Below are 57,671 nucleotides of genomic sequence, written 5' to 3' on the forward strand. Positions count from 1 at the left end.
GAACCTCCAACCGCCTCTATGCTGACCTCACTCAGTTCGCGGGCTGCTTGAGGGCATCGATATGCGAGCAATCGATGAGAGCGTGGCGGCACGATCGCCAGTCCCGAGCATGGTCTTGCTTCTCAGCAGCGACGGTTAAACGACGATCAGCCGAAGGGTTCCAACACATGCCCCGTAACAATCAGGGAAGCAAAGGGCCGAGGGGCACCGGAACGACCGTGGTCGCTAGCCCGCCCGTTATTCCCGCGCTGCCGATCCCAGTTGCGGGAGTGGCAGGCTCTCAGCCCGGCGGCGCGGGCGCCCTGAAGTCCTTTGGGATCGGAAGCCTCGAGAAAGAAATCGAGCAGAACCCGGACCGGTTCCGCATCATCGACATCGAGCTGACGGAGATCGTCGACAGCCCGATCAACCCGAAGCACCGGCAGGAGCTGGACGAGGACAGGCTCTCTGACATCCTGCCCAGTGTTCGCGAGTTCGGGGTCATCTCACCGATCCTCGTGTGTGAGCGCGCAGAGCTGATCAAGAACTCGCCACAACTCGACAGTGACACTGAGCAAGGCCACTACGTCATCCTCGCGGGACACCGGCGGCGGGCGGCCAGCACTCTGGCGGACCTCGAAGCCATCCCGGCGATCATTCGCAACGAGTATGCGACTGCTCGCGCTCTCGCGCAGATCTTCCTGGTCGAAAACTCAGGCCGGCTGCAGCTGACCGAGCTTGAAGAAGCTGAGGGGTTCAAGCGCCTTTACGACGACGGGCTCAGCTACCAGGAAATCGTCGACACCGTCGGTGGCTCGGTGAAGAGCAAAAGCCAGGTGAGTCGTCGAATCTCGCTTCTCAAACTCACTCCTCTTGGCAAGGAACTTCTGAACACGCGGCAGATCACCGCGGATGGAGCACTCACGGTCCTTGCCGAGCTTCCCGATGACGAGAGCCGCGATAGGGCGTTGACCGCAGCCACAACCGGCGACATCGATGAGCGGCCGAGCCTTAAGGCCGCAGTAAAGCAAGAAGTTCGACGGCTGAGCGAGATTGCTGAAACCAAAGCGCTTCGCGAGCAAATCCAGCAGACCGGCCTGCCGGAAATCGACCCGAAGGAACACTGGGGTGACGATGGCTGGCAGCATCGCCTAGCTACTGACGAAGAGATCGATAGCGCTCGGGCAGAGAAAAACCTCGCCGGAGTCGCGATCGTCGATGGCGCGCTGCAGTACTTCAGCGTCGACCTCGCACCGGCGGTCAAGGCTGCCGTTGCCGAGTCGGAGGCGGCGAGCGACTCGGGAGAAAGCGACGAGATCGAGAGCGACAACTCGACTGCAGGCGCCTCCAAAACGAAGAGCGGCAAAAAAGAACCTGCACCAGTAGATCTGGAGCAGCAAAGGATCGTGCAAGAGCGCCGCCAAGCCCATCATGATTCGGCCGCTAAGCGGAAGCAGGCATGCCAGAAGATCGTCGCCGACTACAGCACGTTCAAGGACAACCAACGTCACGCGCTGATCGAGATTCTGACCGACGGGGTTCTCGCTGGCGGCGTAGACAAGGCGGTCCTTCGGCGCAGCGAGGTTGCACAGTGGACTGGGGCATCCGTCGCTACAGAGTTTGACCTGGGCGAGGTGATCTCCAGCGACCGTCCTCAGGCAAGTCGACTTGCCCTGGCTGCGACTCTCGCATCGATCGAAGCGCAAGCAGCAGACGAGCGCTACCTGGGCGGCCGGCCATGGCCCCCAGTCGTGGTCAGGTACATCACGCGGCTCGTTGAACTGGGATACCACAGCCTCTCGCCCTACGAAGAAGACAAGCTCCAGAACCTGTGAGCACCGTTCGACTCCTGCGTTCCAGTCTGGAACGCCGACCTGCTTGAAAGGGCCCCACAAATGACGGAAGCCACCTCTGTGATGAAGGTGTCCGCTCAAGAACGCCTCAGCCAAGCAGTAGCCAGGTACATCGAGGAGACGCCGCTTACAGCCCCAGTCGAGTTCGGCACTGTTGGGGAAGCCGGCTCGGCGGGCAAAACGACCGCGCTCGTAACCTACGCTGCACTGCTTGCTCAGCTCGGCTTCGAGGTCGAGGTTGTCGATCTCGACGGACAGGGCAATGCGAGCAAGCACTTTGGGATTGGCGTGAGCGACGGGCTCGATGACGGTGACAAAGGTGATGGTCTCTTGGTACTGGGCAAGGAGTACAGCCCAGGAGTGAAGTACCCAGCACCCCTTGTACTTGGTGACGCGCTGCTGCGTCGCAAAGCTCAGTTTCCCGGCGAAGACGAGCCTCGTGCAATCACCCTCGATGACATTCGCCGGTGCGCGTACAACGAGTCCGGGATTCCGGGGTATGGAGTTGTCGTTCCGAGCAGCGATGCGAACACCATTGCCTGGCTCAAGCGGATTCACATCTATCCCAACGGCCCCTCCTACGTTACAGGCGAGAAGATCGACTTCTATCGCGACGAAGCCGAGCTCGCCGCCTCAGACCCGCTCGCTGGAATGCTCCTCAGCCGCCGCATGGATAAGGTCCAGTCGGCTCCTCACTTCCGCGGCTACGACTTGCACGGAACCAAGTCGATGTCCATGATGTCCGCACTGGTAAGGCTGAAGCGAGCGATCAACTGCGTCCTTCTCGACGACAAGACAACAGGCGTTGACCTCACGCATCTGAAAGAGACGATCACTTCAATCCAGGAGTACAACCCAGATCTCCGTCTGTCGATGATCCTGCCTTGTCGAGTGAAAGCGTCATCCCAACGCGGCAAATTTGGCCAGGAGATGCTTGATCGGCTCCGCAAGCGCCATGGCGAGATCGTTCCTGACGTCGAGATCCGTGAAGCAGTCACCGTCAGCGAGGCCTACAACGGGCGCGAACCGCTTCCGATGTGGGTGCCCAGGGACCCGGTGACAGACGACTTCCGGAACTCCCTCGCTTGGGCGTTCGAGAACGGGGTATTCGCGCCCTAAGCCCCAACCAGCTTCGAGAGATCACCGCAGTGGTGATCGACGCACAACACCACACCGATAGACATCGCGATGCCGCGGCCTTGATTCCAGAGGCCGCGGCATCGCGATGTCTGGGATGTCTCTGCTCCCCCACGCTTGCCTGCAACCACCTGGCGGCGAAAGTGTAGGTGGCTGACTTCCAGCTCTCGGACGTAGCGTCCTGCCACGAAATTCGCCATCACTCCCTGCCACTCCCCCAGTCTGTGCGGGTGGGCACCACCCTGGCTGATGCGAACAAGTAGCCCGCAGTCGAGATACTTAGCCCCGGAGGCTCTCCTCACGTCGCGCGCGCGCACCCGCCCGTGCGGGCGCGCGACTATACAGCACTGACGGCAACATTGCTACTGCGGACAATCCGGAATCTAGTGCGGCGTACAACCCCCCAGCTTCGCCACTGGCTAGCGAAGAGGGCTCCAAGAGGGTCCGAAGGACCCGAGAGAACCTGGAAGGCTGCTAGCGCATCTGAGAGCGACACGCCGAGGGGGGTTGTGATCGCGCTGGAGGGCGAGATGTTGTAACTTCTCGGGTATGACGTTGCACGTTCCATCCAAGGAAGCACGAGGAAAGCTCACGCAGCTCCTTGATGCGGTCGAGGCTGACGGTGAGCACGTCATGATCTCGCGCTGGGGCCGCAAAGCCGGCACGGTGATGGTCCCGCAATCTTGGTATGCCCGAGCGGAGCTCGGGCTGAAGATGCTTGAAGCCGTCCAGGCCCTGAAGGGCGGACACGAGACGAATGATGTAGTGCAGGTGTTGGCGATGTTCGCTGAGTTACCTGCCGAAGAGGAGGTACAAGAAGCCTCGTAAACACCACAGAGGCGGCCCCTCAAGGAGAGGCCGCCTCGGCGGATGTAGTGGGGAGACGACTGGACCTCGTCTCCGCTTGCGTCCAACAAGGTCGGTTGGGAAGCCGACCTAGCTGAACCACGCCCCAGTTCACCGCTGGTTCGTGTCATGCACCCGAGTGGTCAACTCGGGCCAATTGAACAGGACTTTTAACTTGTCTAACCCCGAGTCACCACTCGGGCAGCTTTGGCATCCCTCAAGGGGGCCTCTGCTGTGTTGAGTGTACCTTGTGCGCGGCTGTCACTCCAGCGTGGCGGCCGAGTGTTGCCCGTGTGGGCTAGTTACTGCTGCTCAGAGGCATCTGAACTCGACTGTGATCTCGGCGGAAATGATCATCGGAGGCGAAACCAAGCCCCGAATTTCCTTCCGAACCCACGATTCGGACGAGTTTATGACGTTATCCAACGTGGGTCGGCCGGGCGATGACGGCGACGTTGTTGGACGTTGTCCCTGATCAGAGCTCCTGGAAGGGGGCGACGAGCGACCACTCCCCTGGTGTTGTCTGGAAGACGCTGAGTGCGGGAATGGTGGCGCCGGATCGCCGGCGGTCGGTCAAGGTGATGGGCGAGAGCGGAAAGTATCGCCGGTGGCCTGTCCCGCTGCAGGCGAAGCTGCCGAGTAGGCCGACCGCGGCGCTGTTGTTCGATCACGACGGCCGCGCGCGGTGGCTTGGGATCGATCTGGATCCTGCGTCCGCGGGCTCGGAGGCGACGCTGGCCGCCGGAGCAGACGCGGCGTCATTGCTGATCAGAGCAGGTTTTCGGCCGATCGTCGATCGGTCACCTCGGGGAGGTGTCCACGTCTGGGCTCGGTTGGAGAAGGCCGAGCCTGTGGAGATCGTGGGCCCGCTGCTTCGTGCGTTCAAGGCGTGGATGGCTGAGCGGCACCCGGGTGTGCAGCTCGACTTGGCGCCGATGTTCAACCCGAAGCAAGGCTGCTTGAGCTTGCCGGCGTCACCATGTCGGGGTGGCGGTCACCGGGAGTTGGTTACTCCCCTGTCGGCCGCGGTCCAGGCGCTCGACGGACCGGTGTCAATCGGCGCGCTCGAACGCCTGGCCGGCGAGCTCGACGTCGGCCTCGGCCAGTTCAACTTCACTCCCCCGCTGATCAGCACCAACAGTGACGATGAACCGGTCGTGCCCTCGGTGTCAGGACCTCGGCCGCTCAAAGCAGCGGCTCTCGAGTACCTGACCCGCGGCGAGCTCGGCAACTACGCTGGCCGCAGCGAAGCTCGCCGCGCGGCGATCCTCCACGTCGTCTGGCAGAGCTGGACCTTCGCAGCGCTACGCGAGAACGTCGAGAACGGCACCTTCCGCGGCCTGGCCGACGACGTCAACCGCCCCAGCAAGCGCGGCCTCAGGTATCTGGAGCAGGAGTGGAACCGTGCAGCCGAAGCCGTCCGAAAAGCCCTCGCCGAAAGGGCCGAAAATGCCGCAGAACGCGATTTCCGGGATTCCGCACACACTTACAGTTTTTTACACGGGGGGGTATCTAAGGGGCCTGGGGGAAATTCGCACTGGACGCACCGCTGGCTGCAATCGGCGGAGGGATGGGCTCGGCAGAACTACCAGGGATCTCGGTTCTTGACCGTTGCTGCTGTCCTGCATGGGATTGCGTGGCTGGCGTTGCTGCAGAGCGACTCGGAGGCGGATCGTTTGCGGGTAGCGGAGCTACCCGTGCGGAGCCTTCGGCTGGTGACGGGGCTGATCGGCATCGAGACGATCGCCGAGGTGCTGAGGGACTTGCAGGACGCCGTCGGGTCGCCGGTGCTGCTGATCGAGTCGGGCGCGGGTACGGCCCGGGGCAGCCGGTACTACCTGCGGCAGATCGCGTCGGCTGAGAATGAATTCTTGCAGGTCAAGCAGCACTTGGGCGCACTGGCCCCGGTGTGGGCGGTGCTGGGGCTAGCTCCGTGGCGGGTGTACAGCGTGCTCGATCGCGGCGGCCGGCAGAGCACGGCGGCGGAGCTGGTGGAGCTCTCCGGCCTGGGCAAATCCGCGGTGTACGACGCACTGCGGCAGCTGCGCGAGCACGGCCTGGTCGAACTCGGCGGGATCGCGGTGGGCGCGACCTCGGTGGCTGACGCTGGCCACGCGGTCGGCGCGGACCAGCTCTATGCCGACGCGCTGCAGCGGATCCGTGTCGAGCGCGAGCAGTGGAAGAAGCTGCTGGCCAGCTGGCAGGACGCGGCAACCGTCAGGTTTGTGGTGCCGGAGGACGCTCCCGGCCCGGCCGAGCGTGATGACTTCGACGACCTGACGGTTGCCGAAGCCCTGGGCCCGGTGCCGTGGGCACTGCTACTGGATCGCGAGCCGCCGGAGGATCCCTACGCGCGGACGACGGTTGAGGATCGGGTTCTCGATCTCCTGGAAGACATGCTCGGAGCGGTCGTGTTGGGCCCGGAGCTCCCAGCTGAGCTGCGGGCGATGGAGGCGTTCGAGCGAAGTTCGCCGGCAAGATCCGGCCACTCCGTGTGATTGGGAGAGTCGACGGGAGCGGGTTTACCTCACCTGTTCACTTCACCCCACCGGGAGGGGGCTGCCCGCGTGTAGGCGCAGGCGAGAGGGGGGTGGGGCAGGTGAGGTGAACAGGTGAAGTGAAGTGACACGAAGACTCGCAAAAACTACAGAGCGTGAATGCCTTGGTTCGGTGGGCGGGTCGGCCCGAACGGGGTGGACGTCAGCAGGCGACTGCGCGGTCCTGATCGGACGCGCAGAGGTCTATCGACTTCGGCCAGCGGTGGCAGGAGGGGGTGCCGGGTTGTGCCGTTCCAGTCTGGAACGGCACCCGGGGGCGGAGGGCCGTTCCAGACTGGAACGGCTGTGGGCGCGAAGCGGCGTTCCCGTCCGGAACGGCATCGAGCGCGAGGTGCGTCGGCGGCTTGGCACGTCGGCGATCGGCGATCGGCGAGGAGTGGCCGCAGTGGGGAATCCGGGGATGGCGGTGAACAGCTCGCCGCGTCGAACGAGTCGATGGCCCGGACGGGTGCCGTCCGGGCCATCGGGGTGGTGATCGTTTCGGCGGTGCGCGGCGGCGCCGGATCTACGGCGTGATGAGTTGCCGCGTGGTGACCAGCTCGGTGGCCAGGTGCATGTTGGCCGCGGCCGCGTAGGGTGAACGGCGGCCGAGACCGCACGCGGCGCCGAGCGCCACAACCCGGCTTCCAAGAGTGCTGATGGCGATCTGGGCGGCAATAGCGGTCGCGCTGGGATGGTTTTCCGCGACAATTCCAGGAATGACGCTGATGCCATCCTGGAGGTTCTTCAGCGATCGGTAGAATTGCGGATCTGTCGGAGGTTCCGCATTCCCGTGGCACATGGGGATGTGGACGGGGGGCATTGGCTGGTCTTGGCTGACGAGTGCGGTGTTGAGGGCGTTCAGGAATAGAACCGCGGCGTCGAGATCTGTCGGTGTGAAAAGCGGCTGGTGTTCCAAATCGCCGTAGCACAAGTGCAGGATCCAGCTTGCCCGGCTGGCCGCCGAGAGTACTTCGGCGACCTGGTGCACGAGCTGAGTCGTCAGCGCTGGCCACTCCTCGCGTGGGGTGTGGTGGTAGCTGGCCAGGATGGCGGGGCTTTCCAGCTGCAGCTGCAGCCGCTCGCCCCAGGTGTCCACGAGGTCGACGACTTCGCTGATCAGGGATTTCTGCATCGCCGGCATCCACTGGTGCGCCGCTGCGGGTGAGCCTGCCGCGAACATCGCCCGGTCCAGCGAGTTCGGCACGCTGACCTGCACCCGGGCGGGAACCGGGCGGGCGGCGGCGAGCCGGTCGTGGGCTGCGATCGCGTCGGCGGTGTGCTGGTGACGGCCGAGGGCGAGGTCGTGCGGGTTGAGCTCGTGGCCCGGGCGGATGCGGTGCGAGGGGATGTCGTCGTAGCCGCGGCTGGCACCGGGTCGGACCTGCTCGAGGGCGTCGACGTGAACCAGCTGATCAAGCCAGTCGATGATCCAGCGCGAGTCGGGCTCGAACGGCAGCGCTGTGAGCGTCGCGCCCGCGCTGTGGTCGAGCAGCCAGCTCATCGCGCGGTCCGGATCGCCGCCGACCGCGGGCGGGACCGAGCCCACGAGATGGAGCGCCAGCGGGGGAGCGGGCAGCGGGCGACGTGCGTCGTCGGCGGGTGGTGCTGCAGGTGACATCGGAACTCCTGGTCTGACAACAGGAAGCGACGCTTCTGATCGATGAGAAGCCGCTGATCAGAGGCCGTTTCGGGCCTGCTACCTGCGGCGTCGCCGACCTGGCCCAGGTGCGTCCGGGGCGGTCGGTGTGACTGGGAACCCTCTTGATCAGGAGCGAGAGCTTCACGTAACGTGGCAAAAGTAACGTTACTGTAGAGACGTAACTGATTGGAGGGAGGGGCCGTGATCAGCGAAAACACGATTTCAGCCGCCGCGGGCATCGCTCGCACGCCGCGGCCCGAGCTGCTGGGAGCGTCAGCGCGGCCCCGAGACCTGCCGAGTTGCCCGACCGTGCGGAGGAGCACTACCCATGACGACGTCGTTCGCTGAGCCGGAGGTCGTTCCGCCGCGCATCAACGGGCACCCGCGTTCGGAAGCCACGGACCTGGGTGCCGACCTGCAGCTGCCTCGGCAGAGGTTCTTCCGCCGGTCGCCGGCCCCGCCCACGGGCGAGACCCGGCGCGTGCGCAAGCTGCGCAAGAAGCTTGCCGAGCACACCGCGATCAGCACCTTCATGGACGACCGGAACTGGACCGAGGCGGACACGCCCCGCGTGCTGACCGAGCGTTCCAAGGCCGCCGAGGCGGCGAAGCTGCAGAGGCTGCTGCACGACACCAACCGTCGTGCACTGTCGACCGCGCGCTGGCGCACCGCCATCACCTACGCCGCCGGCGCGGGCCTGGTGCTGAGCCTGTTCGTGTCCACGGCGAACGTGCACGACACCGTCGCCGGTGGCGCTCCCGAGGGCAGCGGCAAGTGGTGGTTCGCCTGGACAGTCGAGCCGGCCATCGCCCTGCTGATGCTGTCGCTGTTCGCCTTCCAGGCGTTCATGGCCACTCGTGGCGTGCACGTCGACGATCCAGCGGTCAAGCGAACCGAAAAAGCGTTGCTGGCAACCACCTTCGTGCTCAACACCTGGCACCACCTGCCGTTCGTGGCCGACAGGTTCGACTTCGTCGAACTCGTCAGCCACGGGGTGTGGCCACTGCTTGCGGTGCTGATCGTGACCTGCGTGCCGCGGATGTGGGCGTACTTCGGCTACCTCGACCACGGCGGCCTGCTGCCCGCGGATCCGCACCTGCGGGACAAGCTCGAAGTCGCCCGGCAGTGGATCGCAGACGGTGTTCTGCCAGTCAGTCCCGGCCGGAAAGAACTTGAGCGGACCTACCGCGAGCACGGCATGAAGGTCGGCACCGGGATGGTCCAGCGGGTCCACCGCTGCCTCAACGGCCGCACCGAACTTCTCTGATCAGCAACGACCGGCCAACCCAGGAGGTGAACCAGATGACCACCGAAACCACCGACGTCACAGACGAGTCCACCACGGACAGCGCAACACCGTTGGCCCGCAACGTGTTCGAGAGCACCCCGCTCCCGGCTCTAGACGACTCGGCATCGGCACAGGAGCCGGAGGCCACGACCACTTCGGCAACGACGGCGACGGAGAAGGGCAAGGACGGCAAGACCGAGACCACGACCGCGTCGCAAGGAATCTCGGCCTCAAGGTTGCTCGGTTGGTCGGCTCCCGTCGTGGCGCTCGTGGCAGGCGGCGCGATGTGGGCGGTATCCCCGCTTCTCGCGCTCGGGGTGTTCGGTGGAACCGCGGCGGCCGGCGGTGCCGGGCTGGCTGCGCACCGGATGATGCGCAACCGCAAGGGATCCGGCCGCCGGACACCGGCGCCCGCACCCCGCTCCATGGGGATGGGGCGGGGCCGCGGTCTGCTACCGCGGTCCCGATCCGGCGCGGCTCCGCGCGGGAGCAGCGGGTCCGGCGGCCGCGGCGTGTTCGGCCGAGGCGGTGGCAGCGCGCGGCGGACAGGACCAGGCAGGGCCGGTGCCGCCGGCACGGGACGCCGATCGCTGATGAGCCGGCTGACTCCGGCGCGCTCGCGTGCCGCACGAGCGTCCGCGACACCCCCATCGACGCCCGGACGCGCCGGACGACGTCAGGTCGGTGGCGCCGCGAGCGGCGGCAACGGACGGCGCAGGTTCGGACGGCGCGGCTCCGGTGGCGCCGCCGGGAGCAGCGGAGCGGGACGAGGACGCTCGGCGGCCGGCCGCAAGGGCACGTCCGGCGGGCGCAAGGGATCCGGGACCGCCTCGACGTCCGGCACCGGACGTGGATCCGGGGGACGCGGCAAGTCCGGCTCGGGCAACAAGAACACGGGACGCCGTCACCTGTGGCCGTTCCGCGGGCGCGGCAAGGGAGCCGCGGCCGAGGACGCCGGCGATCGTTCGCGTGGACGACGCCGACGTCGACGGGGCCGTGGCCGCGGGAAACCCGGTCAGGACACGAACACGAACCCGGAGACCAAAAAGGACGACACCGCTGATCAGACAGGACGCCGACGCCGCCGATGGTGGCGTCGCAAGCGGAGCAAGGAAGCCGAGGGCGCAAAACCGCAACCAGACAAGTCCGGTTCGGACAGTGAAGCCAAGCCGGAGCCGGACAAAGGCAGCCGCACCCGTCGCCGTCGGCGGCGCCGCCGACGGGGCAACTCGGCGCGCGACAAGGACTTTCCGTTCGACGACGCCGGATTCTCCAATCCGCCGCTCGACCCCACTGGTGAGGACGGGCGACGGAAATCGCGCACCGGCAAGGAGAAGCCGACCTCGGCGCCGAAGGACACGCCAGCCTCAGAGCAGCCGCCCGAGGCACCGAAGCCAAAGGCGGCCCCGAAGCCGGTTGAGGAAGCCGACATCGACGACCAGGGACACCCCGCCACACCAGCACCACCGCGACCGCAACCCGCAGCCGCGACCGGAACAGATGGAAGGAGCAGTGCGATGGAGACCGACATCGGAACGACCGGGATGGCCGCCCAGGAAGACCCGTCGACCCACACGACGACAGCGTCCGCGTTCGGCGACGCCGCGGACAACGCGCGAGCGTCGGCAACCCAGTTCACCGAGAAGGAGCGGAACCTGCGGCTGCAGGCCGGTCTTCTCTCCGACAAGCCGGACATGGCCGAGGCACAGCAGCGCTTCTCGCAGGAGGCCACCGCCGCGGGTGAGACCGCGGACCTGCGCACCGGCATGGCCGCGGGCTACGACGCCCTCGGGGCCGTGAGCCGCGGCAAGGCCAGCTAAACCCCATGGTCCTCGAACGGGGCCGCGGCCGCGAGCTGACTCCTCGCGGTCGCGGCCCCCTGATACATCGATTGGAGGTAGAAACCCGTGCTCCCGTACAAAGTTGTCTTCACGTGTGGCGCAGGCGTGTTGACGCTGGCGTTCGGGATGCTGCCGGCCATCTTCGAAGCGCCGCCGTTGGCCGCCGTCGCGATCACAGGCGTTTTCGCGGCTGTGTGCGTGCTGATCGCGGACCGTCTGGTGCACGGATCCCGCCTGACCCGGGGATGGTCGTACAAGGTCAAGGTGCTCGCCACGCGCTTCATCGCCGCGGGTGCCACGGTGTTCGTTGCAGCTGTGCTCGTCCTGCAGCTGATCGGGATCCGGTGGTGGGCGGTCTGGTTGATGGGCCTGGCCGCGACGGTGCTCGTGGAGACGGGCGTCGCAGCAGCACTGGAGTACTACTGGTTCCGGTTGCAGCCGAAAGTGAAGCCGGAGCCCGAACCCAAGCCGGAGAACTCGGTGGGAGCAGCTGCGCCGTCGGGCGTTACAGCTGTGTCGCACGAGGTTGTGCGCACCGCCGGTTCAGCGGTGACCGTGCTCGAGCGGGCCGACCTCCAGCTCGATCACACACAGCTGCTGTTCAAGCGCGCGCTGACCGAAGCCGGGTTCGGATGGCTGGCACAGCAGGGATACAAGCCGATTCACGACTTCGGCGCGAAGTTTCAGGTGCAGGTTCCTCCGGAGCGGCTCGCACTCGCGGGCAGCGACACGAGCAAGGCGTCGCTGCCCACGTCGGCGGCCGAGCCGATCGCGATCGCGCTCGCCCACTTGATGCGCATGCCCTTGCAGTCGAAGTGGGTGAACATCCGCAAGGAGCCCGCCGCCGGTGCCTACTCGATTTCCGTGGTGACCCAGGACGTCACCGGCCGGCTGTATCCGTACGAGGATTGCCTGGAGTGGGCGTCGCTGCGCGACCCCGCGCGGGTCGGATTCGGCCTAGACACCGAGCCGGTTTTCCTTCCCCTGCGCCAGCACGGCCAGCACATCGGACAGACGCGGTCGGGAAAGTCGTCGCTGATCAACACCCTGATCGCCTACATCACCCGCTGCCGCGATGCCGTGCTTTGGGTGTGCGGCACGGAGAAGCTCTACGACCTCGTCATGGGTTGGCTGGAGATCTACCTGGGGACCGACTTCGACCTGCCGTTCGACTGGGTCGCCAACGGACCTCAGGACACGGTGGACATGCTGTGCGCGGCGATGAGCGTGGCACGGTACCGCCAGTCGCAGCCGCTGTCGCAGCGCACCGCATGGCCGACCGTGATCGTGCTGATGGACGAGGCGTCGTTCGCGCTGCGGAACAAGAGCGTGCGTGGTGTCTACAACGGACAGAGCTACTACGCCGCGCAAATGGGCGCGATGATCGGCCAGGGCGCCGGTTCGGGAGAGGTCTTCCTGCACTACGCCACGCAGCGCGACACCAACGATCAGCTCGGCGACCAGGGTGGCGACCTGCAGGCTCAGGCGGGGTTCACCACCGCGTTCCGGATCAAGGACCTGGCCACCATCGGGCGGCTGATGGGCGACTACAAGCTGGAAGTCCCCCGACACAAGGGCGAGTTCTGGCTCGACGACGGCGACGGCAACTACCCGCAGCTGGTCAAGGCTCCCTACATTCAGGAGGTCGACCCCACCAAGGACAAGCTCCACAGTGGACTCACTCTGTCGGACGTCGCCTGGGCTCGGCGGAATTTCGTGCGCCGTCTCGACGCGGGCTCGGCGGCTGCCGCCGGACCGAAGTACGCCGCACGCCACACCCGCTACACCCCGGCGTTCCAGGCGTACCTGACCGGTGCTCCGTGCATCGCCCCGGCGCGAGCGGTCGGACCGAGCGAACCGCTGAAGCCCACGACCCCGGCCGCCCCGGCCGGGCAGACGGAGCCGCTGACCGGCGGGGCCGGCGGCGGGCTGGCGGTGGCGGTGGCGGTCGAAGCCTCCCCGGAGGCGGTCGCCCGGCTCGCCCAGATGGCCGGAGTGGACCTGACCAAGATGAGCGCCGCCGAACAAGCCGGATTCGCCACGACCGTGGCCGAAGTCGAGCAGCAGTACGGATCCTTCGACGCGTTCCTGCAGGCGCAGACCGGGACCGCGGCAGCGACGCCGAGCCCGGCGCCGCAGTACGCGCCACCGCAGTACACGCCGCATCCGGCGGCGAAGACACGAGCCGATCGGATCGTCGAGATCGTCGCTGACGCCGATACACAGCCCGTGCGCCGCGCAGTGATCCTCGCAGCGCTGCGCGCGGACGGTGACCCGGTGACGTCAGAGCCCAGCTTCCAGAACGGGCTGGCCAAGCTCGTGGACACCGGACTGCTGATCAAGGTCGACACCGGGCTGTACGCAACCCCGGATCGCCACGACAGCCGCGAAACCGCATGACCGCGCCACTGAACCCAGCCCCTTACCGCCGATGGGAGAAAGCCATGATCGAGCACCGCCAGCGTGATGTGTACGACCGTCTTGATGACGACCTGACGCAGGAAATCCTGAAGAACAAGGGACTTCGGGAGTCTCACGCCACCAACCCGGATTACCGGCGCCTGTTTGATCGGCGGGTCAACGCGCTCACCGGGACACTGCTGCGGTTCCAGGAGAACGTGCCCCGGCTGCGTGAGATCGACGATGAGCTGAAGCAGGCCCGCGACGACTTCGCCGACGCGCGCCGAGACGAGGCTTCGGTCGGTGTGGGCCGGCTTTTCCTGCTGGGGCTGCTGACCCTGGCAGGGCTGACGCTCGCGCTGGCCGGCCTGTTCGGCGGATGGGTGTGGCCGATCACGCTGATCGGAGCGCTCGCCGCCGGTGGTGGCGGGTTGCGCCTGTACGTGCGAATCCAGTTCAAGCGCGACTCCGCCGACGACCGCGATGACGCCGCAGGCGACGTACAGCGGTTGCTCGCCGAGAAGCGACAGCTCCTGCCGCAGCTGCAGCAGGAGGCCCAGGAGGCGCCGCTGCCGGTCGCGTCCGACGGCACGGTCCCGCTGTTCGCGCGGCAGGACACCGGCGACGCCGAGGACACGGTCCTCGCGGCGCAGCGATGAATCCCCGCAGCACCACCGTGTCCGGAGCATCCGCGACCACCGGATGCCCCGGAGACGGGGCCCCGCCGTACCGACGAGAGGACTCGGTTGTGACCACTGTCGATCGTCCCGATGCGACCTACATCCCCCGTTGCCGCGACGTCGTGCTGTGGGTGTGTGGCACCGAGAAGCTCTACGACCTCGGCGCGGGCTGGCTCTAGATCGTCCCCGACGCGCGCCGCGAAATACCCGTCGACGGCGGCGGATTACTGAGCCCGCCGCGGCGCCGCACCGGCTGATCAGCACCGTCACCACCGCCAGCGCACCCACCCCGTCCGGAATCCCACGATCACAAGGAGAAACCCGGTGACCACACCGACCGGCCCGCAGCCGCACATCGTCTTGCAAGGCCCCAGCGCCTCCGGCAAGACGAAGACCGTCCAGCAGATGATCGGCGACCAGCTCGCCCACGACGGCCGCGTGTACGCCTTCACCCCGAACCGGTGGCTGAGCAACCTCGCCGCGACGGGCCTGCCGGTCCAGGTGCCCGGCGACACAGGAGAGGGAAGCTGGTGCACACCCAGCCTGGACTTCCTCCTCAACGCCGCCCGCATGGCCGTGACCGAACCCGACGGCGACCTGCTCGTCGTGCTCGACGACCCGGACCCCGACCTCACCGTGGACCAGATCGCGAACCTCGTGACCACCCTGGGGGCGACCGGCGACACCGGCCTGCGGGTCCTAGTCGCCACCCAGAACAGCGAAGACTTCCCGAAGATGGTGCGCGCCGCGCTGGAAGAGACCGCCGTCCTCCTGCGTACCCCACTGCCGAGCCGAAGCCGCGGCGTCACCAGCCCTCCGGAACCGGCCGCGCCCAGCGCTGCCCTGGACAGGGCCGCGCTGTCGGAGGCGCTGGCGGTCGTCGGCCAAGCGGGCCGAGGCCGCCACACTCTCATCATCGGCGAGGCGGGCATGCTACTGACCCACACGCTGCAGTCCGAGCTCGCCGCGCTGCCCAGCGGCCTGCTGTGGGCGCACACCGCGCGCCCCGACCGCCTTCGCGGTGTCACCGCACACCTGGACACCGCGCACGCTGAACTGTTCGTGCTGATCAGGCAGGCCGCGGCGGTCGTGATCGACCGCGGCGACCGGCAAGGCCGCAACGCCGGCACCGAGGCCGACGACACCACGATCCTGGTCCTCATCGACGGCGCGTTCGACGAGAACACCATGACCGACTGGCCCGCCAAGACGGTCGAAGACCTGCAGGTCCTCCTGGAGTACGGGCTGCAATGGAACGTGCGCGCCGTGATCACCGTCCCGGATCGGGCGCGCGTGCCGGCGCTGCTGCTGGATCGCTTCGAGCAGCAGCGCACCACCACCCGGATCGTCGACCTGCCGGCACTCACCTGGCCGGAGAACGCCGAAACCGCTGATCGCAGCCGGGAACTCGACCGGCTGCTGCGCGAAGTTCGCGCGTGGTTCGAGCAGCGCTACCGCCCCGGATGCCACGTCACACTCGAGTTGCCGCCGGAGATCGCTCCTGGCGACTTCCGTTGCCGGGTCGTTCCACAACACGCCTCGGCGAGCGCCTGAGTCCTCAGCTCTCATCGGCGCCGTCGGCCCACGGGCGTCCGTGCCCCACGGGCCGACGGCGCTTAAGTCGACGACGAGCAGGGCCGACCGCGGCCACGCCTCAGCGGGCCTGGCGAGACCGGTGCGCCAGTGCTAACTCGGCAATCGACGGGACGGCGAACACCCAGCCACTGATCAGCATGATCCCGGCGCCGGTCTCGAAGCGGACCACAGACACCGACAGCAGTCCAATGAGGATCCACACCACCACGTCGGCGATCAGGTACGCGGCAACGAAACCGGTCGGCACGCGCGACCCGGCCCAGCGGAACACCAGGGTGATCAGCAGCAGGCCGACAGCGGCCGTGATGACCGCAGTGGCACCCGTCACCCCGGCGTCGCCGAGCTCGGTCCGGACCGCGTCGGCAACGGCGGGATTGCGGCCCAGTACGAGCAACGTCACGCCCCAGGCCACCACAGCGATCACCGCGCAGACCGAGGAGGTCGCGCGGCGCACTGTCAGATTTTGGTTCCCCTCCACCGCGGCCACCCTACGCAGGGCCGCCGGATCCGGTGATGCGTGCCGCCACCGGCGCACAGCATTCGGTAACCGAGCTGTGACTCTAAGCCCTGTTCATCGACGCGATCGTGGCTATATTGCCAGGGGTTGAATAGCACCGAGCAGGGTTCAGACCGGGGGAGAAGATGACGGAGGACGAACCGAGAGCTGCTCGGCCTGCCACTTTCCGCGATGTCTTCACCGTCGGGCAGTTCCGTGTTCTCTGGCTGGCGCATCTGCAGTCGGTTCTCGGCGACCAGCTCGCCCGTGTCGCTTTGTCGATACTCGTGTTCGATCGAACCGGTTCGCCCGCCTGGGCGGCGATCACCTACGCCATGACGATCCTGCCGAACCTGGCCGGGGGAGCGCTGCTGTCCGGCCTGGCCGACAGGTTTCCCCGGCGTGCAGTCATGGTGACCGCGGATGTGCTGCGGGCGGTGCTGGTCGCGGTCATGGCACTGCCCGGCCAGCCGATCCTCGTGATGGTGGTGCTGCTGGCCGTGGTCCAGGTGCTCTACGCGCCGTTCACCGCCGCGCGCAGCGCGGTGATGCCCGCGGTGCTCGAGGGTGACCGGTTCATCGTCGGCACGGCGGTCATGCGCACCACCGACCAGCTCGGTCACATCGCCGGCTTCGGTGTCGGCGCCGCGCTGGTGACCGCGCTGGGGACACACACGACACTGGCGGTGGACGCGGGCACCTTCGCCCTCTCGGCGCTGCTGCTGGCTCTTGGCGTCCGCCCGCACCGGCCGCCGGCGTCCGGAACGCAGGCTCGCGGCGCGCGAGCCTGGTGGCACACCCTGCGTGCCGGCTTCAGCCTGGTGACCGGCGATCGCCGTCTGCGCGCGCTGATCGGGCTGGCTTGCGTGTCGGGGTTCTACGTCATCCCGGAAGGCCTCGCCGTCCCCTACGCCGCGCAGATCCACGGCGGCACGCTCGCGGTCGGGCTGCTGCTGGCCGCGAACCCCGTCGGCGCGGTGCTGGGCATGCTGACGCTCAAGAGCGTGCGGCCGGATCGGCGTCTGCGGCTGATGGGCCCGCTGGCCGTAGCAACGTGCGCGGTGCTGATGCCGACCGCGTGGGCGCCGCCGCTGGCGGTGACCGTCGTGTTGTGGGTGGCCAACGGATTCTTCTCGGCCTACGACATGGTCGCCAACACCACATTCGTGCAGATCGTCCCCGACGCGTCCCGCGGCCAGGCGATCGGCCTGGCCGTCGCGGCGATGCAGACGGCGCAGGGGGGCGGCGTGGTGATCGGCGGACTGCTGGCGCAGGCCATCACCCCGGCGGTCGTGATCGGCCTCGCCGGCCTCGGCGGGACGGTCGCGGCGATGACAGCCTCGGCCGCCTGGAGCAGGACGACGCCGCTCCTGCCCCGGACAGGGCAGGGGCGCGGCGCGACCAGCACCGGCACGTAGCCGTGCCGGCCGTTCGTGCTCGAGGCGGGAGGGGCGGGGGAGAGGAAGAGGTCAGCTCCAGGTGTTGTTGCGTCGCCAAGTGTTGTTGCGCACGAGAATCACCTCCTTCGGGGACATGACGCTGCCGAGACTGTCCGGGCTCAGTTCCAGGTGTTGTTGCGTCGCCAGGTGTTGTTGCGCATGAGGTTCACCTCCTCTTCGCCACCGCGCCGGAGAGCTGGGCCATCCGGGTGGTTTTCATGATGATGCGTCAGCAGGCTGTCACGACCCGCACCCGCAGCGTTACGCTGCCCAACTGTGATGTGTGGACATGATCATTGCTGGGGGTGACGGCCGGTGTCTTCGCTGGTCAGTAAGCCGTGGCGATGGGCCAGGTCCTGGGCAGTGTGGTCGTTGCCTCGCCACGTCCTGACCTACGTCCTCGCCGTCGACATCCTCGCAATAGCCACCACCGGCGCCATGGTCCCGGTGCTCCCGGTGACCCGCGCCGATGGCGTCGCAGCCATCATCCTCGGGATATGCGCGATCGCGCACATTGAGCTCTCCCGCAGCATCGAGCGCGCCCGCAAGCTCACCTCCGGCGTCGGGCCGTTCGTCGACAGCCTGACCCTCTGGGACTTCGCCGCGGTGATCGTGCTGCCCCCGGCACTGGCCAGCGGTTTGATCGTCTTCACCCACACCATCGCCTGGCTGCGGGTCTGGCGCGGCCGCCGCCCGCTCTACCGCTGGGTATTCAGCGACGCCACCGTCCTGCTGGCAACCCAAGCCGCCGCCCTCGTCCTGCTCATCGGCCCCGAACCACACCCCGGTGTGCCCGCAGGACTTGGCGGGCTCGCGATCATCCTGGTCGCCGCGATCGTGCGCTGGTTCGTCAACTACGCCCTCGTCGTCGGCGCGATCCTCATCTCCTCGCCCGGCATGCGCGCCCGGGCAGGTCATCGGCGAGTTCGGCGAGCAGATCATCGAAGCCGGCGCGCTCGGCCTCGGCCTCGGCGCCGCAGGCCTGCTCAAGTTCAACCCGTGGCTGCTCGCCGGCATCGTCATCGGCCTGCTCGCCTTGCACCGCGGCGTCCTGCTCGCCCAGTACCGCACCTCGTCACGTACCGACGATAAAACCGGGCTGCACTCCGCAGACTGGTGGCACCAAATCGCTGAGCGCACCCTGGACCGCGCTCGAATCGACAACGTGTCGCTCGCCGTGCTGATGATCGACCTCGACCTGTTCAAGAAAATCAACGACACCTACGGACACCCGGCAGGCGACGATGTTCTGCGAGTTGTCGCTCATGCGATCGAGTCAGAGGTACGTCACGATGACGCCGCCGGACGCTGGGGCGGCGAAGAGTTCATCGTCTTGCTGCCGGGCGTCGACGGCCGCGAACTCGGCGCGATTGCCGAACGGATCCGCCGCCGCATCCACGTCTTGGTCATCCCCATCACCACTGATCACGGCCCGACATCCGTCACCGATTTGACCGTCTCCATCGGCGGCGCCCTGTGGCCGTCCGCCGGGCTAAGTACCGTCGACGACATGGTCCTTGCCGCGGACTCGAACCTCTACACCGCCAAAGACGAGGGCCGCAACCGCGTCAAACTGCCCGACGGCCTCGATCTGCGGGCGGCCGACGACCACTCGGAACCGCACACCAGACCGGCCGAGCAGCCGTAACCCGTTGGGTGGCGCAGGGCGGCTACGAGGCAGTGCGATGTTCGCGCCGACCTCGACGTAGCGGGCCAGACCGTCCTCGAGCAGTCCCGGCACCGCCGGGTCGAGATCCTCAGACAGCGTCTTATGCTCGGCGGCGAACAGGTTCTCAAGCGAGAGCTGGGCTCCTGCTTCGTGCTCGGCCCGGGAAACGGGATCACACGGTGTTGCCGGACTCTCCGGGAAATCCGGCGGGTACCGCGTGGCCGGGGTCGAGTACTGCGACGAGTTCGTAGCCTTCGGCGGGCAAACTCGGCAGCAGTTCGGTCACTGCGGCGTGCTGGGCGCGCACGTCGCTTTCCGGCACGACCCGGGACCGCAGCAGTTGCTGCTCGAGGCACCGCGTCAGGCTGGGCAGGACTACCAGGGCGATCGTGGGCAGCTGGTGCGCGACGGCAATCCGCTGGACCGCGGCGCGGCGCTCGGGCTGGCGGTGGGTGCCGTCGACGACGGCACCGCGCCCGCCGGCGCAGCATTGCCGGAGTCGGCCGTGGGCGCGGGCCACCGCCGCCGCGCCGACGATCCGGCCGTCGGCTTGTTCGCGGTCGTAGGACACGATCTCCAGATGGGGACGCTGGGCAGTCAGCTCGCGCGCCACCGTGCTCTTCCCGCCCCCGGCCGGGCCGACCATCAGCACCACGACAGGCCCGCTCAGCAGGCTCTCCAGCGCCGGGTCGTCGAGCCGGACATCGGCGCGTACCGGGTACCTCGTCATGATCCTCATCATGGCGCCGCTCGTCCGCGGTGATGTCGCGCTTATGTCGCGGACGCCAACTGCCCGATGCGGCCGACATCGAGAAACGTGCGCGCCGACCTGCGCGCACTTGTCCACGGCGATGCCGGGAGCACACACTCGGCGCCCCCATTTCCACTCGATGGAGACCTGCCCAAACCATGTGGTTCACCAGTGAACCGGTACACTGGTGAACCACTTGGAAGGGATGGGCATGGCCGACGATCTGACCTGGCGATTTGAAGTGAAGATGCGCGATCACGACGGCTGGGTGCCTATCACGCGTGATCTGCTCGGCGCCGACGAGCCGCTCTACGGCGACATCGTCGACACCATGGAGATGATCGGCATCCACCGCGAGCACACTGACGCCGCCAAGGACGAGCTGGACGAGGCGCTGGCCGGCTTGACCGCGTTCGGCCAGGGCCGGGGGATGACCGGTGCGCGCATCGTGGTCTGGGACGACGTGGGTGCTGAGGGCGATCCTGCCGTTGTGCTGGAAGCAACGGCTGATCAGCTCGCGGCCGGACGCCTGCGGGTGTCCACCATCGACGTCGACGTCGCTAAACGCGAGGTTGAGGATGCGCGGACCCGCGTGCGCAACGAAATTATCAGAGCGGCGACTGTGGATCGCCTGGGGCGCAACATGATCGCTCGCAACGTCGAGGGCGCATGGGCCCGTCGCTTGGTGCTGGGCTTCCTCGCCGGGCACGACCTCGTGGAGGCGATCCGGGACGCCCTTCCCGAGTCTCTGCGCTGGGCGGCGCCGGACGGCTACTACCCCGAGCCGGGGGAGGAGTACCTCGGGCCGTACTTCTGTGGCCCCGTCCAGATCGACCTCGAGGCCAGCGGCCAGGTCTATCTCCAGCTACTCGACCTCGGCCGCCCCGGCGCCGAGAAGAACGCGTCGCCGCACCGGAACGAATCAGAAGACCCGGAGGGCATCGTGCGTGAGAAATCGGCACGGATCCACCCCCTTGCCAGGACGGTGCTGTCCCGCTTGACGAGCGCCGGAATCCACCTCTATACCGGTGACCGCTCCCCGGCCGCCGAGGAGCATCTGGTGGCCGGCACCCGACTTCTCGCAACTGAGGCTTGACGGGCGTCGAACCAGGAACAGCGACCGCGTGCCGCATCCTGGTGAAGCGCCACCGGATCACACCAAGCCATGACGCAGAAAGGATCCAGTGATGTCACGCGAGTGGACCCCGTGGACCGCAGCTCTCGCCTGGGGCGAACTGCTGACGCTCTGGCACATCGACCACGCCGAGGACACCTGGGCGAGCCAGCCCGACGGCACCGAACGCAAAGTGACAGTCCTGATCGGACGCTGTGTGCGCGTCCTCGCGGCCCAAGCCGGCGGTCCGCCTGCCGAGCACCCGGACAACTTGGAGACGTTGCCACCGGCCGCGCTGGCCGCGATGCTCTGCGATGCCACCGAGCTCAAGCGGGCCTGTGCCCCAGAATTTGGTCCGTCCTCGACGGACGAACTCGGCTACGCCGACGACCGGGAGATCGCCGCGCTGCTGCAGCAACAGGGCCCGGATTGGGTGACGCTCACCAGTCTCTGCGCGCATGTAGGGACCGCACTCGCGCGCGCGGAGGGCGCCGGCCTCGCGGCAGCGACCCTGCGTCGGCAACGTCGCGAAGCCGAGAAGAAGACTCGGAAGGCCTACGAAGCCCAGATGGACGAGACGATCGCCAGCGTCTCGACGTGGATTGGAACCTGACACTCCGCCGCGTTCGCGCTGTCGCAGACGAACGTCCAGGGCGAGTTCCTGGCCGACAGGAGGTCGGCGCCGGCGGACCGGACTGCAGTTGGTTGACCTGCGAGCGACCGGTGATCACTCAGCGGGCGGCGAATGATCACTGGCCTGCGCGGCCGCCTGCATCTTGGCGTTCTCTGCGTCCAGTTTCCGGGTCCAGTCGGCGATGGTGCGGGCGTAGGACCACGGTCTCCACCTGCTCAGCGCGAGAATTGTGTAGCTGCCGGCGAGGCACTCGACCACGCCGAAGTAGTGGCGATGGAATTCTTCGGCCATCGGAAGCTGGGCAGCCAGGGGACGGCGTGCGCTTTCCTCCGCGATGACCCCCGACGTTTCATGCAGCAGCACCAGGTAGCTCAACGTCATGAGCCGAACGTCGATGAGGCCGAGCAACCGCCCCATCAAATTGCGCTGACGAATGCTCAGCAGGTCGCCGAGCTTGGCGAGATCGGCTTGCAGCCCGCCGGTGACTTCACCGGCATCCTCCAGCGCGACCTTCCCCATCCCCCACGCCAGACCAGGGCTCGCAAGCAGCACGACATGCCGGGTCTCGTACGGCAGGACCACCAGTTTCGCCATCAGCTTGCGCCGCTCGCGATGCAGCTCGAGAACCCGGTCCTTGCGTGCCTCCAGCCGGGGCTTGGCCGCGAACTCGATCAGCATCGTCACCAGGGCCGCGGTGACCGCGCTGATGAGAGCCGTCTGTGCCTGATTCACCACGCCACGCTACCGGCAGTGTCGACGCTGACCGGTCCGGCCGGTAGCGGGAGAGGCCCATGCTGGTTGGCACGCTCGCGCGAGACGGCATGGGCGGTCGCTGGTGATCCCTTCACAGTACGACCATTTGGACGTAACCTCTCTGAGGTCGAGAGGGCACCGACAGTGAGCATTCGCCGGGGGAGGGGTCGCACCACCATGCGCGAAATCGCCAGGCCAGCCGGACAGTGCGGCGGCGCGAACACCGCGCCGCGGTGGTAGAGCGGGGCAGCACCACTACGCGAACGCGGGATCCTCAGTCGCGCAACCGCACCGCCAACCTGGTTGGCCGCGATCGGCAGCTGGAGTCGCACGGATGATTCTGCTGCTGGCGATCGTGCTGGGCGTGCTCACCGCGCGACGCCAGTGTCGCCGCCGAACTCCCCGCTCCGCGCGGATGCCGAATTCGCGCCGGGCCTGGAGCGTCATCGCCGTTGCTGGCGTCCTGGCTGTCCACCTGTTGGCCACTGCCCCGCCCGCCGTCGCCGCGGCGTGCGGGGAGGCGCCGAACCCGCAGCGGCCTGGATCGGGCTTAGTCGGCGCCCTCGACCCGGCCGCGCACGGGACCAGCGGCAGTCCCTACGCCGACTACGGCTACGCCGGGCTGGTGTGGAACACCTACGAGACCGACTGCGGCCCGCTGTCGGGGCTGACCAGCCCATCGCTCGGCTTCGACACCTGGGCCGGCGGGCAGCTGCTCGACATCAGCAAAGGGATCGTCGGCACCACCAACTCCCTGCAATACATGGTGGCGGACGGGTCGCTGCTCACACCTATCTACAGCGCGGTGAAATCCGGCGCGGACAAGTCGTTCGCCAACATCTACACCCAGCTGTTCGCCCTCGCCGCGCTCCTGCTGTCCCTCGCCCTGGTGCCTCGGATCTGGAAAGGCGACTTCGCCGCGGTCAGCAAGCGCGCGCTCTACGGGCTCGCCGGCACCTGGATCGCCGCGTCCTCCATCGCGATGCTGGCCTACCTCGGACCCATCGACCACGCCATCGTGGCGACCACCACGAACATCAAGAACGGCTTCACCGAACAGGAAAACGATCCCGCCGCCCGCGACGCGCTGCCCACCGCGCTGCACGAGCACGTCATCTACGACAACTGGCTCCGCGGCGAGTTCGGCAGTCCCACCGCTCCACAAGCCGGCCAGTTCGGCCGTCCACTGCTCGATGCGCAGGCGTTCACCTGGACACAGCTGCGCGACGGCTCGGACGGCAACCAGCAGGCTGTTGATGCGAAAAAGGCCGCATACAGGGACATCTCGACGAAACTTGGCCCGGCAACCGGCTACTTCACCGGCGAGGCCGGCTCGCGCACAGGCGCCGGACTGCTCTCCCTTGCCGAAGCCGCCAGCATGTCGAGCTTCCCGCTGCTGGCCAACGCCGCCGTCCTCGCCGCCCAGGTCCTCATTCGGCTGTTCATCCTCACCGCGCCCCTCATCGGTCTGGTCGCGCTGCTCAAGCCCGATCTCCTGCGCGCCGTGGTGAAAGTCGCCGGCACCGTCGGCTTCCACCTCGTCGTGATCTCCGTCCTGGCGGGCGTGCACTCCGTCGTGATCCAGGCGCTGCTCGCGGCGGACACCACCCTGTCGGTCTGGGTGCAGATCCTCATCGCCGCCATGGTTACGACGGTCCTCATCGTGATGGGTCGTCCGCTGCGCCGCCTGTGGCAGATGATCCACCTGCCCGCCAGCCTCGCCGCCAAGGCCGTCGGGATCCCCGGCCAAGGAAGGCCGGCTCTGCTATTCCTTCGCAGGCGACTCCGTTGGCCGACGGCAGCGCCGAGCTTGCTGGAGACGCTGCAGCGATACCCGAACGCGCTCGCCGTGGCACTCGGGTCAAACCCGCAGGACGCCATCGGTCGCCCAGAACAGCAGGCACACCTGCTGCTGGTTCCTCGACAGAGACTGGCCGCAGACGGGTACGCCCCGACCCCGTGGGAGCTGTCCAGATTCGCTGGGGGGAGACAGCCTGAGTACGCCCTGGCGTCCCAGAATCCTCGAAGCCCACGAACTCAACTCGGCGCCTACGGTGCCACACCTGCAGGGGGGCGCACTGCCGCCATCGGAGGCGGCGGAGGTGGCGGATCGACCCCGCCACCGGGAGACCCGCCGCCTCCGGGTTCGCCCGACGGAAGCGGCGACCGGAGAATTATCGAAGGCGGAGGGGGATTTCGCTATTTTGCGGAGGCGGGGGACAGGGTACAACACCTTCCTCCCCGCGCGCCGCGCGAGAAATCCCACGGATTCACGACTAGATACCCCAATTGGGATCTCGTCCTTTCGGGAGAAGGTGGGCGAGATGCCGTTTATTACGACCGGGACCCGTGGGAGGAGCGGCAGAGGTACAAGGCTGTCTTAGAATGGGTAAACCTTCAGCGTCTCCCGGACACAGTGTCAAAAGACGACAAGGAAATATCTGCGGCGCATGTGGAGATAAAACTACTGGCTATGCTCTCGATAAAAGTAAGTCAGATGCACCCGTGGGAGCGTCCCGATAATGTCGTCATTGTGGTCAACAACAAGCCGTGCCACTACTGTGACAAAATGCTGCAAGAAGTCTCTCAAACGTTGCCTTTTTCGGTTACGGTGTATGGTACTGACGAGGACAAGGGCCACGAGCCCGTCGAGCGTCACTACGAAAGGGATGCTGAGTTCTGATGGATGACGTCTTGCCTGAGGCTGTCGAATACGACATCACTCAAGTCGCCGATCTTGATGCGCTCTTGCGGACCTTGCGGGCAGAAAACGAGAAGCTGGAAGATCCGGACATGACGGGGGGCCGATTCTGGAGGCTGAACGTCGGGCCCGACGCCACAGAAGGTCTGCGTGTCGGCGTTCGCGGCGCAGTCGGTTCACTTGTCTGGTCAACACCGCGGGAGTCATTCGTGCCGACGGTTGGGATGAACGAGGACCTCGCCAGTTATCGTGACATCAAGGGCTATGAAGCTCCTCGGCCGCCTCGCAGTGAGGTGCCCATAAATCTGGTGTATGCCACGGTTGCGGAGTACTACGCTTCCCATCGGCAGCCTGTCACCGTGCAATGGATGGCTGAACCCAGCCCCCCGCGTCTTCCGGGCGAACCCGATAGCTATATGGACGGTGCCTGGATTCCGGAATAGATCCACGGGCCCCGCACCGCTCGACCTTTCCTCGGTGCCAGTTCAGTGGCCGGACAGAGAGTCGGCGCACTGCTTGCCCTTGTCGATCAGCTCCCGCTGAGTCGCGGCGCGGTCCGGGACACATTCGGCTTGGGCGAAGAGGTGCCCGGTGAGCGCGGCCGCGGCGTGGATCGTGCCGATGGGGTTCAACGGGGCGATCTCGTCGATGGGTAACCGGCGGCCCTTGGTCACCGCATCCAAGATGGTCATCATCGATGCCACGGCGTCGAGCTTGTGCTCGGCCGGGCACAGGTGCTGCAGCAGCGAACGCGCACCTGCCACCATGTCCGAAGGGCGCGGGTCGAATGACGATTGTCGGCACCACTCGATGCCCTCACCGAGGATGATCTTCGCGACCTCGCCGGCGTCGGAAGGCTTGATATTGCGCAGCTCGTCGACGCAGAGTTCAGCCCAGCTGCCAGCCGCGGCCTCGGTTTCCTTCAGCATCCGCGTCACATCACGGCGTTTTTCGTAGTCCTGCTGGGTTTCGTCTTCCCTCCGCGCTTCCGTTACCGGAACGTCGAACCCGCCCTGGTCGACGAACGCGACGTAGTTCAGCAGGAACAGCGTCGCGTGCAGGGTCTGATCCAGCACCCGCTGCGCCCAGCGTCCCTGCTCGCCGGGGGCATCCCGCTTCGGCATCGGCTCATCGGCGGCCATTCCGGCGACCTGCTGCGGCTGTGGCTTCGGCCGATCGTCACGGTCACGCCGGTTGCGGTTCCCCTTGCCCATGCGCCGACGATAGCGTCACGCGGGTCGCGGGCCCTGCGAGACACGCGGCGACAGCGGCTTGATCATCACGTCGAAGGTCGGGGCGGCGGGCAGCGGATTCGTCTTCTGGGCCACGCGCCTCCAGCCCCACACCCGGTAGGCGCGTTGCGCCGGCTCCGCCTCGGGCAGCACGGTCAACGTGGCTCGCTGCTCGCGCCGGCCCTCGAAGAGCTGGTCGTGCAGACGCTTGCCCACTCCGCGTCGCCGCCACTCACGGCAGACCAGCAGTTCGACCAGCGCGAAGGTTCGGCCAGGGGTTTCGGTGACCAGCTCGGCGTCCACCGGTGTGGTGACGGTGCTCCACCACGGCGTGTCGGGCCGCAGGGTGACACCGAATGCGAATCCGACGATCTCGTCGTCCGCGCGCGCGACCACAAGATCGAATCCCGGTGCCACCCGCTGGCCGGCGAACCACCGGACGAACATCGACGTGTGCTCTTCTCCCCAGAGGTAGGGCGGTTCGGCGTACACCTCCGAGTAGATCGCGGTGAGAGCCGGCGCCAGCTCCGCGGCACGCTCACCGGCCCGGTCGATCCGCACGAACGTGTCACCAGCAGAGGACGTCACAGCACCCCTTTCGCCGTGACCGACTGAATGTAGGCGGTCAGGGCGTCGATGAATTCCGACACTTCGGCCACACTGCCGTAGCGAAGGTTCAACGGGCCGGCGAGACCGGTCAGCCACTTGGTCACCACGGTCGACCTCATCCCCTGCGCTTGCTGCACCGCGCGCAGGCCGATCATGGCCGCTTCGGCCGGCTCCTGCTGCGCGAGGCGGATTCTGCCCAGCCGCAGGTCGTCGAGAATGCGGCTGCGCAGGTAGCTACCCTCCCGGGCACGCACAGTGTTGATAACGTGCTGCTCCGCGCGACCTGCGTACGTCGCGGCGCGCGCGGGACGGGTGTCGACCAGGGCGAGCTCGGTGTAGGCGTTGGCCGCCAGACACTCGACCTCGGCCTGATCGAGGTAGTGCACCCAGTCCGGCCGATCCCGGGTCGAGGCGCCCTCGAACGTCTCGACGCAGGCATCCACCGCGCGCAGCGCCGCCGACGCCTGCGCGGGACCCAGCTGCGCGCAGGCGCGGGCTTCCAGACCGAGCAGTTCCGAGCGGACCAGCGCGCTGGCGTTGCGAGGAAGGCGGGCCGCGGCTGTCCGGACCAGGGACACGCTGTCGTCGTAGCGGCCCAGAGCGGTGGACATCTGCGTTATGTCGCCGACGATCTTGGCGCCGAGGTCGGCCGCCTCGACGTGACGGCAAGCGTCGAGAGCGAACAGGTAATACCGCTGCGCGAGGCCGAACGCGCCGGTGTCGTAGGTCATCCAGCCCGCCAGCTGCGCCAGCTCCGCCACCACCTGCAGCAGACGCCGGCGCGTGGCCGCCGAAGCAGGCTGGCTGACGGCTTCGGCCACGGCGTTGAGCTGACCGACGACGGCTTTTCGATGCAGGCCACCGTTTCCGGACGCGTCCCAGCGGCGGAAGAACACCACAGACTGCTCCAGCCCGGCCAATTCGTCGTCACCCAAGCGATCCGTGGGCACCTGCACCAGAGGCAGCGACGTCGTCCACTGCTGGACTTGCCGCACGAGCTGTTCGCCGGTCAGCAGCGACAAGCCCAGCAGCACCGAGCGCCTGGTCGCCATGTCCGTCGCCGTGAACTCCTCGATCCTGCGCACCGTGTCGGCTGGCGACCCGTCCAGCACGTCAGCCGACTCCTCCAGCTGTACGTCCACGGGTCGCCTCGTGTCAACGGCGACGGCAGGAGTACCGGCTTCGAGCTGAGCCACGCGATGCCCCAGCAGGAAGCGCCCGCGCACGTCCTCGCTCGCCAAATCCACTGTCGCGTCGAGGATTTCCTGCGAGGCCGGCCCCGGGCTCACGGTGACGCCGCGCGCCTCCCACCTGTTCACGGTCCTGACGCCGATGCCCAGTTTTGCGGCGAACTCGCGGATCGGCATACGCATCGCCTGCCGCAGAATCGCCGCTTCACGGCCTGTCCAGTGTCGAACCTGCACCATGTCCACACCTGTATCAGATAACCGATTGATAACGGGCCGTGGTTCGCCGTGGCACCACCGAGGCACCAGCGAGCCATTCCCGCGGTCGTCACATTCCGGAAGGCTAAGCCCCCGCTACACGCTGTAGGTCATTTTCCGTCACCTGTCGCCCGAGGGGAGCGCACCACCGTTGCAGGTCACCAACGTAGTGCGCGACCCGGGCACAGTCGACGACGAGCCCATCGCGGCCGAGCGCGTCGGTCTGGCAGCGGCGGCGCCGCGACCGGACGACCGGCGCGACGCAATTCCCGCCCAGCGCGGCCAGCCGGGCTCCACCGCGTCCGGTTTCCCCGCGGCCGGGCGGAGCCGGGACGGAGTGCCCTTCGATCCCCGGAAGAGCGCTTCGTCCCGGGCTTGCCCATCGCAGCGTCAACCGCGGGTGGCCGATCTGCTCCTCGCGGCGAACCACGCCGGCGACATCCAGCTCGACCCGGTTGTCCGCGATCGAGCCACCATGGAGCTGGCGCTCGCCGCGGCGGTTCTCATCGATCTCGCGATCGAGAAGCGGATCCGCCTCGAGCCGCCAGGATGCGTTCGCATCCTGGCCGGGCACTCCGGCGATGACCCCTTGACTCACCGAGTCCTGCACGATCTTCGCCGGAAAGCGCGGCCCCGATCGGTGACCGACAGTCTGTACGTCCTGGCCGACATCGTGACGCCCCTGGTGTGGACGCGGCTGGCGGGCCAGGGCGACGCACAACCGCGGAGCGCGCGATGCCGTCGCCGCCCCCGGTTCGAGTTCGTCGGACTGCGCGCGATCCGACGTCCGCACCTCTACCTGACCGCGGCCGCGGACCGCGACCCCGTCGACACCACCGCGGCGGCCCTGTGGCGGCTGCTGACCCTCTTGCACCTCGACGGCGAGAGCACCGACCTGATGCTGAGCGACACCACGATCGCGCGCTTGGACGCCGCCGAGCCCGCACCGCAGGTCACGCCGATCCTCTCCGCCGTCGCCCTCGCGCTCCACGTGCACGCCACCGCCCTCTGAGCCGCATCCCTCGCCCCGGGAGCTTTCCTGTCATGCACTCGTCACCGTGGTCACCCGGCACCCCCGGCTCCGTGCGCCTGGGTGCCGGCCGCCACCGGATCTCGACCGCCGGCGTCGTCGTGATCTCGCTGAGCGCGGCCGCGCCCGCCACCAAAGTCGTCCTGCTCATCACCGCTGGCGCCGGGACAGCCGGTCTCGCGATCGTCGTCGTGGTCGTCGGCGCGCTGGTGGCGCTGCAGGGCGTCGGCTATCTCGCGGCAGCGCGCACCCTGGCCGAATCCGGGATTCCGGCCGGCTTCTCCACCGTGGTAGCGCACGGCCTCGGACGCCTGCCGGGTGCCGCCGCAGGATGGGTCGCGGTCACCTCTTACACAGCCTTGGTCGCGGGAATGGCCGGGATGGCCGGGCATGCTGTGTCCGTCGCGACCGCCGTCGACGGCGGCGGCGACGAGATGCCGTGGCAGATCGGTGCGGTAGCGGCGATTCTGGTCGCCGGCGCCGTGGGCGCCTGGCGCCTGGCGACCGTCCGGGCCGTGCTCTGCGGCGTCGCCGCGATCCAAGTCGCCGCCATGGTCTTCATTGTCCTTAACGGGTCAGTTCTGCATGCGCCGCTCGGCGGGTGGACGGCCGAAGCGACGGGCCCGGCGTTGCTGATCCTGGGCGCTGCGGTCTTCGCCGGTGTGGAGACCAGCGTCATGTACATCAGCTCCTGTCGTGCCGGGCACCGCGGGATTACCCGAGCCGGCGCCGCCACGATCGGCCTGCTCGTCGGGCTGACGGCGGGAACCACACTCGCGCTCAGCATCGCGGCCAAGGGCTCCGCCGTGGACGCGGCGGCACCCAGCCCGGGTCCGCTGATCGCGGGCGGCTGGATCGTTGCCGCCAGCGCCGCGGCCGGGACCGTGGCCCTGCATGTCGCATCAACGGCGTGCGCCGTCCAGCTCGGACGCGATGGCGCGGCACCAGCCTCGCTCGGGACAGCCAGCACACGCCGGCACCGACCCGTCATTGCGACCGCAGCCCAGACTCTGCTCGGGTTCGCGGCCATCGGCACGGCGACCGCCACCGGCGTGGACGCGCAGATGTTCGCGCGGGTGGCCGTCGTCAGCGGAACCGTCGGAATCCTCGTCTTGCTCGCCGTCACAGCGCTGGCCGTCACTGCCCTCTGCGTCACCGGGCCGGATCAGGAGTCGCGCGCCGCGCGCACTCGACGCCGCAGGATTGGCACTTCCAGCCTCACCGCGAGCATCCTGCTGACCTTCCTGGCACTGCTCGTGCTCTCGCGCCCCTCAGCCGCTCTCGGGGTCGGACCGGAGTCATGGGTGCCGGAAGCCGTCCTCGCGGGATACGTCTTCGTCCTGATCTTCGCGACGGTGTGGGCGCTGCTGCGGCGCCGGACCGATCTCAACCGCCACGTGGCCGGGCTCCGCACCGCAACAGCAAGGACGCGCTTGTAGCCAACACAGTGACAAGAGCAAAGCGTCCACTATGGACGCTCTGGTCATGCCTCCGAATCGTCGAGATGCCGACCAGCTCCCGCCGCCTCTTCGGCCGTGACGGGAAGGACCAATCGATCCTCATCGGTGTCATTCGCGTGGCGGAGATCCTGACGTCGCCTCGATGGGGATTGCCGCCCGCATCGGGCCTCGCGATGCGGCCAGGATCCGCCAAAGCCTGGCAGCCACCGCATCGACTGCGCCCAGTGTTGCTCCAGCCGCATCGTCCACTGTTTCCAGCAGCGCCACCGGATCGCGGTAAACCCAACCAGTTTCATAGGCGATCCACAGTGGACAACAGCAACCGGGATGGCCACTGCCAGCTCGGACACTTCCACCTGCGCCGCGGCGCACACTTGTTCGGGCAGACGGATTTGCTAGTCAGCGGGCCCTACGAGGTGCAGGCGGTGACCAGGAGTCTCGGGATGGGTCATCGCGCGCAGCAACGCCCGCACGGAGTACGCCGCCACCTTCCTGCCCGGTCCGTGCAAGCTGGGAGCCCAGGCCTGGATCTGGCGCACGAAGACTTTCCCCAGCGCGGTTGTCAGCCGAATGTCGCTCTGCTCGTCGTCCGGCCAGGCAAGCCGCTGGACCACCAGGTCGAAAACGTCGCAGTGTGCGAGGTGGTCGTCCTGGCCGTTGATCAGGTCCGATTGCGCCAGGACGGTGAGTACCAGCGAGGCGTCATCAACGGCCTCGGGCATCGGTGTTCCGGCGTCAGCCAGCGACGCGAGATGCCCGCGCAGGATGGCGCACACCCACTGCCGCGGGTCGCTGCCGGACCGTGCCGCCGTGTACTGGACCAGCGTGGCGAGGTCGTGGGGGAGGCTGAGCTGCACGACAAGTCTCCTTCGAGTACGTGCTGGACGCTCCTGCGCCGGCGCGGCGATCGTTGACGATCGCCGCTTCACCCGGTAGTGAGCACCAAGAGGTTGATCCAGTAACGCGCCGTCAGTAACGTTACTGCCACTGGGGTCCGGTGAACACCCCGACTACGTCGCCCAGCCATCACGGAAGCCCTCAGCCTCGATCACCGTGGCACCACCCGCTCCTGAAACCGATGATGATGCCCAGACCGCAGCCCGAACCTCGCGCTTGTCCGGCCCTCGTGATCGCGCTCCAGCCAGCGCTGCGTCGCGTCGCGCGGATGCAGGTGAGTCGATGACTGCCTGGCTTCTGGCGGTACTGATCGCCGTCATCGCAGTTCCGGCAGCGATCTTCGTCCTGCTGGCCGCGCACACCCGCCAAGCCAACCGGGAGTCCCCGCGACCGCCACCGCTGCAGCTGTCCAAGCCGCAGACCAGGCTCCTCGCTGAGCAGATCGCAGACCGCAACGAACGCCGTCGCGCGCTGGACCCGCAGGCAACCGAAATCCTGTTCCCGCCGTGGCTGACTCCCGCATCGTCGGATGCTGCCGACGAGGACGGCGCCTCGTCGGCCACACCGGATCAGCTCGGGCCCTAGTCGCGCGCGCACCAGACGTGCGGCAACGGCCCCGCCGAACAGGGTCTTCGAACCGGGCCCGAACACCATGTCGTCAAGGCGCCGAATACCATCGACGTCCACGCTGAGTTCCCGGAGGAGGGGATAGTGCCGGCTACCGCTCACCGGACGAGGGTCGGGACGGCAGCGGGCCGACACGGCACCTGTGGCCGAGCTGGCGAACGAGAGCTGTGGCCTCATCAACGGAAGGCCCTGGACGCCGCGGTCGCCGAGCTGCGCACCGCCGCGCGAGCCCACCTGGTCATGGCCTGCGGAACTGGCAAGACCGGGGTCGGCAAAGCGGTGGCCGACGAGCTCGCTGCCGACACGGCCCTGGTCGTCGTGCCGACGCTGGAACTGCTCGCCCAAACCGCGCGGGAATACGTCGCCTACGGATACACCGGACGACTGCTCGCGGTCTGCAGTGACGCCGATGTGCTCACCGGCGCCACCGCCGCCGATTCCAGCGACCTGGCCGAGGAACTGTCCGGAACCGCGGCGCACGTCTCCACCCGGCCCGACGAGCTCTCCGCCGCGGCGGAGGCACCAGGCCGGCTGGTCGTCTTCAGCACCTTCGCCAGCCTGCCGGTCATCGCCGCCGCACACCGTGAGCACCAGCTTGGGCCCTGGCCACTGATCGTCGTCGACGAGGCGCACCGATCGGCGGGCCACAAAGGCAAGGCCTGGCACGCCATCCACGACGATCGGACCATCCCGGCCACCCGCCGGCTGTACATGACCGCGACACCGCGGATCATGAACAGCAGCGTCGACGAGTCCGTCTCGATGGACGACCCACAGGTGTTCGGCCGGGAGGCGTACCGGCTGCCATTCGCCGAGGCCATCGACGCCGGACTGCTGGCCGACTACCGCGTCGTAGTCAGCATGGTCACCGACGCGGAGATCGCCGCCCTCACCGACAGCCACCTGGTCGACGTCGACGGCAGCACCATGCCCGCGCAGATGCTGGCCGCCCAGATCGCCCTGTTGAAGGCCAGCCACGAGTACGGCCTGGGCCGCATCATCAGCTACCACCACCGCGTGGCATCCGCGGCTCGATTCGCGACCATGCTCCCGCGCACCGCCGACCTGCTCGCCCAGGACCTCATGCCCAGCGCCCAGCTCACAGCGAACTGGGTCAGCGGCGAGATGACCGGCCCGCAGCGCCGCGCGATCCTCGCGCAGCTGAACAACCCCGGCCAGGACACCGTCGTGATCGCCAACGCGCGGGTGCTGACCGAAGGTGTGGACGTCCCCGACCTCGATGCGGTGCTGTTCGCCGACCAGCGCAGCAGCCCAATCGACATCGTGCAGGCCATCGGCCGAGCGCTGCGCACCGGGGGCAAACCGCACAAGACCGCCTACGTCGTCATCCCGGTCATCGTGCACGCCGACGAAGACCCTGCCGCTGTCCTGGAAAGCTCACCGTTCAGCTTGGTGTGGCAGATCGTACGAGCGCTGCGCGCACACGATGAGCGCCTCGCGAGCTGGCTCGACACCAGCCGGTCGCGGGCAGCCAGAACCGGCTCCCACGCCACCGCGCAGCTCGGCGAGCTTCCGAGCTGGCTGCTCATGCACGGCAGTGACGTTCCCGCGCAGTTCGCGCATGCGATCACGGTGCGCACCGTGGAGACGGGATCCTCCACGTGGTGGGAGAACTACGGCCTCGCCGAGGACTACTTCCGCCGCACCGGACATCTCCACCCTGACAAGGAAACCGATCCGGAGTTGTACCGGTTCGTGACCAACAACCGCACGCGACGGAAGTCGGGGATCGTCACTGCAGATCGTGTCGCGGCGCTCGACCGGATCGGAATGGTGTGGGACAAGCGAACCGCGAACGTCGAGGACCACTGGCGAGTCCTGATGGCGGCATGCAAGTCCTACCACGACATCCACGGCGATCTTCGCGTTCACTCGGCATTTCGCATGCCAGACAACAACTTTCCGCTGGGCTCGAGGCTGGCCACGGTCCGCGGGATGGCCCGCAAGGATCCCGAGTCGGTTCCTGTCGACGTCAAGCAGCAGCTGGACGAGTGGGGAATCGCCTGGCACAAGCTGGACGCGAAATTCGCCGAGTTCCTCGAGCACCTGAGCCATTGGCGCGAGCGCGGAGGTGACCAGGACCTCGACGCCGGCGAGCTGTGCTGCGACCACTACCCGCTGGGCGCGCGGATCAAGCAAAAACGCAACAGTCACCAGCAGGGGAGAATGCCTGCGAGCCAGCGGAAAACCTTGGAACGCTCTGGACTGATCATGGAGATCCGGGAGTATCGCGAGGACAAGCTCCTGGCCGCATGTGACAGGTGGCTCGACGCACGACGCAGTGACGGGGTCGCCGCACCTGTGCTGAACGTGCCCGATGACTTCATCGACTCGACGGGATTCCGACTCGGTCCCGCGCTCGAGTACCAGCGTGTTCAGTACGCCCGCAGCCTCCGGGATGGGCAGGGCGGGAAGCCGCGATCGGTTGACTCAGACCTGGTCGCGGAGCTGGAGCGCCGGGGCATGGTGTGGCGGCGCGTGGCAGTTCGCCGCGAGGTTGCCGAGGCCGAACTGGCCGATCTTCGAACCAGGGCCGGACTTGACCAGGTCCAGGCGGTCATCAAGCTCATCAACCAAGGCGTGACCAGATGCAGCATCGCCGACGGGCTGGGCATCCTGTCCGCCACCCTGGGCTACCGGATTTCCCAGGTCGAGCGCGGAACGTGGACCGGACAGATCCGCGTCTGACGACGAACAGCCACGTCAGGCGGGGAAGTCCGTGACGTGGAGCCGGCCGATCAGTCCAGGAGGGCGGAAGTGGGGCGGCGGTTTCAGCCGGGCAGGACTGCGGAGACGGTGCTGGCTGGTGTTGCGTTGGCGAAGGCGTTCCACAGCAGGTTGATCGGGTGGTCGGCGGCGTAGCGGTCGCGTTCGCCTTTTCGGGCGAAGATGCCGGTGACGATCTCCAGGCGGGGCTGGTAGTCCTCGGCGAAGTCGATCTTGCGCAGGCCCTGGCCGGGCAGCCGGCCCTCTAGTGCGGCGTCGGCGACGCGTTCGGTGGTGAGCAGGCACCCGTGCAGCAGATCGCTGGTGAGCAGGTTGAGGCCGTAGTTGAGGGAGTCGATGTCGGCGACGACGTCGAGCACGCCGCGGTAGTCGGGGCCGTACCAGCGGCTGAGGAACTGGGCGAGCAGCCCGGCGGTCGGGGCGAGCAGCGGCAGGCCGGGCAGCCGCTCGGCGCCGACCGGTGGAGCCGGGCAAGGCGAGAACGCCGATCTACTGACATCGAGTGTCGCCACCTACTAACACCTGGTGACGTTCCTAGGTCAGCGAGATGTCGCCTCACACCGCCGACGCACTCGACAGGAACCCTGGTATGCCCAGCTCAGGATAGTTGGCAAATCAGCTGCCACCCGGCAAGGTAGACGAGGTGAGTCGGAGCAGCGCGGTGCGGAAGCTGGCCAGGTCCCTGCAAGTGAAGACCGGCGTCCGGGTCGAGGCGACCTACGACCAGTACAGCTCGCACAAGACTGTGGGCTGGTACCTGACCTGGTGCGACGGGCCGACGATCGAGACCATGCGACGCCGTGCGACCGCGTCGTCCCGCGGCCTGGCCGAGGTGGACACCGCACAGCTGCGGTTCAGGCGCGAAAGCACCGATGCCGCGGAGGTCGCGGCCTTCCTGGCGTTCGTGTTGCCCCATCCGGCCATGCTCAAGGAACCGCCGCTGGACGCCTTGATGAGCCACAGCACCACCGACTTCCCCGGAAAGATCGACCAGTCGGTGTGGGATATGGCGCGGTTCGCGCTGACGCGGCCCGAGCTCGCGGACACCTACGACAAAGGCCGCAAGGCGATCGACTACATCGTCAAAGTCGGCCTCAACGGGCTGAGGCTGGACATGTGGCTGACCGGAGCCAGCCGGCAGGCAGATTGCCAACCCGCGCCACCAGCGGTGGAGACCGACGCCGTGTCCGGCAAAGTACGCCGTGACCTGGAACGGATGATTGACACCGTGCAGGCCGAGCTCGTCGGCGGCAGCACCCATCGCGACGACCCGCGTGTGCAGCTGCTCGTTGCCGAGACCAGCCGTCGGCTGCTGCTGGAGATCGTCGACCAGCACCAGCGGCGAACCGCGGCGCATGCTCTGGTCGACGGTGCCGGCCTGTCCTCGCTCAGCACGATGATCGGCTTGGCTCCTCGGACGCTGGGCATGCGCTGGGGCAAGGACCTGGACGCGGATCTGGCGCCCTTGGCATGGCTGCGCGACAACGCCGCAGCGTGGGCCTCCGCGTGCGCGGCCGCCGGCAGTGTCCTGCGCGGATCGCGCGGATTCTATCCCGACCAGGAGACCCGCCAGGACCTGTGGACACTCAGCGACGCCGACGCGACCCGCGGATGGCGAACCCTCGTCCAGACTCCCGAGGCCGCGCGCCGCGTGCTCGCGGTAACCCGCAACCGCCAGCCCACCGGCACCGAGGAGGCGCTGCGAAGCCTGGGTGCCCAGCTGCAGGCCCATGATCAGGCGGCGCCACCGGATCGCCGCGAACGCGCGCTGCGCCGAACTCCCTCCATTCCCGACGCCCCGCCCGCGGAGCCAAGCGGCCCCGCGCGAGCTCTGAACGACGGGTGGGGTTGAGTGAGATCGTAGCTCCGATGAGCCGCTTCCGTCAGACGCGATACTCAGCCGACACAGTGGACAGCGCGATCGTCCCGCGCATCAGTGATCACCTGCCTGGCCGGCGAGTCGGATTCCCGTGTCAGGGATTCCCATTGTGCGACGCCCATTCCCTGCAGAATGCCACCTGACGGACCAGGGCGTGTTCCACAGTGGATTCGACTGAGGTGCCCGGCGTGACGGGCAGATCGGGGCCAGAACACGAGAACTCGGCATGTGACCTGCGAGAACAAGGCCTAGTGTAGTCAGCCGATTGGCCTACTGTGGAGTCATGTCCGCCCAGCGCTCGATTCGGGATGCGGCCGCATCGGCAGGTAAGCTACCTGCCGATGTGACCACGTTCGTCGGGCGCAAGAACGAGCTGGCGGAGGCTAAGCGGCTGCTGTCGAACGCCCGGCTGGTCACGCTCACCGGCTTCGGCGGTGTCGGCAAGACCCGGCTCGCCCTGCGGTTGGCGCAAGAATCGCGCCGAGCGTTCCCGGGAGGTGTGCGCCTGGTGTCCCTGGCTGCGCTGGCCGAGCCGGAACTGGTTACCAGTGCCGTCGCCGAGGCCTTGGGCGTGCGCGATCAATCCGCCCGGCCACCCATGGAGGCGCTCATCGAGCACCTGCAGGACCGGCGACTGCTGCTCGTCCTGGACAACTGTGAGCACCTGGTGGACGCCGTCGGCGTCCTCATCGGCACGCTGCTGCGCGCCGCGCCTAATCTGAAGGTCATCGCCACCAGCCGAGCCCATCTCAACGTGCACGGCGAACACGTCTTCGTCGTTCCGCCGCTCTCGGTCCCCGATGAGGACACTCTGGAGTCCGGACGCGCCGTGCTCACGGAGTTCGAGGCCATTCGCCTGCTGGTCGATCGTGCCGCGGCCGCCGGATACCCGGTCTCCGACGACAATCTGCACGACCTTGCCCGGCTATGCCGCCGCTTGGACGGCATCCCGCTGGCGATCGAACTGGCCGCCGTGCGACTGAAAACCCTGTCGGCACAAGAGATCCTGCGCCGACTCAGTGATCGCTTCCGGCTGCTCACTGGTGGCGACCCCCGCGTCGTGCCCTCGTACCACCAGACTCTGCGCGCCACAGTGGACTGGAGCTACGCGCTCTGCTCGCACGCCGAGCACACCCTGTGGGCCCGGCTCTCGGTGTTCGCCGGCAGCTTCGACGTGGATGCCGCGGAAGCCGTCTGCGCCGGCGGCGGCTTTGTCGCCGACGATGTGCTCGATCTGCTTGCCAGCCTGACCGAGCAGTCGATCCTTACCGTTGACCGCAGCCGAAGCCCCGCCAGGTACACCCTCGTGGATACCCTGCGTGAATACGGCCAGGAGCGGCTCGACGAACTCGGCGACACCACGCGAATGTGGCAGCGGCACCGCGTCTACTACGAGAACCTCGTGGTCGACGCCTCAACGACCTGGTACTCCTCCAAAGAGATCGAGCTGCTAACACTGCTCAAGGCCGACCTGCCCAACATCCGTGCGCTCATGGACAGATGCCTGAACGAGCCGGGTGCCGAGGTCTCCGCGATCACTGTCGCGATCGCGCTGACGCGGGTGCGGTTCTGGTTCTTCCACGGCACGATCGGCGAAGGGCGGATGTGGCTGCGACGGAGCCATGATCAGATCAGCGCGGGTCACCTCGAGCTGCGCCGCGTGGCGCTGGCGTGCGCCGCGTGGCTGGCCCTGTGCCAGGGGGAGCACCGTGACGCAGACACGATCCGCGGCGCCTACCGCGAACTCGGACCCGGCGTCGAGAACGGGTTCGCGGAAGCCGTCGTCTGCTTCGCCGAAGGAATCCGTCGATGGCTGGTCGACGCCCACCCCGACGCCGTGGCGTTGCAGCTGCAGGCGCGCGACCGGTTCCTCCGGCTCGGCGCGCACGGCGATGCGTACATGGCGGACCTGTTCGCGACCATGGCGGCCGGCTTCCTGACCGATCGCGACACGGCGCTGCCGGCCAGCGAGGATCTGCTGAAAAAGGCCGAGGCCAGCGGAGGAATCTGGTCGATTTCCTGGGCCTGGTGGGCAGCGGGATTCGCCAGACTGCGGTTCGGCAACCGGCAGCGAGCCACCCGGATGTTGCGCGACGCGCTGAGCCAGCAGCAGGCGATCGGCGACCAGTGGGGCCCGGTGTGGAGTGTGGAAGCACTCGCCTGGGCAGCGGCGGCGATGGGCGAGTTCGAGTATGCGGCCTGGCTGTTCGGCGCCGCCGACCAAATGCGGAAGCTGACCGGAGCCGTCATGTCCGGCCTACGCACGTTCGCGGAACAGCGAGCCGAAGCCGAACGGCTGGTGCGCAGCGCCTTGACCCCGCAGCAGTACTCCGCGGCGTATCGGCAGGGCAGTCTGCTCACCTGGGACGAGGCCCTCAACCTGGCCTTGCATCGCCAGGTCCCGGATCCGCGGCGGGCTGCGCCACGGTCGACCTCGAGCGCGGGCGCGACGCTGTCGCGACGGGAAACGGAGATCGCGAAGCTGATCGCCGAGGGGCTGAGCAATCCCGACATCGCCAGCAAGCTCGTCATCTCCGCGAGGACGGTGGAGAAGCACGTGAGCAACATCCTCACCAAGATCGGGTTGAACAACCGGCAGCAGGTCGCGGCCTGGGTCGCGACGCCGGGCAATTTCCCGGCGACCGGGACCACGTAGTCCCGCCAGAGGATCACCGGCAAGGGATTGGCCTGTGCAGTGCTGCAAAGTTTGCCCACTCGAGCCCTGCACAGGCCAGGTCCTCACCCGGTTCCGCAGTGTCTCCAAGCCGCACACACAGGTCGCCGAGCGTGCGGCTGACGGTCACCACGTCCTCCCCCGATCAGTACGAGGACTGCGCCCAGTCTGTTCCGCTCACCCTCGAATGGCATCAGGGGACTCACGTAGGCGAGCACGTACTTCATCACCACGTAGTGACTGCTGGTGATCGCGCCCGGCTGCGGATGTCACCCGGTCAGCGCATTTCGGACGTATCCGCCAGACTACGCGGCCCTCGAGTGCGGCTACGCGGCGCGCAGCATGCAAACTCGGCTTGCCGGTGGCATCGGCCGGCACACCACCACTTCATCGGGTGTTCCATGGCTCTTGTGCCGGGCGTGGAAGTGACCGTGCGCCGCGCCGGTACGATCCGTCGCGACAGCCCGCACCCGGCTCAGGACGTTGGCGCCCATGAACTCTGAGATCGGCTGGTGGCAGAGCCGCGGCTACATCGTCCAAATCACCTATTTCCCGGGTGACAAAGTTCTCCCTGGACGCGAATGCGGGCCGGACGACAGCCCCGATCACGTCGTTGTCACCATTTTCGCCGGAGATCAGACCGGCGAGGTGATAGAAAATCCTCGAGCTGCTCGCTCGATCGCCGAGGGGATTGGCACGAGCCTCGACAACGCGATCAGGGACCTGCACCCGACGCAAGAATTCTCCCCGGCTGTGAGCGACCCTGGTCGACACGCAGAGCCGCCATTCTGAGATTTCGGCATGATTCGTCTCTTCGCTGGGTCTAATGAAGCGCCAGCAAACTTCGTGATGCCGTCTCTTCAATTACTGCAAAACCTGCTGCGCCCAACACAGGGTCTCAGAGGTTTCGCGTCCTCCAATTGAAGTCTCGATCTAGGAGCGCGGACGTGACGTCGCACCGGCGCGCCTTGGTCCGGGCTTCGCGCGCGGCAGCCGAGCGTGCACTCGACTGCCGTCGAACGTCGCCACCGCGATCGTTCACACGAACGGGTGACGTGTCGCTGGGTGTGACCCGCCCTGGCCAGGGTGGGCCGGGTCTCTACGAAGTTGCACCTTGCGTTCAGTAACGCGCATTCAGTAACGTTACTGTGCCCTGCTGCCGGTCGATCAAGGAGCCGTGGTTCCAGCGCCGACGAACGCTTCCACGAGAACTGGGACACGCCCCAGCCCGCCATCGGCCGACGTCGCCGATGCCCTGTTCTCCCTCGAAGCCATCACCAGCGGGCACACGAAGATCGGCGACCGCCTCTACCAGGTCGAAGCCATTCAATGCATCATCCTGGGCCTGCGCGGCGGCGGCCGCGGCCAGCTGCGCGCAGCCTGCGGCACCGGCAAGACCCGCATGTGCCAGCGCGCTGCCGAACTGCTCTGCCCGCCCGGGGGAGTGGTGGTCGTCGCATGCCCCTCGGTAGCCCTGGTCGCCCAAACCCTGTGGGAATGGTCCGCGACCAACAGTGACCACATCGCCCTGGCCGTCTGCAGCGACGACACCGTCGCCGACTCGGCCACCGCGGTCGCCGACCTGCCCGCGACCGTCACCACCGATCCCGCCGTCGCCGCGGACTGGCTCCGCACCCCGACGACAGCGGGACTGCGGCTGATCGTCGGCACACACCGCTCGGCCCACGTCATCGGCGCCGCGCTGCAAGCCGCGGGAACCACCGCCGAACTGCTAATCGTCGACGAGGCGCACCGAGCGGCCGGACGCATCGACAAGCACACCGCGTTGGTGCACGACGACGAGCACCTGCCGGCCACCCGCCGCCTCTACGCCACCGCCACCCCCAAGGTCATCGGCGAAAGCGTGGCCCGGGACGGAAACGGCGGCACCCGCCGCTTCGCCGAGCAGATGATCGGCATGGACGACGAGACCATCTTCGGCCCGGTGCTCTACGACTACCCCTTCTCCGACGCCATCGACGACGGCTACCTCGACGACTACCGCCTGGTCGTGATGGGCGCGACCCGGAAGGAAATCCGCGAACACCTGGCGGGGCTCCCGCGCGGCGCGGTCGCCGGCAACTCCACGACCTCCCTGCACACCGCGATGGTCCAGACCGTCCTGGCGAAAGCCGCCACTCAGTTCGGCCTGCGGCGGGTGCTCACCTTCTGCCGCTACCTCAACGAAGCCGCGGACTTCGCCCGCACCATGAACGTCACCCTCGCCGGCCTGCCGAAGTCCATGCGGCCCGCCGCACGCCTGACCACCTCCTTCGTCCACGGCGGTATGAGCACCACCGAACGGGAAAAGCGCCTCCAGTTGCTGGTCGACCCGCCCGATGACGGCTGGACCGTCGTCACCAACGTGCGGTGCCTGTCCGAAGGAGTCGACGTCCCGACCATCGACGGGATCGTGTTCACCCATCCCAAGCAGTCCGTGGCCGACATCGTGCAAGCCATCGGCCGCGCTCTGCGCCGCGACCCGGGTGGCACCGGCACCGCCACCATCCTCGTGCCGATCCTGTTGCCCGACGAGCCCGGCGATCTCGACGAGACCGACCTCGCCGACTACCGCCTGCTCTGGCAGGTCGTGCGCGCCCTGCGCGCCCATGACGACAAACTCGGCGTCACCATCGACCGTGCCGAGCACGCCCGGGACAACCAGCGCTACTTCTACGACGAGCAGCAGCCCCTGGAGCATGTGCTGGTCGCGCTGCCGCCTGGCTACGACGACGGCACCTTCCTGCACCACCTCACCGCCAAGATGATCTCCTCGGCCCGAAGTCCCTGGTGGGACAGCTACGCCGCGCTCGAGCGATTCCACACCCAGCACGGCCACAGCACCGTCGAGGTCGGCCACGTCACCGACGACGGCATCAAGCTCGGCGCGTGGTGCGAGAACGTCCGCGCCGCCCACCGCCAGGGCCGCCTCGCCGCCGACCGCATCGCCGCCCTGGACGAACTCGGATTCGACCTGTACCCGCACGCTGCGGAGTGGGCCGCCGGGCTGCGCGCGGCCACCGCGTTCCACGACCAGTACCAGCACCTGGAACCGGTGCGCTCCCTGCGCGTCGAGGGCGTCGACCTGCGGAGCTGGCTGGACAAGCAACGCGCACGCCACGCGGCCGGTGAACTGGAACCGCCGCGCCAGGCCGCGCTGGACGCGCTGGGGATGCGCTGGCATGACGAGCCGGAGACGTTCGAAGACCACGTCGCGGCGCTGACCGAGTACCACGCCCGGCACGGACACATCGCCATCGCCCCGGATCCGAACACCCCGGACGGCCGCCTCGGATCCTGGCTGATCTCGGTGCGGATCGAGCGCAAGAGAAACAAGCTCACCGACGCCCAGATCGCCGCGCTCGACGCGCTCGGGATGCACTGGATCACCCCGAAGGGACCTCATCCGGTGTTCCAGGCATCGCTCGACGCGCTCGGGATGCACTGGCACGACGATCCGGAGACGTTCGAAGACCACGTCGCCGCCCTGACCGACTACCGCCGGCAGCACGGGCACATCACGATCGCCCCGGACCCGAACACCCCGGACGGCCGCCTCGGCGCATGGCTGGAGGCCGTCAGGATCCAACGGCGGACCGATGCGCTCACCGGCGAGCAGATCGCCGCGCTCGACGCGCTCGGAATGCGCTGGAACCCCCGGCCGAGCCCGCACCCGGTGTTCCGCGCCGCCGCCCCGCCAGGCTGATCACCCACGGAGCCTGAACCGCTGTTCCCCTCCGATCCCCGGCAACCCAGCAGACCGAGGACAACGATCCCTTGGCACCCAGCACAATTCGACGACGAACCCACGACACCGCAACAGCCGGCCAGACGGCGTTGTTCACGACCGGCCCGGCGGGCGACGGGCCCGCGCCTGACTTCAGCGACCGGGCCTACCAGCGTGACGCAGTTGCCCGCGTCGTCGACGGCCTGCGCGGCGGCGGCCGCGGCCAGCTGCGGGCCGCGTGCGGCACCGGCAAAACGCGGATGGCGCAATGGTCGGCTGAACGACTGGTGCACCACGGCGGAATCGTCGTCATCGTCGTGCCCACCGTCGGCCTGGTTGCCCAGACCCTCGCCGCCTGGGCCGAGAGCGACGACGACCACCGCGCCCTGGCCGTGTGCAGCGACGACTCGGTCGCCCTCGAGGACCAGGCCAGCACCGAGGACATCCTCGAACCGGTCACCACCGATTCCGACGTCGTCGACGCGTGGCTGCGAGCGGACAACACCGCCGCCGTCCGGCTCATCGTCGGCACCCACATCTCCGCGCACGTCATCGGCGCCGGCCTGCAAAAAGCCGCGGTCGCCGCAGACATGCTGGTCATCGACGAAGCGCACCACAGCGCCGGCTCGGTCGACAAGGCCACCGCCCTGCTCCACGACGACGAGGTACTGCCCGCCGTCCGCCGGCTGTACATGACCGCCACCCCGCGAATGTGGGAATCCGGCAAGAGCAGCGACACCGCCGGCTACAGCATGGACGACGAGCACGTCTTCGGTCCGGTGCTCTACAGCTACCCATTCTCCCGGGCGATCGACGAGGGCTACCTTGACGACTACCGGCTCGTGGTCGTCGGTGTCACCCGCGCGGAAGTACTGGCGGTCCTGCGCAACTCCGAACGCCACCTCGGCGCCGGGCGCCAGCTGCCCGACGAGCACACCGCGATGGTCCAGGCCGCCACGGCCCGCGCCGCCGCCGAACTCGGATTGCGCCGCGTCATCGCCTTCTGCCCGCTGGTGCAGGACGCCAGGCGATTCGCCGAGACCTTCCAGCAGACCATTGACGCGATCCCACCCGCACTGCGGCCACGCCGCCCCCTGCACGCCGCACACGTGCACGGCAAAATGAAGCAGGCCCAGCGCCGCGACATTCTGTCTCACCTGGCCAACCCGCCCGATGACGGCTGGTCGGTCATCTCCAACGCCCGATGCCTGTCAGAAGGCGTCGACCTGCCGACCGTCGACGGCATCGCTTTCACCGCACCAAAAAAGTCCCCGACCGACATCGTCCAGGCCGTCGGCCGGGCGTTGCGCCGCGACCCCGAGGGCAGCGGCATCGCCACGATCCTCGTGCCGATCCTGCTCGCCGACGACGATGCCGCCACAGACGACGACACCATCGACGCCGGTTCCTACCAAGTGCTGTGGCAGGTCGTGCGTGGCCTGCGTGCCCACGACGACATGCTCGGCAACGCCCTCGACTCCTACCGTGCCAGCCACTTCACGACCGAGTCCGGGCTGGACCGCCTGGATTTCATCCTGCCCGACACCCACCGCGCCCGCGCCCCGGAGTTCGTCGAACACCTCACCATCCGGCTGGTCAAATCGACCACGTCGAAGTGGTGGGACGGCTACGCCCACCTTGCCGACTTCCACGCTCGCTGGGGCCATTCCCGGGTGAACCCCGGCCACAGCATCGGCGACGGCTTCCGGCTCGGCAACTGGGTCAGCTCGACCCGGGTTGCCTACAAGCAGAACCGGCTCGGCGCCGACCGCGTCGCCGCGCTGGAAAAGCTCGGCTTCATCTTCGACGCGCGCGCCGCGGACTGGGAACGCGGATTCAGCGTTGCCCACGCCTTCTACATCGAACACGGGCACCTGCGGCCGCCAGTCACATTCCGCCAGGACAACGTCAGCCTGGCGGCCTGGCTGGGTTCACAACGTGCCGCCCACGCGCGCGACACCCTGCCGGCCGACCGCAAGGCACGCCTGGACACCGTCGGCATGCACTGGCCGAGGAAACAGAAGGGCCACAGCTACACCAGGGAGGAACGGCTCGCCCAGGTCAGCGACTTCTACACCGCACACGGGCGGCTGCCCAGCCAGAAGGCCGATCCGGCGCTCGGCGCGTTCCTGACCAAGATGCGCACGGCCTACCGCAACGGCACCCTCGAGCAGCCCGTCATCGACGTGCTCGACGAGATGGGCATCGTCTGGGATTCCACCGCTGTCATTGAACAGAACTGGGAGCGCGGCCTGGCTGCGGCGACCCGCTACCACATGCTCTACGGCCACCTCGACGTCCGGCGTTCCGACCAACTGCACTCCCTCGACGACGACGAAGGCGTCGACCTGGCCGGCTGGCTCAAGCTTCGCCGCGTCGAATGTCAGAAGGGCAAGCTCACCGCTGCCCAGATCACGGCGCTGGACAAGCTGGACATGCCCTGGCGTCCGCACCAGTCGAGGTGGGAACACAGCCACGCCGCGTGCGCCGAGTACTACGCCGAACACGGGCACCTGCGAGTACCGCGCACCCACACCGTCTACAACGTCCGCGGCGAGGAATATCGGCTCTGCAACTGGATCGACACCCAGCGCGCGAAGCGCGACACCCTCACCGACGACCAGATCCTGATGCTGGACAAGGTCGGCATCGAATGGGACCCGGCCACGTCGCGCTGGGAAGCCAACCTTGTTGCACTGCAAGAGTTTCATGACAAGCACGGTCACATCAGCGTTCCCGAGGACCTGGTCAACGACGACGGCATCAACCTCTACTCGGTTCTCAGCGTTTGCCGCACCCGCCGGCGCCAGAACAGACTGCCCGCCGAACGGATCGCCGCGCTCGACGCCCTGGGCATGGACTGGGAACCCGGCAGTGCCAGGTCGTGGGACCGCGTCATGGAGGCGCTGCGCATCTACTATGCCGACCACGGCGACATCCTCATCCCGCCCGGTTTCACCACCAGCGGGGGCACCGTCGTCGCCGACTGGCTGACCCTGCAACGCAAACGCTATGCCGATGGTGAGCTCACCGACGCCCAGATCGCCGGTCTGAACTCCGTGGGAATGATCTGGCAGAAACGGGGCAGCCGATGGGCCAGGTCCCTGGCCGCCCTCACCACCGTCCGCGATCGCTACGGCACGATCAACGTCACCTACGCCCAAGCCGAAGACGACCCCGACGCGCGCCAGGTCTACACCCTCGTCGTGCAGTACCGCACTGCCCGCACCAAGAACAAGCTGTCTGCGGACAAGATCGCCGACCTCGACGCACTGGGCCTCGACTGGAACCCACTTTCTTCCCGTGAACAGCAGTGGCAAGCCGCCTACGACGCCGTCCGGGCCTTCCACTCCCAGCACAGCCACCTCGACGTTCCCCCCGGCCACAGCATCGGCGACGGCGCCGACCTGGACAACTGGCTGGCCTACCAGAAAGCCAAGCACGGCCGCGGGCAACTTCACGCCGATCGCGTCGAACTTCTCGACGCGCTTGGCATCGAATGGCCCACCCCCGCCGACCCCTGGGATCGCGCGATCGCCGAGCTCCAGGACTACATCCGCACTGTCGGCCCGCTCTCGGCCCTGCGCGCCGGCCAGCAGACCACCAGCGGCTTCCACATCTACGGCTGGGTCGTCAGGCAGCGACGCCGAGCCGAACAGGGCGACCTGCCCGCCGACCGTGTCCAGCAGCTACGTGACCTCGGCGCGCTGACCCGCCGGCCCCGCACGCGCAAGACCACCGCGGAACCCAAACGGACGCCATGGCTCCAAGACCTGGCCACGCTCCGGCAGTACCACGCCGAACACAGCGACATCAACGTCAGCCGTGATCGCGAGCCGACCGTCGGCGCGATCGTGGCGCGGATCCGTGCCGCCCGCCGTGCCGCCACCCTGCCCGCCGACCGCATTGCCGCACTGGAAGACCTCGGCATCGATTGGGAACCCCGCCACAGCGCCAGGCAACGCGGGATCTTCGCCGCGCGCGCCTTCTACAGCTCCCACGGCCACCTTCTGCCGGAACCCGGCCACATCGAAGGTGACGTCGACCTCTCCGGGTGGATCAGCGCTCGCCGCTCCGCACGCGCCGCCGATCAGCTCACCGATGCCCAGATCGCTGAGCTGGATGCCCTCGGCATGGTCTGGGACCTGCAACAGGCCACCTGGGACAAGGAGCTCGCCGCCGCGACCGCGTTCCACGCCGAGCACGGCCACCTCAAAGTGCCGCACAACTACGAGTGCGCTGACCTGCGCGGACAGTCCTACCCGTTGGCCCGGATCCTCAACCAGCAGCGCAGCCACTGCCGCGCCGGCACCCTGCCCGCCGATCGGATCGCTGCCCTCGACGCGCTCGGCATGGACTGGAACCCCGTCCAGAGTCGCCAGAAAACGCACCAGAAGCTCTGGGAAACCCACCTTGCTGCCCTGCGCGCCTACCACGCCGAACACGGTCACATCGCCGTGTCCAAATCCCAGACCCACGACGGCGTCGACATCGGCCACGCCGTTCACAGGGCGCGCCGCCAGCACGGCGTCGGCGACCTCGCCGCAGACCGCGCCGCGGCACTTGACGCCTTGGGCATGGTCTGGTCGCCCAAGGACACCGCCTGGCGACAGATGATCGAATTCCTGACGGCCTATCGGGCCGACTACGGCCACATCCGCGTTCCCGACGGTGTGCGCACCGCGCCGGGAATCCTCACCGGCCGCGGCACCCACTCACCTGACGGAGTCGAAGTCAGGGGATGGCTTGGGCGTCAGCGCATCAACCGCACTGCCGGGGAACTGAGCGACGCCCAGGTCGCCGAACTTGATGCGCTGGGGATGATCTGGGAGCGAGCCGAGGCAACCGAAGATACCTGGCGCGCCCACTTCGCCGTCGCCCAGAACTTTCACCGGCGCCACGGCCATCTCAACGTCCCGGCCGTCAAACCCAGCCAGGACAAGGAAATCAACGCCCTCTACAACTGGGTCTGCACCCAGCGTCGCCTGCACCACGAAGGCGACCTCGTCAAAGACCGGGTCGCGTTGCTGGAATCGATCGGCATGCAGTGGAACCCGGTTCCCGCCAAGCAAGCCGAATGGCTGCGAATCTTCGGTGAAGTCAAGGAATTCTGCGACCAGCACGGCCACTTCTCCTTCGGGAGCGCCGACCCGACCATGGTCAAACTGGGGAAATGGCTGACACATCAACGAAATCTGCACGCGAAGGGAGAGCTCCAACCCGACCGGGTCGCGCTGCTCACCGAGATCGGCCTGGACTGGCGACCGGACCACGAACGCGCATGGAGTCAAGCCGTTGCGAGGCTGCGCACATATTGTGAATTCGAGGGGAATCCCAACGACATGCCCGCAAAGTACAAAAGTCCAGACGGATTCGGGCTCTACTACTGGCTCCGGCGCGCCCGGGCCATGGCCGAGCGTGGGGATCTGCCCGAACCTGCGGTCAACGACCTACTCTCCTGCGGACTGCGCATCTCCGGCCGCCGCTCGTGCCACAAACCGACGACCGGGTGAACCCCGTGACGACACGGAACGGCCCGTCGTTCGCCGCATTCAGCGGCTCACCGAGAGCGGATGCCGCGACCCGCATGCTCGACCGTGGACTGGCTCCCTTCGCGGGAACCGTCGTGGCCCGAAGATCGCGAGGCCGGCGCCATCTTCGGCACGCGGGTCGAGGTCAACGCGGCGGACTTGACGCCATTGGGACGGGACTTGACGCTAGCCGCTGTCGCGCCGCGGTGATCCGCTACAGGGTGGAAGCCGCAGGTTCGACACGGGCACCCTCCGCGCGACACGCGAGATCCCTGTCGGGGAATCCAGAACCTCTGGTGCCTGATCACCCACGACGACCACGATGGGAAAGGACCGACGACATGACAGAGCCGCAACCCCGAGCACGCATCGCGACACCCCCGAGCCGCCGAGGTCGCGCCGATGTGAGGACGCCAGTGCGCAAAACGACAACTCCGCCGGGGAGACCGCGAGCCCGGTCCGCTTTCCCATTCCTGCACCTGGCCGGAATTCCCTAGGTAACAGCATGTCACGGCATCGCGAAACACGAGACCCTGCGTAACAGCCATTGCAGAACCCGCGACTGTCCGGGGACCAGGACTTGCCGAACCGCAAGCGGGTCAACGACGAGAACACCTCGCCAGAAAGGGCGAAGCTGGTGCAGGCGACCTCCGCGGCCGTACGGGCATTCGTATCGACAAGTCTTTCCGGCTGAGTCGCGAGTCGGCTCTCTCGGAAGGGCTTGTGTCACTGCAATTTGAATTTGGTAATTGTCCGAGCAGTTCTATTTCCTTAATGCGAGGGGGTGACCAGTCGGGTGAATAACACCGCCGAGCGGGAAATCCGAGTTACAGCCGACGCCCAGCCGCCGGCCGGATGCCGACAGGCCTGCACGCTGGTCGCCTTGCAGGACATCGACATGACGCGTGCAACGAATGGTGGTGCGATGGGGCGCTCCGGCCCGCACACGGAGAAGAGCGAGAACCGCAACGAGGTGCTGTGCAAGCACCTCGAGCGCCTCGACTGGTCACTGCGAGGCTTCGCCCACCGTGTCAGAGAACGGTGCGAGGCCGTGGGTGTGCCGCACACGGTCAGCCCGAGCACCGTCTCGCGATGGTGCACGAGCAATGCAAAGCCCGGCGCTGAACTCGCGGCTGCGGTGTGTCACGTCCTGTCCTCCGCGCTGCGCAGGCACGTGACGCCCGAAAGCCTGGGCTGGTCATCCGACACCACGCGGATCGCGGCCGAATCCCTGGAATACAGAGACGTCGCCCACGCCGTGCACATGCTCTCGAAGCTGTGGACTCTCGACGCCATGCGCAAGCGCACCGTCGTCCAGAGCGCGTTCTCTGCGAGCGTCTTCGGAGTCGCCTCCCGCGAAGCACTCGTCATGCCCCCCGACACGGTCATCTCCGGCCGCGGGCCGTACAAGGTCTCCGCGGCCGACATCGACCTGCTCGATGACCAGACCCGCCTCTTCGGGAAATTGGACGCCCAGTACGGCGGCGGCAAGTTCAGAAGCGTCTTCAGTTCGTTCCTCGCCACCCATGCCGCCCCGATGCTCAACGGCACCTTCTCCACGCGGAGAGGACATCGGCTCTTCGGCAGCGTCGTGGACGCTGTGCTCACCGTCGCGAGCATGGCCTACGACGATCAGCTTCCAGGGCTGGCCCAGCGCTACGACCTGCAGGCGATGCGGCTGGCCCAGGCGATCGGGGACCGCGCGCGCATCACGCGCGTGCACATCCACCAGGCCCGGCTGGCCGCCACGCAAGGCGGCCGGGATGACGTCCTGGCCCACGCCCGCAGCGCGGTCCTCGCCGCGGCAGGCGCCCCGCAGCTGGTGCGCGCCTACGCCGCGATCACCGAGGCTCGCGCATGGGCACTCAACGACAGCCCGGCGCAGGTGCTCGACGCGGTCTCCCGCGCCAGGGACCACTTCCAACGGGCCCGGCCATCCACCACTCCCGCCTGGATCGCGTGGTTCGATCGCCCGGAGCTGGAGGGGCAGGCGGCGTGGGCGCTGGCGGTGGCCGGCTTGGCCGAGCCCGGGACGCAGGCCTTGAAGGAAACGACGAACTTGCCGTCCAAGCGCACGCGCGACGCCGTCGAACTGCTGATCACCGGTGCCGAGCTGGCGAGGTTGCGCGGAGACACCGCCGAGCACACGTCGCTGACGAGCCGGGCGTCGCTGCTGTCCCAGCACCTGCAGAGCCGGAGGCTTACCGAGCGGATCGGCCGGCTCCTCGCCGGCGAGCCCCTCCACGACTTCTAGCCACAGCAGGACGACTGCGAGAATCCCGGACGGCTCACCCGCCGCATCCCGGCGGACGAGCGCCAGCTCAACCGCGGGTGAGCGGCAACGTCGTGCACCGCAAGGACCCGGGCACCCTGGTGACTTCCGAGTAGTCGACGGCCAGGACCTCGACGCCGCGTTCGCGCAGCTCACCGGAGATCCGCTCGCTGCCTTCGGCGACGACGACGGTGCCGGGCGCGATCGCGAGAACGTTGACCTGGACGCCGCGCGCTTCGTCGTCGGTGACGTGGATCGGATCGAAGTTCTGCTCGAACCAGCGCCGCTGGGGGCGCGCGAAGACCGCAGCGTGGATGAGCGCGATGCCCGGCGCGACGATGTTGAAATGGTCGTCGAGATGGACGATGCCGGGAACGGCGAAGGGCACCGGGATCACCTCGCGATCGATCCCGGCCTCGCCCAGCGCGTCCTGCAGCGCGTCGATGCCGGCGCTGGAGGTCTCCTCGCTGCGCCCGACGAGGACTGAGCCGGTGTGCAGCATGACGTCCCCGCCCTCGATCGTTCCGGCCGACAGACGCGCGACATTCGGAACGTCCGCGGCCAGGCGCGCGAGCGCGGCGGCCTCCGGCTGCCGGTGCTCGGAGTTGAGCCTGGCCAGGAACAGGGTGCTGTCGATGACGAAGCCGAGATCACGGGGATAGTGCTGCACCGAGCAACCCGGGGCCTGATCGAGCAGCATCACCTCGATGTCCCGGCTGCGCAGCAGCGCGATCAGGGCGTCCTGCTGCGTTCGGACCAGAGACACGTCGGGCTGCGACCAGGTGCTGGTCGTCATCTGCCGGACGAGGACCGGGTGCACGTCATCCCCGCCGAGAACGCGGGTGAAGTCACCGGCGTAGCGCATCGCGACACACCGCAGAACACCGAATTCGTTCGTTGCGGCCGGGCTGAACACGATACGGCTCCCGTAGATGTTCTTGTGCAGAAAGGAAAACGGTGAACGGCGAGCCGATCGCGTCATGCCGGATGCGGACACCGGCGGGCCGGGTGGGCGGCAGCAGGGCTACCGCCCACCCCGGGTAGTCGCGGCGCTAGCCGACGGCGCTGTGCCGCGTGTCGGGGACCTGGGGCAGCCACGACACCGCGTCATCCCGGAACGACTGGTTGACCGGAGTCAGGTCGTCGGCGGAGTCCAGCGCGCTGAGCGTGATGGCGATGCTGTCGCCGTCGTCGTCCAGGGCGCACACCTGGGTCCCGCAGTTCGGGCAGAACCCGCGCTTGGTCTCACCTTCGAACGTGTAGTACCAGGACGGCTCACTGCCGGCCCACCAAGAGAATCCGGTCAGCGGGAAGCTCACCCACGACATCATCGGGCCGCCGCCGAGGTGCTGGCAGTGTCGGCAGCTGCAGGTGTGCGGGTAGTCCGGTTCACCGGTGGCGCGGAACCGGAGCTGCCTGCACAGGCAGCCGCCGGTGCGGGCAGCGGTGTCGACGTCGGTGGTGTCAGCGGTCATCGGTTCATCTCCTGCGAGCGGCGGATCAGTTGGGCCCACCAGTCTGCCATCGCCTCGAGGATCTGCAGGAAGCCGTCGAGGGCCTGCGGAAGGTCGATGTGGAACAGTTCACTCTTCTTGATGAACTGGGCGAGGCCTTCGATGTGTGCTGCTTCGACGCTGAGCCCTGCGACCTGGGTGCCCTCGTGGTCGTCGTCGAGGTGGAGCCGGTAGTAATAGTCGAGCTGCGGCAGCTCGCTGCCGCTGGCTTGGATCGTCAGCAGGCCGTACCGGTCGGTGATGTCCCGCAGGATCTCGGTCTCGGCGATCGCGACGGCCTCGGTGGCGTAGTAGCTGCCGGCGATGGAGCTGGGCATGTGCGAGCCGACCATGAACTGGTGCAAGGCGACCAGCGTGAGGGTCTCAGCCGCCGGGACGTGGCCGTTGACGAGCAGGCCGAGGTCGGCCAGCAGCGCCCGGGAGTACAGCACGAAGTGCGCCGGGACCTTCCCGCGCTCGCCACCTTCTTCCAGGTGGTTGCGGCGCAGTTCGTGGGCAAGCTCGGGACAGAAGCCCTCGACGGCGGTGGCGGCCTGCTTGAGGAACTGGGCGTTGTAGCGGGCGAACACCGACAGTTCCTCGATGTACATCCGCGCCTGGGCTGCGTTGAGCTCGCTGGCGCCGACCTGGTCGGCGATCTGCTCGTACACCCAGTCGATCATCGGCGCGAGGTGCTTCTCGACAAGGTCCTGGCCCGAGGTGAAGGTCCCCAGAAGGGCACCCTCGACGACCTCACGCGTCTCCGGATGGACATTGAGGTAGGCGTGAACGTACGACGTTTCGGGGGTCATGACGCGGATTCCTCCTGGCCGATCGAGTGGGTGGTGAGGCGCAGCCCGCCGGTCGCGCCGAGGGTGCGGAAGGCGGCCAGGACGGCATCGTCGGCGGGCAGGGCGATGCTGTCGCCGGCGTTGAGCGCGGCAACCGTGTCCTGGTCCAGCGACGTGACGTCGAGGTCGATGTCGAAGCCGCGCAAGAAGACACCGTCATCGGTGACGAACAGCTGGTAGGGGGCGATGAGGGACACGGTCGCGCCGGGTGTCACCTGCTGGGGGTCGAACGCCGCGGCGGCCTCCTGCCGGGACAGGTCGTTCGCCGACAGTTCCCAGCCACCGTTGCTCAGCACGGTGTGCCAGCGCTGGCGAGCGTGGCGCTCGGCCGCGTCGGTGACCCGGTCGGCGGCGGTGAGCAGAAGGTTGCGGCCGAGACCGGCCAGCTGCTCGGCCACCGGCATGCTGCCCGCGTCCGCGGCGGCCATCGGCGACGGCTCGCTCAGCGCGTCGTCGGGCCCGCGGTCGTCCAGGAGCGAGGCCAGCACATCGGGGATGATCTGCTGGCGCAGGATGGCCGCGTGCGGGTAGGTGTAGAGCGGAATGGCCACCGAGACGGAGAACTGGTCCTGGGTGCCGACGTGGAACACCCGCCGCGGCAGGAACAGAGCGTCGCCCGGTTCCAGCACGAAGTGCTCGCCATGCGCCAGCAGCCACTGGTAGTCGCCGTAGAGCGGCTTCTTGCCGCCGGTCAGCTTCTCGTACTCGTCGGCGGGCCAGGTGTAGAAGTTCTTCGGGTTCGGGCCGAGGTGGACGAGGAAAGCGTCCTCGTAGCCCTCGTGGACCCCGAACGCCGTGCCCGCATAGTTGCCGGCGAAGGCGACTTGCTCGGCGCCGCCCAGCGGAAACCCCCACCCGTCGACGAGCGTGCGCAGGAACGCGCCGAACCCGGCGGCGAGGCCGGGACTGACGGTCTCCAGGTTGTTGATGACCAGGCTGAACCGCTCGGCGCCGACCAGGTCCTGCATCCAGGGCACGAAACTCGCCCCGTCCCAGGCCGGCGCGGTCAGCACCGACGGCAGAAGGTCGTCACGACGGTCCTCACCGACGTAGACGCGGGCCTTGGCCTTGATGTCCAGCTGCGCGGCGTGCGCCCGGCGGATGGTCTCGAAGCCGGCCAGGAAGTCGTCCGAGTGCGCGGCCGTCTCCGGGATGATTCCTTTGAACAGGTACGGCGTGGTCCGGGTCGTGGTCTGTGCGGGGAACTCGTCGGTCCAGAAGTCTGGGCTCGGCGGCCAGGTGTAGGTCTTCACTCGATCTCCTGACATCGGATGAGGGCGTGCGTCGGACTGCTAGGGAACGGTTGGGACCAGGGGCGCTGGGGAGTGCGGATCCGCAGCGAAGTGCCGGGCGCGATCAGGTCATGTAGTCCTCGCAGCCACCGGCGCGCACGGTGTCGAGGGTGAAACAGTGGAAGCCCCCGCCGAAGAGCCGGCGATGCCGGTGACGGACCGGCGCGACGGTGAAGCCGCGCTTCTCCAGCAGATCGACCAGCTCCGGGTAATGGGAGTTGACGACGACCGTGTCCTCGTTGACCGACAACACGTTGATGTCGATGTAGCGGCTGGCGATGGGCACGACGAAACCGAAACCGCTGTAGTCGGGTTCGGGTTCGTCGGTGGGCGGGGGATAGATCACGTCCCACGACCGCATGGCCTCCGGCAGAAACGGCAGGTACTCAGGGGAACGCAACAGCAGCAACCCCGGGCGCAGGGGCACGATCACACTGTCGATGTGGTTGTCAGCGATGCCGTCGAGGCGGTGGAACCGCAGCTGCGGGATGTTCTCACGCAGCCAGCGCAGCGCCAGCTCGTGGTTGACATTGGCGACGTTCACCAAGACGTCGCAGCCCAGCCGCATGCACTGGGCACCGTCGAAGATCATCTCCAGGCCCAGGCCGTCGATACCGAGCGCCGCTTCCCCTTCAGCGGCGCGGGAGACGTCGACGCCCCGGCGCCGGAAGTAGGCGTCGTCCAGCGAATCACGGGTCAGCGCGGGCCGCGGCATGCTCAGCCAGTTCGAGCCGGCCGCGTAGTAGCGGTAGAAGATCGGCTTGAGAAGGTCGTTCTCGAAGACTCGGGCGCGCACGTGCGGCGCGGTCTCGACGATCGTGTTCCCGAGGATGATCGTCTGGTCGCGGACGTTGAGCGGCGGGGTGGCCCGGGCATCCCATTGCGGGGTGCGGATGTCGACGGCCTTGCCCGGAGCCGCCGGTCGCAGGACGTTCACCCCGCAGCCGGTCAACGTGTCGACCAGGCCGGCGATGTCCTCGTTGAGCTCGTCGACCAGCTGCTCCGGAATCTGCAGAAGAGGCTGCGAAGGACCAGTGTTTCCGAGGATGGGGGCCACATTGTCGAAGAAGAACAGGCGCCATGAGGTGTCGACGTGGTGCTCGGTGTAGTGCTCGGCGCGGCCGACGACGACCTCGAGCAGCTGAGTCCACTCGTCGAAGCTGTTGGCGATGGGATCGGCTTGGGTCATGATTTGCCGCCTCCTCGGCGGCGGTGACCGAATGTCCGCGGGCACACCTCGCTGCCCGCGCGACGAGGAGTGTCCGGCGGGGCTCGGTGCCGGTTGGTCGGTTGGTGGGCGTGGCGGCGTGAGTCAGGCAGCCGCGGTGCTGGCGGGCGGGAGGCGGGTGTCGTCGGCGTTCGTGCTCAGGCGGGCGATGATGTCCTCGATCACGCACGGCAGGTCGGGCGTGGACCGGCGGCGGAAGAAATAGCCGGAGCACCAGGGAACGTCGTTCCAGCGCGGAAGGCTCGCCGAGGCCAGAGCCTTGGCCTCGGGCAGGCGCCGCCACGGGATCTGCGGGCACCAGTGGTGGATCGGGTGGTACATGTCGTCGAGATGCCCGCCGAGCAGGTGCCGGGTGAGCCAGTGCGAAGACCATCCGCGGGTCTGCAGGAGAACGTCGGTGTTCTCGATGAGGCCCGCGTGGTTGCCCAGATCGGTGATCCAGGTGACGACCGGCCTGACGACGACCAGCGGAACCAGCCAGTAGAGCAGGAATTGAAACTCGGCGTCGAAGGGCCAACACACCGCGAGGGCGCCGGCCCACAGCGCGCCTCGTGCCGCCAGCGCTCGCCAGGTCTCTCCAGGTGCCCTGGTGACCAGGACCAAGGCAGCGGTTTTCGGGAGGCGCCACAAGGCATTGCGCACGATGACCCGCACGACGAAAGAACGGCGGCTCGGCGTCACCCCAGCCGCGCGGATGTTGCCGGCTCGGTAGGACTGGAACATCGGATCGTTGTCGGAGCCGAGCTTGGCGTGGTGGACGTAGTGGCTGCTGCGGTAGGGCGGGAAACCCTCGCCGAGAAGCGCGGTCAGCACGTACCCCGCAAGACGATTACCGGTGCGGGTGGCCATCAACTTGGAGTGCACGCACTCGTGTGCCAGGTTCGAGAGATGTCGTTGGCGCACACCGATGTAGCAGACGGCGAGCACGGGCCCGACGACATGACCGATGAAGTGCCCGATGACCGCCGCGGCGAGGATGGCGAGGAGATCCCGGCAGACATCGAACAGCCCGATCGTGGGGCGTCCGCAGAGTCCTTCGAGTTCGGTGACCAGCCGCGGTCCCAGCGTCTTGCGGACAGGCCCAGACGCGCCAGTGCCGTTGCGCGTCCTGCCTCGGGGTGCCGGCCGGGTCGCCGAGCGCGGGGCGGAGCTGGGCATCAAATCCTCCAGATATCGGGAATTCTGGGGTTTCCGGACTGGGACGGGGCGTGCTCCGGCGCGGCCGGGACGCCCACGGAGCCGGTGAGCACCCACGATCACGCCGGAGCACGGTCGAGGCGGATCAGCGGTGCGTCAGGAAACCGCGTCCGGGCGCATGCC

The 57,671-nt window shown here is 67.7% G+C and carries 42 protein-coding genes (1 of these 42 running past the window's edge); 26 read left to right on the plus strand and 16 right to left on the minus strand.

What is annotated here, in order from left to right:
- Nucleotides 1-269: 269 nt before the first annotated feature.
- From BMY97_RS41300 to BMY97_RS41315, 4 genes are all read left to right on the plus strand, one after another.
- On the plus strand, nucleotides 270-1,814 hold the full coding sequence (locus BMY97_RS41300) for a ParB/RepB/Spo0J family partition protein (RefSeq protein WP_177231790.1): 1,545 nt from the start codon (nucleotides 270-272) through the stop codon (nucleotides 1,812-1,814).
- Nucleotides 1,815-1,874: 60 nt separating this feature from the next.
- On the plus strand, nucleotides 1,875-2,951 hold the full coding sequence (locus tag BMY97_RS41305; RefSeq protein WP_091628530.1) for a ParA family protein: 1,077 nt from the start codon (nucleotides 1,875-1,877) through the stop codon (nucleotides 2,949-2,951).
- A gap of 567 nt (nucleotides 2,952-3,518) precedes the next feature.
- Nucleotides 3,519-3,797: a type II toxin-antitoxin system Phd/YefM family antitoxin gene (locus BMY97_RS41310; protein WP_091628532.1), complete on the plus strand. Its 279-nt coding sequence runs from the start codon at nucleotides 3,519-3,521 to the stop codon at nucleotides 3,795-3,797.
- A 563-nt stretch (nucleotides 3,798-4,360) separates the two neighbouring features.
- Nucleotides 4,361-6,313 (plus strand): helix-turn-helix domain-containing protein, encoded by a 1,953-nt coding sequence (locus BMY97_RS41315; protein ID WP_177231791.1) that lies wholly within the window; start codon nucleotides 4,361-4,363, stop codon nucleotides 6,311-6,313.
- Between the two features lie 565 nt (nucleotides 6,314-6,878).
- Here BMY97_RS41315 and BMY97_RS41320 read toward each other — a convergent pair.
- A complete protein-coding gene (locus tag BMY97_RS41320) occupies nucleotides 6,879-7,973 on the minus strand; it encodes a hypothetical protein (protein WP_143086446.1) in 1,095 nt (364 codons plus the stop codon).
- A 349-nt stretch (nucleotides 7,974-8,322) separates the two neighbouring features.
- Here BMY97_RS41320 and BMY97_RS41325 point away from each other — a divergent pair, with 349 nt between their 5' ends.
- The 5 genes from BMY97_RS41325 to BMY97_RS41345 all read left to right on the plus strand — a co-directional run bounded on the left by BMY97_RS41325 (nucleotide 8,323) and on the right by BMY97_RS41345 (nucleotide 15,757).
- Nucleotides 8,323-9,261: a hypothetical protein gene (locus BMY97_RS41325; protein ID WP_091628538.1), complete on the plus strand. Its 939-nt coding sequence runs from the start codon at nucleotides 8,323-8,325 to the stop codon at nucleotides 9,259-9,261.
- Nucleotides 9,262-10,799: 1,538 nt separating this feature from the next.
- Nucleotides 10,800-11,102 carry a hypothetical protein gene (locus BMY97_RS41330; protein WP_091628539.1) on the plus strand — a complete coding sequence of 101 codons (303 nt, stop codon included), beginning with the start codon at nucleotides 10,800-10,802 and terminating at the stop codon, nucleotides 11,100-11,102.
- Nucleotides 11,103-11,231: 129 nt separating this feature from the next.
- Nucleotides 11,232-13,523 (plus strand): hypothetical protein, encoded by a 2,292-nt coding sequence (locus tag BMY97_RS41335; RefSeq protein ID WP_218157002.1) that lies wholly within the window; start codon nucleotides 11,232-11,234, stop codon nucleotides 13,521-13,523.
- A 44-nt stretch (nucleotides 13,524-13,567) separates the two neighbouring features.
- On the plus strand, nucleotides 13,568-14,182 hold the full coding sequence (locus BMY97_RS41340; protein ID WP_091628542.1) for a hypothetical protein: 615 nt from the start codon (nucleotides 13,568-13,570) through the stop codon (nucleotides 14,180-14,182).
- Nucleotides 14,183-14,527: 345 nt separating this feature from the next.
- Nucleotides 14,528-15,757, plus strand: a complete 1,230-nt coding sequence (locus tag BMY97_RS41345; RefSeq protein WP_091628544.1) for a hypothetical protein — start codon at nucleotides 14,528-14,530, stop codon at nucleotides 15,755-15,757.
- A 100-nt stretch (nucleotides 15,758-15,857) separates the two neighbouring features.
- Here the strand turns inward: BMY97_RS41345 and BMY97_RS41350 are convergent, their stop codons facing one another.
- Entirely contained in the window at nucleotides 15,858-16,286 is a 429-nt protein-coding gene (locus BMY97_RS41350; RefSeq protein WP_143086447.1) for a hypothetical protein, read from the minus strand.
- A gap of 155 nt (nucleotides 16,287-16,441) precedes the next feature.
- Between BMY97_RS41350 and BMY97_RS41355 the strand changes: the two genes are divergently transcribed.
- From BMY97_RS41355 to BMY97_RS48900, 3 genes are all read left to right on the plus strand, one after another.
- On the plus strand, nucleotides 16,442-17,713 hold the full coding sequence (locus tag BMY97_RS41355; RefSeq protein ID WP_091628547.1) for an MFS transporter: 1,272 nt from the start codon (nucleotides 16,442-16,444) through the stop codon (nucleotides 17,711-17,713).
- A gap of 336 nt (nucleotides 17,714-18,049) precedes the next feature.
- Nucleotides 18,050-18,826, plus strand: a complete 777-nt coding sequence (locus BMY97_RS48895) for a hypothetical protein (protein ID WP_245787763.1) — start codon at nucleotides 18,050-18,052, stop codon at nucleotides 18,824-18,826.
- The gene (locus tag BMY97_RS48900) at nucleotides 18,771-19,382 is read left to right on the plus strand and encodes a GGDEF domain-containing protein (protein ID WP_245787764.1); all 612 of its coding nucleotides are present in this window, start codon (nucleotides 18,771-18,773) and stop codon (nucleotides 19,380-19,382) included. The genes BMY97_RS48895 and BMY97_RS48900 overlap by 56 nt, the downstream gene beginning before the upstream one ends.
- A gap of 193 nt (nucleotides 19,383-19,575) precedes the next feature.
- Here BMY97_RS48900 and BMY97_RS41365 read toward each other — a convergent pair whose 3' ends face one another.
- On the minus strand, nucleotides 19,576-20,133 hold the full coding sequence (locus BMY97_RS41365; RefSeq protein WP_177231792.1) for an AAA family ATPase: 558 nt from the start codon (nucleotides 20,131-20,133) through the stop codon (nucleotides 19,576-19,578).
- Between the two features lie 232 nt (nucleotides 20,134-20,365).
- On the opposite strand from BMY97_RS41365, the gene BMY97_RS41370 reads away from it, so the two are divergent.
- A complete protein-coding gene (locus BMY97_RS41370; protein WP_143086448.1) occupies nucleotides 20,366-21,250 on the plus strand; it encodes a hypothetical protein in 885 nt (294 codons plus the stop codon).
- Nucleotides 21,251-21,341: 91 nt separating this feature from the next.
- Nucleotides 21,342-21,881, plus strand: coding sequence for a hypothetical protein (locus BMY97_RS41375; RefSeq protein ID WP_091628552.1), 540 nt, complete (start codon nucleotides 21,342-21,344; stop codon nucleotides 21,879-21,881).
- A 114-nt stretch (nucleotides 21,882-21,995) separates the two neighbouring features.
- Here the strand turns inward: BMY97_RS41375 and BMY97_RS41380 are convergent, their stop codons facing one another.
- Nucleotides 21,996-22,634, minus strand: a complete 639-nt coding sequence (locus tag BMY97_RS41380) for a hypothetical protein (RefSeq protein ID WP_143086449.1) — start codon at nucleotides 22,632-22,634, stop codon at nucleotides 21,996-21,998.
- 355 nt (nucleotides 22,635-22,989) lie between these two features.
- On the opposite strand from BMY97_RS41380, the gene BMY97_RS41385 reads away from it, so the two are divergent.
- Both BMY97_RS41385 and BMY97_RS41390 read left to right on the plus strand, forming a co-directional pair.
- A complete protein-coding gene (locus tag BMY97_RS41385) occupies nucleotides 22,990-25,338 on the plus strand; it encodes a hypothetical protein (RefSeq protein ID WP_091628556.1) in 2,349 nt (782 codons plus the stop codon).
- Nucleotides 25,338-25,799 (plus strand): Imm1 family immunity protein, encoded by a 462-nt coding sequence (locus BMY97_RS41390; protein WP_091628557.1) that lies wholly within the window; start codon nucleotides 25,338-25,340, stop codon nucleotides 25,797-25,799. The genes BMY97_RS41385 and BMY97_RS41390 overlap by 1 nt, the downstream gene beginning before the upstream one ends.
- 42 nt (nucleotides 25,800-25,841) lie before the next feature.
- Here the strand turns inward: BMY97_RS41390 and BMY97_RS41395 are convergent, their stop codons facing one another.
- Genes BMY97_RS41395 through BMY97_RS41405 form a run of 3 tightly spaced genes read right to left on the minus strand, consistent with a single transcriptional unit; the run spans nucleotide 25,842 to nucleotide 28,624 of the window.
- Entirely contained in the window at nucleotides 25,842-26,570 is a 729-nt protein-coding gene (locus tag BMY97_RS41395) for a hypothetical protein (RefSeq protein ID WP_091628559.1), read from the minus strand.
- Nucleotides 26,571-26,585: 15 nt separating this feature from the next.
- A complete protein-coding gene (locus BMY97_RS41400) occupies nucleotides 26,586-27,176 on the minus strand; it encodes a GNAT family N-acetyltransferase (RefSeq protein WP_245787765.1) in 591 nt (196 codons plus the stop codon).
- Nucleotides 27,173-28,624, minus strand: a complete 1,452-nt coding sequence (locus BMY97_RS41405; RefSeq protein ID WP_483860490.1) for a helix-turn-helix domain-containing protein — start codon at nucleotides 28,622-28,624, stop codon at nucleotides 27,173-27,175. The genes BMY97_RS41400 and BMY97_RS41405 overlap by 4 nt, the downstream gene beginning before the upstream one ends.
- A 418-nt stretch (nucleotides 28,625-29,042) precedes the next feature.
- Here BMY97_RS41405 and BMY97_RS41410 point away from each other — a divergent pair, with 418 nt between their 5' ends.
- Together BMY97_RS41410 and BMY97_RS41415 are read left to right on the plus strand one after the other, a co-directional pair.
- Entirely contained in the window at nucleotides 29,043-29,654 is a 612-nt protein-coding gene (locus tag BMY97_RS41410; RefSeq protein WP_091628560.1) for a GPP34 family phosphoprotein, read from the plus strand.
- A gap of 71 nt (nucleotides 29,655-29,725) precedes the next feature.
- Nucleotides 29,726-31,111: an APC family permease gene (locus tag BMY97_RS41415; protein WP_143086450.1), complete on the plus strand. Its 1,386-nt coding sequence runs from the start codon at nucleotides 29,726-29,728 to the stop codon at nucleotides 31,109-31,111.
- 416 nt (nucleotides 31,112-31,527) lie between these two features.
- On the opposite strand, the gene BMY97_RS41420 is transcribed toward BMY97_RS41415, so the two are convergent.
- Nucleotides 31,528-31,989 (minus strand): hypothetical protein, encoded by a 462-nt coding sequence (locus BMY97_RS41420; RefSeq protein WP_091628563.1) that lies wholly within the window; start codon nucleotides 31,987-31,989, stop codon nucleotides 31,528-31,530.
- Nucleotides 31,990-32,311: 322 nt separating this feature from the next.
- Here BMY97_RS41420 and BMY97_RS41425 point away from each other — a divergent pair, with 322 nt between their 5' ends.
- Nucleotides 32,312-32,614: a hypothetical protein gene (locus BMY97_RS41425; protein WP_091628565.1), complete on the plus strand. Its 303-nt coding sequence runs from the start codon at nucleotides 32,312-32,314 to the stop codon at nucleotides 32,612-32,614.
- A 126-nt stretch (nucleotides 32,615-32,740) separates the two neighbouring features.
- Nucleotides 32,741-35,365: a DEAD/DEAH box helicase gene (locus BMY97_RS41430; RefSeq protein WP_091628566.1), complete on the plus strand. Its 2,625-nt coding sequence runs from the start codon at nucleotides 32,741-32,743 to the stop codon at nucleotides 35,363-35,365.
- A gap of 83 nt (nucleotides 35,366-35,448) precedes the next feature.
- Here BMY97_RS41430 and BMY97_RS41435 read toward each other — a convergent pair whose 3' ends face one another.
- Complete coding sequence (locus BMY97_RS41435) at nucleotides 35,449-35,916, minus strand: hypothetical protein (protein ID WP_177231793.1); 468 nt, start codon at nucleotides 35,914-35,916, stop codon at nucleotides 35,449-35,451.
- Nucleotides 35,917-36,092: 176 nt separating this feature from the next.
- On the opposite strand from BMY97_RS41435, the gene BMY97_RS41440 reads away from it, so the two are divergent.
- From BMY97_RS41440 to BMY97_RS41460, 6 genes are all read left to right on the plus strand, one after another.
- Complete coding sequence (locus BMY97_RS41440; RefSeq protein WP_091628568.1) at nucleotides 36,093-37,256, plus strand: hypothetical protein; 1,164 nt, start codon at nucleotides 36,093-36,095, stop codon at nucleotides 37,254-37,256.
- A gap of 310 nt (nucleotides 37,257-37,566) precedes the next feature.
- Nucleotides 37,567-39,939 carry a LuxR C-terminal-related transcriptional regulator gene (locus BMY97_RS41445; RefSeq protein ID WP_091628569.1) on the plus strand — a complete coding sequence of 791 codons (2,373 nt, stop codon included), beginning with the start codon at nucleotides 37,567-37,569 and terminating at the stop codon, nucleotides 39,937-39,939.
- 510 nt (nucleotides 39,940-40,449) lie between these two features.
- Entirely contained in the window at nucleotides 40,450-40,749 is a 300-nt protein-coding gene (locus BMY97_RS46560; RefSeq protein WP_143086452.1) for a hypothetical protein, read from the plus strand.
- A gap of 385 nt (nucleotides 40,750-41,134) precedes the next feature.
- On the plus strand, nucleotides 41,135-43,663 hold the full coding sequence (locus BMY97_RS41450; RefSeq protein WP_091628571.1) for a DEAD/DEAH box helicase: 2,529 nt from the start codon (nucleotides 41,135-41,137) through the stop codon (nucleotides 43,661-43,663).
- Between the two features lie 71 nt (nucleotides 43,664-43,734).
- A complete protein-coding gene (locus BMY97_RS41455; protein ID WP_091628573.1) occupies nucleotides 43,735-49,197 on the plus strand; it encodes a DEAD/DEAH box helicase in 5,463 nt (1,820 codons plus the stop codon).
- Between the two features lie 802 nt (nucleotides 49,198-49,999).
- Complete coding sequence (locus tag BMY97_RS41460; protein WP_218157003.1) at nucleotides 50,000-51,469, plus strand: NsdA family TPR-like regulatory protein; 1,470 nt, start codon at nucleotides 50,000-50,002, stop codon at nucleotides 51,467-51,469.
- Between the two features lie 67 nt (nucleotides 51,470-51,536).
- On the opposite strand, the gene BMY97_RS41465 is transcribed toward BMY97_RS41460, so the two are convergent.
- The 7 genes from BMY97_RS41465 to BMY97_RS41495 all read right to left on the minus strand — a co-directional run.
- On the minus strand, nucleotides 51,537-52,352 hold the full coding sequence (locus tag BMY97_RS41465) for a dimethylarginine dimethylaminohydrolase family protein (protein ID WP_218157004.1): 816 nt from the start codon (nucleotides 52,350-52,352) through the stop codon (nucleotides 51,537-51,539).
- Between the two features lie 187 nt (nucleotides 52,353-52,539).
- The gene (locus BMY97_RS41470) at nucleotides 52,540-52,962 is read right to left on the minus strand and encodes a GFA family protein (protein WP_091628576.1); all 423 of its coding nucleotides are present in this window, start codon (nucleotides 52,960-52,962) and stop codon (nucleotides 52,540-52,542) included.
- Nucleotides 52,959-53,792, minus strand: a complete 834-nt coding sequence (locus BMY97_RS41475; RefSeq protein WP_091628578.1) for a DUF3865 domain-containing protein — start codon at nucleotides 53,790-53,792, stop codon at nucleotides 52,959-52,961. The genes BMY97_RS41470 and BMY97_RS41475 overlap by 4 nt, the downstream gene beginning before the upstream one ends.
- Nucleotides 53,789-55,084 carry a cupin domain-containing protein gene (locus BMY97_RS41480; RefSeq protein ID WP_218157005.1) on the minus strand — a complete coding sequence of 432 codons (1,296 nt, stop codon included), beginning with the start codon at nucleotides 55,082-55,084 and terminating at the stop codon, nucleotides 53,789-53,791. The genes BMY97_RS41475 and BMY97_RS41480 overlap by 4 nt, the downstream gene beginning before the upstream one ends.
- A gap of 103 nt (nucleotides 55,085-55,187) precedes the next feature.
- Nucleotides 55,188-56,312: an inosamine-phosphate amidinotransferase 1 gene (locus BMY97_RS41485; protein ID WP_091628581.1), complete on the minus strand. Its 1,125-nt coding sequence runs from the start codon at nucleotides 56,310-56,312 to the stop codon at nucleotides 55,188-55,190.
- A 123-nt stretch (nucleotides 56,313-56,435) separates the two neighbouring features.
- Nucleotides 56,436-57,509, minus strand: coding sequence for a fatty acid desaturase family protein (locus BMY97_RS41490; RefSeq protein WP_091628583.1), 1,074 nt, complete (start codon nucleotides 57,507-57,509; stop codon nucleotides 56,436-56,438).
- A gap of 135 nt (nucleotides 57,510-57,644) precedes the next feature.
- On the minus strand, nucleotides 57,645-57,671 hold the final stretch of the coding sequence (locus BMY97_RS41495) for a hypothetical protein (RefSeq protein ID WP_091628584.1). 186 nt of this gene lie beyond the right edge of the window; only the last 27 of its 213 coding nucleotides appear in the window; the start codon falls outside the window, past its right edge; it ends in the stop codon at nucleotides 57,645-57,647.

It is taken from the genome of Amycolatopsis saalfeldensis, from assembly GCF_900110575.1.
Classification (GTDB): domain Bacteria; phylum Actinomycetota; class Actinomycetes; order Mycobacteriales; family Pseudonocardiaceae; genus Amycolatopsis; species Amycolatopsis saalfeldensis.

Coding starts and splice junctions, on each gene's coding strand:
- BMY97_RS41325 (WP_091628538.1), top strand. CDS start 8,323: ATGACGACGTCGTTCGCTGAGCCGGAGGTCGTTCCGCCGCGCATCAAC.
- BMY97_RS41385 (WP_091628556.1), top strand. CDS start 22,990: ATGATTCTGCTGCTGGCGATCGTGCTGGGCGTGCTCACCGCGCGACGC.
- BMY97_RS41320 (WP_143086446.1), bottom strand. CDS start 7,973: ATGTCACCTGCAGCACCACCCGCCGACGACGCACGTCGCCCGCTGCCC.
- BMY97_RS41310 (WP_091628532.1), top strand. CDS start 3,519: ATGACGTTGCACGTTCCATCCAAGGAAGCACGAGGAAAGCTCACGCAG.
- BMY97_RS41485 (WP_091628581.1), bottom strand. CDS start 56,312: ATGACCCAAGCCGATCCCATCGCCAACAGCTTCGACGAGTGGACTCAG.
- BMY97_RS41375 (WP_091628552.1), top strand. CDS start 21,342: ATGTCACGCGAGTGGACCCCGTGGACCGCAGCTCTCGCCTGGGGCGAA.
- BMY97_RS41365 (WP_177231792.1), bottom strand. CDS start 20,133: ATGACGAGGTACCCGGTACGCGCCGATGTCCGGCTCGACGACCCGGCG.
- BMY97_RS41490 (WP_091628583.1), bottom strand. CDS start 57,509: ATGCCCAGCTCCGCCCCGCGCTCGGCGACCCGGCCGGCACCCCGAGGC.
- BMY97_RS41305 (WP_091628530.1), top strand. CDS start 1,875: ATGACGGAAGCCACCTCTGTGATGAAGGTGTCCGCTCAAGAACGCCTC.
- BMY97_RS41425 (WP_091628565.1), top strand. CDS start 32,312: ATGACTGCCTGGCTTCTGGCGGTACTGATCGCCGTCATCGCAGTTCCG.
- BMY97_RS41370 (WP_143086448.1), top strand. CDS start 20,366: ATGGCCGACGATCTGACCTGGCGATTTGAAGTGAAGATGCGCGATCAC.
- BMY97_RS41445 (WP_091628569.1), top strand. CDS start 37,567: ATGTCCGCCCAGCGCTCGATTCGGGATGCGGCCGCATCGGCAGGTAAG.
- BMY97_RS41475 (WP_091628578.1), bottom strand. CDS start 53,792: ATGACCCCCGAAACGTCGTACGTTCACGCCTACCTCAATGTCCATCCG.
- BMY97_RS41355 (WP_091628547.1), top strand. CDS start 16,442: ATGACGGAGGACGAACCGAGAGCTGCTCGGCCTGCCACTTTCCGCGAT.
- BMY97_RS41340 (WP_091628542.1), top strand. CDS start 13,568: ATGATCGAGCACCGCCAGCGTGATGTGTACGACCGTCTTGATGACGAC.
- BMY97_RS46560 (WP_143086452.1), top strand. CDS start 40,450: ATGAACTCTGAGATCGGCTGGTGGCAGAGCCGCGGCTACATCGTCCAA.
- BMY97_RS41465 (WP_218157004.1), bottom strand. CDS start 52,352: ATGCGCTACGCCGGTGACTTCACCCGCGTTCTCGGCGGGGATGACGTG.
- BMY97_RS41390 (WP_091628557.1), top strand. CDS start 25,338: ATGGATGACGTCTTGCCTGAGGCTGTCGAATACGACATCACTCAAGTC.
- BMY97_RS41470 (WP_091628576.1), bottom strand. CDS start 52,962: ATGACCGCTGACACCACCGACGTCGACACCGCTGCCCGCACCGGCGGC.
- BMY97_RS41330 (WP_091628539.1), top strand. CDS start 10,800: ATGGAGACCGACATCGGAACGACCGGGATGGCCGCCCAGGAAGACCCG.
- BMY97_RS41405 (WP_483860490.1), bottom strand. CDS start 28,624: ATGGTGCAGGTTCGACACTGGACAGGCCGTGAAGCGGCGATTCTGCGG.
- BMY97_RS41315 (WP_177231791.1), top strand. CDS start 4,361: ATGGTGGCGCCGGATCGCCGGCGGTCGGTCAAGGTGATGGGCGAGAGC.
- BMY97_RS41395 (WP_091628559.1), bottom strand. CDS start 26,570: ATGGGCAAGGGGAACCGCAACCGGCGTGACCGTGACGATCGGCCGAAG.